General features: G+C 37.7%; 47 protein-coding genes (2 of these 47 cut by a window edge). 27 read left to right on the top strand and 20 right to left on the bottom strand.

All coding sequences use genetic code 11. From position 1 onward, the window contains the following. Positions 1 to 1,403, top strand: partial view of an LVIVD repeat-containing protein gene (locus L1967_RS06755; RefSeq protein ID WP_249600968.1) — the 3' portion only. The gene continues 262 nt to the left of window position 1, outside the view; only the last 1,403 of its 1,665 coding nucleotides appear in the window; its start codon lies beyond the left edge, outside the window; its stop codon occupies positions 1,401 to 1,403. Positions 1,404 to 1,459: 56 nt separating this feature from the next. Here the strand turns inward: L1967_RS06755 and L1967_RS06750 are convergent, their stop codons facing one another. From L1967_RS06750 to L1967_RS06730, 5 genes are all read right to left on the bottom strand, one after another. After that, complete coding sequence (locus tag L1967_RS06750) at positions 1,460 to 1,855, bottom strand: hypothetical protein (RefSeq protein WP_249600967.1); 396 nt, start codon at positions 1,853 to 1,855, stop codon at positions 1,460 to 1,462. Positions 1,856 to 1,867: 12 nt separating this feature from the next. After that, positions 1,868 to 2,050: a hypothetical protein gene (locus L1967_RS06745; RefSeq protein ID WP_249600966.1), complete on the bottom strand. Its 183-nt coding sequence runs from the start codon at positions 2,048 to 2,050 to the stop codon at positions 1,868 to 1,870. Positions 2,051 to 2,126: 76 nt separating this feature from the next. Then, entirely contained in the window at positions 2,127 to 3,146 is a 1,020-nt protein-coding gene (gene pheS / locus L1967_RS06740; protein WP_249600965.1) for a phenylalanine--tRNA ligase subunit alpha, read from the bottom strand. A gap of 94 nt (positions 3,147 to 3,240) precedes the next feature. Next, entirely contained in the window at positions 3,241 to 3,930 is a 690-nt protein-coding gene (locus L1967_RS06735; protein ID WP_249600964.1) for a hypothetical protein, read from the bottom strand. Further along, positions 3,931 to 4,287 carry a hypothetical protein gene (locus L1967_RS06730; RefSeq protein ID WP_249600963.1) on the bottom strand — a complete coding sequence of 119 codons (357 nt, stop codon included), beginning with the start codon at positions 4,285 to 4,287 and terminating at the stop codon, positions 3,931 to 3,933. It lies immediately after the preceding gene. Positions 4,288 to 4,343: 56 nt separating this feature from the next. Here L1967_RS06730 and L1967_RS06725 point away from each other — a divergent pair, with 56 nt between their 5' ends. After that, the gene (locus L1967_RS06725; RefSeq protein WP_249600962.1) at positions 4,344 to 4,643 is read left to right on the top strand and encodes an RDD family protein; all 300 of its coding nucleotides are present in this window, start codon (positions 4,344 to 4,346) and stop codon (positions 4,641 to 4,643) included. Between the two features lie 144 nt (positions 4,644 to 4,787). Further along, positions 4,788 to 5,333: a CvpA family protein gene (locus L1967_RS06720; RefSeq protein ID WP_249600961.1), complete on the top strand. Its 546-nt coding sequence runs from the start codon at positions 4,788 to 4,790 to the stop codon at positions 5,331 to 5,333. Between the two features lie 250 nt (positions 5,334 to 5,583). Here the strand turns inward: L1967_RS06720 and can are convergent, their stop codons facing one another. The 10 genes from can to L1967_RS06670 all read right to left on the bottom strand — a co-directional run bounded on the left by can (position 5,584) and on the right by L1967_RS06670 (position 16,987). After that, the gene (gene can / locus L1967_RS06715) at positions 5,584 to 6,216 is read right to left on the bottom strand and encodes a carbonate dehydratase (protein WP_249600960.1); all 633 of its coding nucleotides are present in this window, start codon (positions 6,214 to 6,216) and stop codon (positions 5,584 to 5,586) included. 351 nt (positions 6,217 to 6,567) lie between these two features. Then, positions 6,568 to 7,317: an SH3 domain-containing protein gene (locus L1967_RS06710; protein ID WP_249600959.1), complete on the bottom strand. Its 750-nt coding sequence runs from the start codon at positions 7,315 to 7,317 to the stop codon at positions 6,568 to 6,570. 2 nt (positions 7,318 to 7,319) lie between these two features. After that, positions 7,320 to 9,098 carry a BatD family protein gene (locus L1967_RS06705; RefSeq protein ID WP_249600958.1) on the bottom strand — a complete coding sequence of 593 codons (1,779 nt, stop codon included), beginning with the start codon at positions 9,096 to 9,098 and terminating at the stop codon, positions 7,320 to 7,322. A 48-nt stretch (positions 9,099 to 9,146) separates the two neighbouring features. Further along, complete coding sequence (locus L1967_RS06700; RefSeq protein WP_249600957.1) at positions 9,147 to 10,061, bottom strand: tetratricopeptide repeat protein; 915 nt, start codon at positions 10,059 to 10,061, stop codon at positions 9,147 to 9,149. A gap of 1 nt (position 10,062) precedes the next feature. Then, the gene (locus L1967_RS06695; RefSeq protein ID WP_249600956.1) at positions 10,063 to 11,106 is read right to left on the bottom strand and encodes a vWA domain-containing protein; all 1,044 of its coding nucleotides are present in this window, start codon (positions 11,104 to 11,106) and stop codon (positions 10,063 to 10,065) included. Positions 11,107 to 11,114: 8 nt separating this feature from the next. Continuing rightward, positions 11,115 to 12,119: a vWA domain-containing protein gene (locus L1967_RS06690; RefSeq protein WP_249600955.1), complete on the bottom strand. Its 1,005-nt coding sequence runs from the start codon at positions 12,117 to 12,119 to the stop codon at positions 11,115 to 11,117. Continuing rightward, positions 12,119 to 13,777 (bottom strand): DUF4381 family protein, encoded by a 1,659-nt coding sequence (locus L1967_RS06685; protein ID WP_249600954.1) that lies wholly within the window; start codon positions 13,775 to 13,777, stop codon positions 12,119 to 12,121. Before L1967_RS06685 ends, L1967_RS06690 begins: the two co-directional genes overlap by 1 nt. A gap of 10 nt (positions 13,778 to 13,787) precedes the next feature. Then, positions 13,788 to 14,654: a DUF58 domain-containing protein gene (locus tag L1967_RS06680; RefSeq protein ID WP_249600953.1), complete on the bottom strand. Its 867-nt coding sequence runs from the start codon at positions 14,652 to 14,654 to the stop codon at positions 13,788 to 13,790. A 75-nt stretch (positions 14,655 to 14,729) separates the two neighbouring features. Then, positions 14,730 to 15,734 (bottom strand): AAA family ATPase, encoded by a 1,005-nt coding sequence (locus L1967_RS06675; RefSeq protein WP_249600952.1) that lies wholly within the window; start codon positions 15,732 to 15,734, stop codon positions 14,730 to 14,732. 449 nt (positions 15,735 to 16,183) lie between these two features. After that, positions 16,184 to 16,987: a DUF4382 domain-containing protein gene (locus tag L1967_RS06670; protein ID WP_249600951.1), complete on the bottom strand. Its 804-nt coding sequence runs from the start codon at positions 16,985 to 16,987 to the stop codon at positions 16,184 to 16,186. 166 nt (positions 16,988 to 17,153) lie between these two features. Between L1967_RS06670 and L1967_RS06665 the strand changes: the two genes are divergently transcribed. From L1967_RS06665 to L1967_RS06650, 4 genes are all read left to right on the top strand, one after another. Beyond that, entirely contained in the window at positions 17,154 to 17,903 is a 750-nt protein-coding gene (locus tag L1967_RS06665) for an SDR family NAD(P)-dependent oxidoreductase (RefSeq protein WP_249600950.1), read from the top strand. Between the two features lies 1 nt (position 17,904). Then, on the top strand, positions 17,905 to 19,041 hold the full coding sequence (locus L1967_RS06660) for an ATP-binding protein (protein WP_249600949.1): 1,137 nt from the start codon (positions 17,905 to 17,907) through the stop codon (positions 19,039 to 19,041). Between the two features lies 1 nt (position 19,042). Next, entirely contained in the window at positions 19,043 to 19,774 is a 732-nt protein-coding gene (locus L1967_RS06655) for a metallophosphoesterase (protein ID WP_249600948.1), read from the top strand. Positions 19,775 to 19,939: 165 nt separating this feature from the next. Continuing rightward, positions 19,940 to 20,944: an acyl-ACP desaturase gene (locus tag L1967_RS06650; protein ID WP_249600947.1), complete on the top strand. Its 1,005-nt coding sequence runs from the start codon at positions 19,940 to 19,942 to the stop codon at positions 20,942 to 20,944. Between the two features lie 67 nt (positions 20,945 to 21,011). On the opposite strand, the gene L1967_RS06645 is transcribed toward L1967_RS06650, so the two are convergent. After that, positions 21,012 to 21,404, bottom strand: a complete 393-nt coding sequence (locus L1967_RS06645; RefSeq protein ID WP_249600946.1) for a YkvA family protein — start codon at positions 21,402 to 21,404, stop codon at positions 21,012 to 21,014. Positions 21,405 to 21,872: 468 nt separating this feature from the next. Between L1967_RS06645 and L1967_RS06640 the strand changes: the two genes are divergently transcribed. Further along, positions 21,873 to 22,457, top strand: a complete 585-nt coding sequence (locus L1967_RS06640; RefSeq protein WP_249600945.1) for a PhnA domain-containing protein — start codon at positions 21,873 to 21,875, stop codon at positions 22,455 to 22,457. Positions 22,458 to 22,550: 93 nt separating this feature from the next. Here L1967_RS06640 and L1967_RS06635 read toward each other — a convergent pair whose 3' ends face one another. Then, the gene (locus L1967_RS06635) at positions 22,551 to 24,941 is read right to left on the bottom strand and encodes a TonB-dependent receptor (protein WP_249600944.1); all 2,391 of its coding nucleotides are present in this window, start codon (positions 24,939 to 24,941) and stop codon (positions 22,551 to 22,553) included. A 273-nt stretch (positions 24,942 to 25,214) separates the two neighbouring features. On the opposite strand from L1967_RS06635, the gene L1967_RS06630 reads away from it, so the two are divergent. The 3 genes from L1967_RS06630 to L1967_RS22350 all read left to right on the top strand — a co-directional run bounded on the left by L1967_RS06630 (position 25,215) and on the right by L1967_RS22350 (position 28,958). Further along, complete coding sequence (locus L1967_RS06630) at positions 25,215 to 26,246, top strand: sensor histidine kinase (RefSeq protein ID WP_249600943.1); 1,032 nt, start codon at positions 25,215 to 25,217, stop codon at positions 26,244 to 26,246. Between the two features lie 11 nt (positions 26,247 to 26,257). Then, positions 26,258 to 26,980: a LytR/AlgR family response regulator transcription factor gene (locus L1967_RS06625; protein ID WP_249600942.1), complete on the top strand. Its 723-nt coding sequence runs from the start codon at positions 26,258 to 26,260 to the stop codon at positions 26,978 to 26,980. 289 nt (positions 26,981 to 27,269) lie between these two features. Further along, positions 27,270 to 28,958, top strand: coding sequence for a DUF1186 domain-containing protein (locus tag L1967_RS22350; protein ID WP_274704551.1), 1,689 nt, complete (start codon positions 27,270 to 27,272; stop codon positions 28,956 to 28,958). 128 nt (positions 28,959 to 29,086) lie between these two features. Here the strand turns inward: L1967_RS22350 and amaB are convergent, their stop codons facing one another. Both amaB and L1967_RS06605 read right to left on the bottom strand, forming a co-directional pair. Continuing rightward, positions 29,087 to 30,640, bottom strand: a complete 1,554-nt coding sequence (gene amaB, locus L1967_RS06610) for an L-piperidine-6-carboxylate dehydrogenase (RefSeq protein WP_249600941.1) — start codon at positions 30,638 to 30,640, stop codon at positions 29,087 to 29,089. Positions 30,641 to 30,672: 32 nt separating this feature from the next. Continuing rightward, positions 30,673 to 31,215 (bottom strand): 3-hydroxyanthranilate 3,4-dioxygenase, encoded by a 543-nt coding sequence (locus L1967_RS06605; protein WP_249600940.1) that lies wholly within the window; start codon positions 31,213 to 31,215, stop codon positions 30,673 to 30,675. A gap of 887 nt (positions 31,216 to 32,102) precedes the next feature. Here L1967_RS06605 and L1967_RS06600 point away from each other — a divergent pair. From L1967_RS06600 to L1967_RS06565, 8 genes are all read left to right on the top strand, one after another. Next, a complete protein-coding gene (locus L1967_RS06600) occupies positions 32,103 to 35,321 on the top strand; it encodes a SusC/RagA family TonB-linked outer membrane protein (RefSeq protein WP_249600939.1) in 3,219 nt (1,072 codons plus the stop codon). An 11-nt stretch (positions 35,322 to 35,332) separates the two neighbouring features. Continuing rightward, the gene (locus L1967_RS06595; RefSeq protein ID WP_249600938.1) at positions 35,333 to 36,775 is read left to right on the top strand and encodes a SusD/RagB family nutrient-binding outer membrane lipoprotein; all 1,443 of its coding nucleotides are present in this window, start codon (positions 35,333 to 35,335) and stop codon (positions 36,773 to 36,775) included. A gap of 59 nt (positions 36,776 to 36,834) precedes the next feature. Further along, complete coding sequence (locus L1967_RS06590; protein ID WP_249600937.1) at positions 36,835 to 38,505, top strand: alkaline phosphatase family protein; 1,671 nt, start codon at positions 36,835 to 36,837, stop codon at positions 38,503 to 38,505. Between the two features lie 12 nt (positions 38,506 to 38,517). Continuing rightward, positions 38,518 to 39,873: a (R)-1-hydroxy-2-aminoethylphosphonate ammonia-lyase gene (gene pbfA, locus L1967_RS06585; protein WP_249600936.1), complete on the top strand. Its 1,356-nt coding sequence runs from the start codon at positions 38,518 to 38,520 to the stop codon at positions 39,871 to 39,873. Positions 39,874 to 39,877: 4 nt separating this feature from the next. Beyond that, a complete protein-coding gene (locus L1967_RS06580; protein WP_249600935.1) occupies positions 39,878 to 41,461 on the top strand; it encodes a fibronectin type III domain-containing protein in 1,584 nt (527 codons plus the stop codon). A 273-nt stretch (positions 41,462 to 41,734) separates the two neighbouring features. Then, entirely contained in the window at positions 41,735 to 43,000 is a 1,266-nt protein-coding gene (locus L1967_RS06575) for a DUF5690 family protein (RefSeq protein WP_249600934.1), read from the top strand. Beyond that, positions 42,997 to 44,151 (top strand): TIGR03364 family FAD-dependent oxidoreductase, encoded by a 1,155-nt coding sequence (locus L1967_RS06570; protein WP_249600933.1) that lies wholly within the window; start codon positions 42,997 to 42,999, stop codon positions 44,149 to 44,151. Before L1967_RS06575 ends, L1967_RS06570 begins: the two co-directional genes overlap by 4 nt. Positions 44,152 to 44,157: 6 nt before the next feature. Continuing rightward, a complete protein-coding gene (locus L1967_RS06565; protein WP_249600932.1) occupies positions 44,158 to 44,841 on the top strand; it encodes a phosphonatase-like hydrolase in 684 nt (227 codons plus the stop codon). Positions 44,842 to 44,866: 25 nt separating this feature from the next. On the opposite strand, the gene L1967_RS06560 is transcribed toward L1967_RS06565, so the two are convergent. Then, positions 44,867 to 45,451, bottom strand: coding sequence for a helix-turn-helix domain-containing protein (locus L1967_RS06560; RefSeq protein ID WP_249600931.1), 585 nt, complete (start codon positions 45,449 to 45,451; stop codon positions 44,867 to 44,869). A gap of 352 nt (positions 45,452 to 45,803) precedes the next feature. Here L1967_RS06560 and L1967_RS06555 point away from each other — a divergent pair, with 352 nt between their 5' ends. From L1967_RS06555 to L1967_RS06520, 8 genes are all read left to right on the top strand, one after another. Then, positions 45,804 to 46,625: a phospholipase A gene (locus L1967_RS06555; RefSeq protein ID WP_249600930.1), complete on the top strand. Its 822-nt coding sequence runs from the start codon at positions 45,804 to 45,806 to the stop codon at positions 46,623 to 46,625. 408 nt (positions 46,626 to 47,033) lie between these two features. Beyond that, positions 47,034 to 52,619 carry an alpha-2-macroglobulin family protein gene (locus L1967_RS06550; protein ID WP_249600929.1) on the top strand — a complete coding sequence of 1,862 codons (5,586 nt, stop codon included), beginning with the start codon at positions 47,034 to 47,036 and terminating at the stop codon, positions 52,617 to 52,619. A 74-nt stretch (positions 52,620 to 52,693) separates the two neighbouring features. Then, positions 52,694 to 52,933, top strand: coding sequence for a hypothetical protein (locus tag L1967_RS06545; RefSeq protein WP_249600928.1), 240 nt, complete (start codon positions 52,694 to 52,696; stop codon positions 52,931 to 52,933). Between the two features lie 43 nt (positions 52,934 to 52,976). Next, on the top strand, positions 52,977 to 53,282 hold the full coding sequence (locus tag L1967_RS06540; RefSeq protein ID WP_249600927.1) for a GIY-YIG nuclease family protein: 306 nt from the start codon (positions 52,977 to 52,979) through the stop codon (positions 53,280 to 53,282). 87 nt (positions 53,283 to 53,369) lie between these two features. Continuing rightward, positions 53,370 to 55,718, top strand: coding sequence for a penicillin-binding protein 1C (pbpC, locus tag L1967_RS06535; RefSeq protein WP_249600926.1), 2,349 nt, complete (start codon positions 53,370 to 53,372; stop codon positions 55,716 to 55,718). A gap of 124 nt (positions 55,719 to 55,842) precedes the next feature. Then, positions 55,843 to 56,322, top strand: coding sequence for a GbsR/MarR family transcriptional regulator (locus L1967_RS06530; RefSeq protein WP_249600925.1), 480 nt, complete (start codon positions 55,843 to 55,845; stop codon positions 56,320 to 56,322). 27 nt (positions 56,323 to 56,349) lie between these two features. Further along, a complete protein-coding gene (locus L1967_RS06525) occupies positions 56,350 to 57,486 on the top strand; it encodes an efflux RND transporter periplasmic adaptor subunit (protein WP_249600924.1) in 1,137 nt (378 codons plus the stop codon). 22 nt (positions 57,487 to 57,508) lie between these two features. Continuing rightward, positions 57,509 to 57,671: the 5' end (the start) of an efflux RND transporter permease subunit gene (locus L1967_RS06520; RefSeq protein WP_249600923.1), read on the top strand. Its footprint extends 2,984 nt past the window's final position; 163 of the gene's 3,147 nt are visible here — the first part of the coding sequence; the start codon lies at positions 57,509 to 57,511; its stop codon lies off the right edge, out of view.

Genomic DNA, 57,671 nt, shown 5'->3' with positions numbered 1-57,671 from the left:
AAATTGCTACTGTAGACCCACCAGTTGTAGATGGAACACCACTTAGAGCGAGCCATGTAAAAATCAACGGAAATTATGCCTACGTCACTTATATGATGGAAGGCGAAGCTTATCTTGGCGGTATCGATATTATTAATATTGAAGACAAGACCAATCCTTTTGTGACCAGCCGTGTAACTTCAGATATTGTAGATTTTACCGCAGCATATTTCAGTAATGGCAGATTATACTTTGCTTCCGCAGTAAATACAGACGAACTTTTAAATCTGGAATATCGTGCGAACCTTGGGTATGTAAACGTTGCAGCCGGGAACTTTTTACAGAACTTTCAATTAAAACCTATTGAAGGGAATGTAGCGGTTGATATTACAGGTTTTGATGATAAAATTATTGGTGTTAGCGGTGCTACCGGTGTTTTAGGCGTTTATGATGCTGCAAGTTTAGAAACTATTGCAGAGCAGCCGGTACCCGATCTTAGATCGATCGCTTACGGAAATAACAAAATAGCGGTGTTAAGTGGTAGTGAAGGGCTTGCGATGTATAATCCTGGCGACCTTTCTGTTTTAAATAGAATTAACACCCCTAATCTGGCCAGTGAATCGAAACGGACCATTGCATTTAAAGATCAGGCTATTTTAGTTTCTGAAGGTCATAACGGTGTAGGAATATACGATAGTAACTCGGGAAATGCCTTGCAACAATTAGCGATACAGGTTCTTCCTGATGCCGAATATGATAATGAAGATGTGGTGACCAACGCCGTTTCTATTGCCGGAGATTTTATTTTAATGGCCAACGGCGGAGCCGGATTTGGAATTGCCAAACTTGATGAAAATAATACCCTTATAGAAGAAGGTATTGTAGATTTAGAAGGCTCTTCTAATTATATCCAATCTGATGGCGATTATATCTTTGTAGCCTCTGGAACCAGCGGATTAAAAATCATTAAAGTGAGTAAGCCAGAAGCAAGAGACAATTTTGCTGAATGTGAATCTTACAATTTTTACACCGGCCGTTCTAATTTAAATGTGAATAGCAACGATATTTTAGCTTATCGTGGTGCTGCAACGCTTAAAAATTTAAATGTTGGAGGAGAGTTGACCTTTTGTGGTTCTATAAATATCCAACATAGCGTAAACATTAACAGCGAGGGAACATTTAATATGCGTGGTGCCATGGCCGTAGGGATTTTTGGAAGAAATCATGATCTTAACATAAATAGTGGTTCTGTTTTAAGGATTGAAGGAACGCTTATCGTTTATGGCAATTTAAATCTAAATAGCGGATCTACTTTAGAATTTGTTGGAAACGGCTCCAGGATCCATGTTTTTGGACAGGTAAGACAAAATAGTGGTAGTACGGTAATTGGCAACTATATCGATACTTCTAACAAGCTTAGATAATCATCATTCCCCAAATTATACAAAAAAGCCTCTGGAAAGAGGCTTTTTTGTATAATTTATTCTGCTAAAATGCCCATTTTGGGTATTATCGGCAGCTCTTTTTGTTTCTCCTGTTTAACGGTGTTTTTCTTAAAAACAAAGGTCTTTTCAAACATCTTGTTTTCAGCAAAAAAAGTTACCTGATATTCGTTATTAAGCCCTAAAACTTCGTCCTGAATAAATTCTATTTTTGCGAAAGAGTGCGGTGGTAATTTTTCCAGTTTATGGCGCATTACCGATGTTTCTTTGGCACCATCGTAACCTTTGGCCACGATCAGGATCATTTCAATAGAAACATTCTTATTATTAATGATATATGCATTCCATTCCTCTGCCTGAAATTCTTTATTAAATTCCCTAACCGCGGCAACATGAACTTTTTCGACTTTAGGAATTTCTATATCCTTTTTCAAAATTCGATCTTTTTAAGATTCGTTTTCAAATTTTTTCTCCCATTTATGTTTAATCATATGCCAAAGCACAAACAAAACTACTGCCGCAATCGCCAATACGATTAAACCAATGGTGATTTTTAAAACAGCTATAGCTAAATAGGCCGCAATGCCTAAAACGATTACCGCAAGAATAATAAAACCAGACTTTTTCATAAGGGCTATTTTTGCGTTAAGTTCGTATTTTAAAAGCTGCTGTTATCTCAACAAACTCATAAAATCCTTTGCAGAATTATATTGAAGATTTAAACTGCTCCAGGAATCGCACATCGTTCTCATAGAACATACGAATATCCCCAATTTGATACAGTAACATCGCAATACGCTCTATTCCCATACCAAATGCGAAACCAGAATATTCTTTAGGGTCGATATTACAATTTTTAAGTACGTTGGGATCTACCATTCCGCAACCTAAAATCTCCAGCCAACCGGTTCCCTTGGTTATTCTGTAATCAGTTTCTGTTTCCAGCCCCCAATAAATATCCAGCTCGGCGCTAGGTTCGGTAAATGGGAAATAAGAAGGTCTTAATCTAATTTTGGACTTTCCAAAAAGCTGTTTGGTAAAATATAAAAGCGTTTGTTTTAAATCGGCAAACGAGACATTCTTATCAATATACAGACCTTCTACCTGGTGGAAAATACAGTGAGAACGGGCAGAAATAGCTTCGTTCCTAAAAACCCGACCGGGAGAAATTGTCCTGATTGGGGGTGTATTATTCTCCATATATCTAACCTGTACCGAAGAGGTATGCGTTCTTAGCAAAATATCAGGATCAGTTTGGATAAAAAACGTATCCTGCATATCTCTTGCCGGGTGATACTCTGGTAAGTTTAATGCGGTAAAATTATGCCAGTCGTCTTCGATCTCTGATCCTTCAGATACATTGAAGCCGATATTGGAAAAAATCTCTATGATTTGATTTTTAACTATTGAAATAGGATGACGGGAACCAATTTCTAAAGGTTCTGATGGTCTGGAAAGATCACCGTAAACCCCTTTTTCTTCTTCAAGGCTCTCTAAACGATCTTTTAAAGTGTCTACTTTTTCCTGAGCAGAAGTTTTAAGTTCATTAATCGTTTGTCCAAAATCTTTCTTCTGTTCGTTAGGAACGTTCTTAAATTCAGCAAAAAAGCTATTAAGAATACCTTTTTTACCAAGATATTTTATTCTGAAATTTTCTATTTCCTCTTTTGTTGCAGCATTAAAGGCTTTAACATCAGCAATATGTTCCTTAATCTTATCAATCATAGATACCATTCTTATAAGATGGCAAATTTATAAAAATTTACGCCTATAGCCCGTATTAAAAACACAGAAAACCTGAAGTATTAAAAGAGAAAAATTAATCTAAGCGATTTTTAAGGTTTGATGTTTTTGCATCATGAAAAATATACTTCATTAAAAAGAAGACCGAAAAAGCACCAAAGCTATGCCATAGCCAATGCGTTCCCATAGAAAAATAAATATAACGATCTAATGCCCTAAAACTTATAGCTACTATAAAACTAATGATCGCAAAAGCCATAAACTTAGCATGTTTAAGCCGTGTTTGATAAATATGAATCCCAATAGGCAATAACAATCCAATAGCTGTAGCAATATAAGAATAGGTTTGACCATGCGACCTAAACGGAATAAAACGAACCCCTAAAACCAACAAAAGCACCAACAACATTAAGCCTAGCACCTGCCTTTTTTTAGCACTGGCTTTAGAAGCAAAATAAAGTGACGCTCCCAAACATAAAATATCGATAGGTACCCAATCCATTAAAAGCCAGATTTCATGGCTTCTCGTTGCATGATATATGGTACCGCCAATCCATCCTATAAATAAAACAGGTAAAGCAAAACTTAGAAATAACTGATCTTTATAATTTTTGTAAACGCGGCATGAAAAATAAATTACAATCGCTAAAAAGAAAAGATTACTAAAAGTATTAAATGGCTCTACCGGAAATCTTCCCTGTACAGTTTCAGTATAAACAGGCCCAGAATCGTTGGGAAAGTTGGCTAAAAAAAACAAGATGTTCATTTAAGAAATATATTCTTTTTCAAGAAAATATTGCACAATGGCTTCTTTCATCAAAACACTTTGCTCACCTGCTTTTAAATTGGGAAGCTGCTCTAAAACCTTATAATGCGGCCAGCCGTCATCGTCAAAATAATCAAACTCATAATATCCGTAAGGCTCCAATAACCTGCAAATGGCGATATGCATTAAATCGACTTTTTGATCCTTTTTAAAACGACGGTGTAATTGTCCCAATTCCTGCACCCCTATAATATAGATCACGGCGTCTAATTCCATTACTTCTCCATCAGCAAATTGATTTGCTAATTTTTGCTGAAGATCTTCCCATCGTTCTTTTAATTTCTCATCTCTTGCCATGCTGCAAATATAGGTTTTGCGAGCAAATTATTTATATTTGATTAGATATCATTAACATGCAAGATTTTGAATTTCTCGAAGAACCTAAACCTAAATATATTGGTAGAAGATATTTAGCCGGGTTTATCGATTATGCCATTGTAAACACAATTGCTTTTATGCTCATTTTTATAATGGGTACGCCAGATGGTGAGGGAAATTATCATTTAAATGGCCTCCCGGCACTTCTTCCTGTTTTATTCTGGTTTCTATTTACTGTTTGCCTGGAGACCTGGTTTGGTGCAACAGTAGGCAATTCAATTGTTCACTTAAAACCCATCACACTTTCTGGGTATGCTTCAAAAGACATCTTTTAGATCCTATTGATATGTGTTTCTTCGGAATTGTGGGCATCCTGGTTATTCAAAGTTCAGATAAAAATCAAAGATTAGGAGATATTTGGGCAAAAACCATTGTAACAAAATATTGAATAAATTTACCAATAGCGTAAAGAAAATCACATGAACACCATAGATATCATCCTGGGGATTATTTTGTTATACGGACTTATTCGTGGTTTCTTTCGCGGCCTTTTTGCTGAAGTTGCTGCACTTGTGGGTTTAATCGCCGGAATTTACGGGGCAATCTATTTTAGCTATATTTTAAGTGATTTTTTAGCCAAACATGTAGATTGGGACGAGGGAGTGATTAACCTGTTCGCTTTTGCCATCACTTTTATTCTTATCCTGTTCTTGGTAACCCTGGCAGGAAAATTTTTAACAAAAGTGGCCAATCTTGCTGCATTAGGAATGGTAAATAAAATATTGGGAGCCGCTTTTGGCCTTTTAAAGCTTGCTTTTTTAGCCAGCGTAGTGATTATGTTTTTTAAAGCTACTGAAGAGGAAATTGATCTGGTTGAAGACAAAACCATTGAAGAATCGGTACTTTACCGACCTGTTGCCATCATTGCCCCTACCCTCTTACCCACAATTTTAAGAGAAGCCAGGGAACGTGACATCTGGAACCCGGAAGATAAGACTGATGAAGATCAAGAGGACGAAATCTAAAACAAAAAAGAAGCTGAGGGAATATCTTGTCTTTCGGTATACATTCAGCAAAAAATAAAACTAGAATTGATCATCTGTAATATGTAATAATTCGTTTTTTTCGTCATTCCAGACCGGCGAGGCAGGCTTGATCCTCAATCTCATACTGTGTAGAAAAATAAACTATTGTCATGAGACCCTGTCCCGATAGCTATCGAGGACAAGTTCAGGGTGACCATACCTTATTATGATCTATTGCGGACGTTCAAAACTAGAATTTTAATCTATAAATTTCGTCTAGATTTTCATTTCCGGTAAGGTGAACATTAAGATCTTTTACGATCCCGGTGCCTACACCATAAACCCAACCATGTATCACCACTTTTTGCTTATTTTTCCACGCGTTTTGAAGAATTGATGTTTCAGCAAGATCGTAAACCTGCTCGATCACGTTTAATTCTACAAAACGATCCCAACGTGCTTTTTCGTCCTTTATCGTTTCCAGCTCGTGGACATGCATTCTATAAATATCCTTTATGTGACGAATCCAGTTATCGATTAAACCTATAGACTGGTTATCCATGGCAGCCTTTACCCCACCACAACCATAATGGCCACAAACGATAATATGCTGTACTTTTAAGGCATTTACTGAATAGTCTAAAACGCTTAGCATATTCATATCGGTATGGATTACCATATTGGCAATATTACGATGCACAAAGACCTCACCTGGCTGCGTACCAATAATTTCATTTGCCGGAACACGGCTATCTGCACAGCCTATCCATAGTAAAGGAGGTTGCTGGCCATTCTCTAAACGCTTAAAAAATTCGGGATCTGAATCGAGCTTGCTGCTAACCCAGTGCTTGTTGTTTTCTAAAATCTGCTTATAAAAATCCATCCTATTTTTGTCTAAAAGTAAGCCTTGAGATTGACTGCAAAAATACCGAATATCTTTCGGGGTTTACTACTTTTCCTACTTTAGTTATCAGGAGAACCTTAATTTTTTTAGGTTCTAAGAATAGAAAACACAATTACAATTTCGGGAATATCATTTGTTGAATGATTTCCATTTTGAAAGCTCTGGGAATTATCTCATTTTTTATGAAGATTGAAATTCTTCCAGCTATTCAACACCACTTAATCACTTGAACTTGATTTAAATGTTAGTATAGGGGAAAATGATGAATATGATCCTCTTTTCAAAAAAGAAGCCTGCCCCAATACAACCAGAAGTCACACTGAAGTAATCTTATAATTCTTTTAGATTTTCTTTTAGCATCCAACCTTGTTTACCGTCGGCAATTTCAATTTTATACCATTCCTGATAGTTTTCCAGTAACTTCGCTTTGGTTCCTTCGTGTAGTAAAAATGCAGGTTCTCCTCTTAGATTTGGCTCACTTCTTACTCCGGCTTCTTCAGCAAATACAATAGCATAATTATTATTTAGCTGAATATTTTGCTGACTAAAAGCAAATACGACTGAAGCGATACAAAGAAGTATCGAAATCATTGAGGTGATAAAAAAAATACGTTTTGAGAGCGTACTTCTTCCGTAGTAATAAAACAAGAATAAAATAACAAAAAGCACCATAAAGGCAATGGCAAGCATTCCCCATGTATTAAAACTGAATGTTGCGATTAAACTATCTATAGTTTTAGAAATCCCTGTACGTTCTACATTCTCGATATCGTCCATTGCCATATTTCTGGCAAACTGAATATTATTTTTTACATCGGCATCATTAGGTGCCAGCTGAAGGGCTTTTTCGTAATAATAAATACTGGGCGCAATATGGTTTAATTTGTAATGGGCATTGGCAAGATTGTAATATAAAGACACCGAAGCTTCACCTTTACCCAAAATGCTTTTATACTCTTTAACAGCCTCCTCATAATTACCATCGGCATAGGCCTTATTTGCCTTCTCAAAAAGCGCCTCATTTTGGCTAAAACCAATTGTAGTGCAAAAAACCAATAGGATAAAAAAGATCTTTTTCATAATTACAATTGTTTATCTAAAGTTGATATGACATTGGCAGCTTTATCATAATCCTGCTTCATGGTATCCATAGATGCCGGTGTATATCTTGCAAATTCACAACTCTTTAAAATTTCGATAAATTGAGTAGTCGTCGCCTGATCTACGCCTTTTTCTGTAAGAGTTTCACTTATTCGCTCTTTACTCATTTCACCGGTTTGGATATGCAATTTTGCTTTTAGATAATTATGCATCGCCCTTTCTAAAGCGATATAGAATTCCTGTTGTTGTCCAAGATTTTTTCTGGCTTCAGAAAGATATTTTCTCGCCAGTTTATCTGCTTTTCTAATTCGGTTTCCGGTAATATCATTTGCTCTGGCTTCACGTTTTTTACCAAACATAATAACCAGCGGAATAATCAGCAACGGTGCGATTAAAAGCAGCCAAAATAACCAGGATCTAAAAAATTCCGGTGCATTTAAAGGCTTTAGATTGGCATTCAGTTTTATATATCTAAACTGGTCGCCACTAAGGCTTACCGGTTGTTTATTTGAGGCTACAGTATTATTATCCTTAGCGGTAGTTGAATTTGTTAGTGCTCCAACAGGGCCATTTTCAACATCAATTACAATATCATTTGTACTTATGGTTTTATAAGTTTCAGACCTCGGATCGAAATAAGAAAAGTTTAATCCCGGAATTGGATATTTTCCTTTACGTGTGGGTACAATGGTGTAATCTTCAGCAATACTGCCCTGAGTACCATTTAAAGTAGAGCTAAAATTCTCTTTACGCTCTGGCTCATATATTTCTAACGAACTAGGCACTGTAAGGTCTGGTAAATCGAAAAGCATTAGGTTGCCACGGCCTCTAACTTTTACTGAAGCCGTAAGCGATTCGCCCGCATCTAAGGTGGTTTTACTTGGATCTACGCTAAATTCGAAACTCCCTACTGCCCCAGTGAAATTTGCAGGTCTTCCCTGTGTTGGCAATGGCTTCACATCGATTTCACGACTGGCCGAAGTCACTCTTTTCTCCACTGTTTGATAAATAATACCTCCAAAAATACTTCTACGCTGACTAGGAACATCTACCGAAACGGAAATGGCTACAGGATCGATTTCTAACTTTCCGGTTTTTTGGGGATATAAAAGGGTTTTATATACTACGGCGTATCGATAAGGTTCTCCTCTAAAGGTACCCTGTTCAAACCTGTACCCATTCATATTTAAGGTCTGGCTCCAAAAATCGGGGAATGTAGGATTATCGAGCATTCTAAAATTACTTATCCCAATTCTTTCACTCACATAAAGCTTATAGGTTACCGTAACCGCCTCATTAAGATATGGGTTTGGTTTAGATACTTCGGCAACAAAATGCAGGTTATCTTCTGGAACAATTGCTGCGTCGTTACCATCCTGAGGCCGCTCTACAGCGTCACCCACCTCAACATTTACCGGTGAAGTTTTATAAACTGTTCCCGCGATGGTCACCTGGGCCTGCCCAATTGTTTTGGTTCCTTTCGAGTTGGGTTCCAGATAATAACTATAGGTTTTAGAAAAGGTACTCTTCCCATTCACCCAACTGTTACTTACCTGCTGGTTTGGCCCACCTACGACTTTAAAACCGGTAAAAGAAGGCGGAGTAAAGTTATCCCCGTCTTTATTCATATTGAAATCAACACGCAAACGCTCATTGACACCAATCTGTTCCCGGCTAACTTCTGCTGTAAACTTTACCTGTGCAGAAAGAAGCGAGGTCGTAAATAAAAACAGACTTAATATTACTAACTTTAATTTCATTTGTAAACCTTAATTCTAATCTAGATCTGGTTAATAAAATTCAGGATACTACCAGTCCTTATCTGACCGTGTTTTCACAGCTTTAGCCTTTTCGGCATTCATTTTATCCTGAGTTTTCTCTTCCTGGTTATTCATAGCTTCAAGCAGATTTTTAATCTGTTGTGGCGAAAGCTGTCCTTGTGCAGGTTGAGGTTGCTGCTGTTTTTGTTGATCGGGTTTTCCCTTTTGATCTTTTTGATCCTGATCTCCTTTATTTTGCTCGTTAGGATCCTTATCCTGGGGCTTTTCATTGTCCTGATCGCCTTCTCCATCTTTTGGATCCTGTTTTTCGTTATCCCCTTCATCTTTAGGTTTCCCGTCCTGATCCTTATCTTCTCCTTTATCTCCCTGATTATCCTGATCCTGATCTTTTTGATCCTGGTTTTGATCTTTGTTATCCTTATTGTCCTGATTATCGTTCTTATCCTGATTTTGCTGCTGCTCTTCTTCCAGTTTCTTTTTCGCCAAAGCCAGGTTATAACGGGTTTCATCATCTGTAGGATCATTTCTCAGCGCATTTTTATAGGCTTCAACAGCTTCCTTATATTTTTTCTGCTTCATAAACGAATTACCAAGGTTGTGATTTATCCTATGGCGATCTTCTTTACTTTCAGAAACTTTATTGGCTTCTACAAACCTCGATTGCGATTCTCCAGATTTTTCACGGTTATAATAAAGATTCCCCATATTATATTTTGCTGTGGTATTTGAGGGATCCTTGGCTATGGCCTTTCGGTAAGCGGCCTCTGCACTCGCAAAATCGTTTTCACTTAAAGCTTCCTCTGCCTGGTTCATATAGGCATTTGCTTCTTTTCTTTGCTTTTCCATGTCGTCATTTTGCTGTGCAAAGCCGACAGAAGAAAAAAGCAATACTACAATCAGGAAAAACGAGTTTTGCCCAAATGTCATTTTAGCAGGTCTCATATTAATCCTTTTTTGTTTCATTAAACAAATTAAGCTTTTTAATCCACGCTGTACTTCTCTCCAAAAGAAATACGTCTAAAAACAAGAATATAAAGCAAAGCGCTAAAAACCACTGAAAATGTGATTGATAATCGGCAAATTGTTTCGCTTCAAATTCTGTTTTCTCTATGTTCTTTAACAAATCCTGTACCGTTTCTGTAACGTTGGCAGTTACATTTCCTTCAATATATTCTCCATTAGCTTCAGATGCTATTTCCTTAAGGGTCTTAGAATCTAATTTTGTAATGACGGTCTCCCCGTTTTGATCTTTTTTATAATTCTGAACCACCCCATTTCTTTTAATAGGAATTGGACCTCCTTTTTCGGTTCCTACACCAATGGTATAAATTCTAATCCCTTTCTTGGCAGCTTCATCTGCAATAGATTCTACATTCCCTTCATGATCTTCACCATCACTAATAATAAACAACACCCGGTTGGTCTGGTTATCATCATCGTAGTAGGTTGTAGCCAGATCGATTGCATCACTAATGGCCGTTCCCTGCGAGCTTATCATATCGGTATTTAAAGCCTGAAGGAACATTTTTGCTGCGGCATAATCTGTAGTAATGGGTAACTGAGGAAAGGCACTTCCTGCATAGGCTATTATCCCTACACGATCACTTCCTAAACCTCCTAAGATTTGTCTTACCAGTTGCTTCGATTTTTCCAAACGACTGGGAGCGATATCTTCAGCATCCATACTTTTAGAAACGTCGATCGCAAAAACAATATCTACTCCTTCTCGTTTAACCGTCTCCATAGTGGTTCCCATTTTAGGGTTTACCAAAGCAACGACCAAACAGGCCAGCGCCAGGCAAATTAAAATCAATTTAAGTATCGGCTTAAAATTAGATTTATTGGGCGCCAGTTTTTGCAAAAGCTCATCACTGGCAAAGCTTTTACGTGCTTTTCTTTTCCAGAATAAAAGGAAAATAAAAAGTAGCAATACTACTGGGATGACCAGAAACAGCCAAAAATATATTTCTTCTTCAAATACTAACATCGCTAGCTTTATATAAAACTTCTAAATATGGTATACCTTAACAACAGCTCGAATAGTAACAATGCGCCGGCAAGTAATGCAAAGGGGCGAAATTTCTCGTCGTAATTGGTATATTTAAATTCTTCGATTTCTGTTTTTTCTAATTGATCGATTTCATCATAGATATCCTGTAACTTTTCGTTATTGGTAGCCCTAAAGTACTTGCCTCCGGTCTCATCGGCAATTTGCTTTAATAGATCTTCATCGATCTCTACCTGGCGATTACCAAATTGAAAACGTCCATTACCGGCAATACCTACTGGAGTTAACGCCATACCATTTGTACCCACTCCAATAGTGTACACTTTAATACCAAACTCTTTAGCCAATTCACTAGCTACTTTTGGATCGATAAAACCTGAATTATTTACCCCATCGGTAAGTAAAATAATCACTTTACTTTCGGCTTTACTATCTTTTAGTCGATTCACCGAAGTAGCCAAACCTGAACCTATTGCCGTACCACTTTCTAAGATATTATTAAACTCAACATCTTCCAATGCGCGTAAAACAACCGATTTATCACTGGTAATTGGTGTTTTGGTAAAACTTTCTCCTGAATAAAGCACTAATCCTATACGATCTGAAGGCCGGCCTTTTATAAATTCTTCACCTACCGCTTTTGTAGCTTCTAAACGATTTGGCTGTAGGTCTCTTGCTAGCATACTGGCCGAAACATCTATTGCCATAACAATATCGATTCCCTGGGTACTGTTGGTTCGGGTAGAAACATCTACTGTTCTTGGCCTTGCCAAAGCAACGATTAATAAAGCCAGCGCCAATATCCTTAAAACGAAAAGAATGGGTCTTAATTTTGCCAAAATACTGGATTTAGCTTTAAATCCCTGAATACTCGACATCCTTAGTGCCGGTGTTTGCAGATTTCTTTTCCAGAAATACCATGCGATCGCCACCGGAAGTAAAATAAACAACCAGAAAAATTCAGGATTTTCGAAAGTGAAATTCGCAAACATTAATTATTCGATTTTATAAGTTCTACTGAATTAATGATCCTTCCTGAAATTTCTTCAGCATAGCTATCGTCTTCATCATAAATTACAGTGATTTGCTGGAAACCACCATTTTCAGCAAAATTAAGAATAGTATATTTTTTAGGCTGAATTTCATCGTTTACAGGATTCTTTATTTCCAGGGTACCAAATACTTTTACACCTTTCGCTCCATTTACCGTGGTAAATTCTTCCTGTTTCATCACAATATTCTGGGCTCCCTGATTCTCTAATTCCTTATAAACACCATCTACCCCTGTTTTAAGATCAAACTGGTCTTTTTTGGTAAAGATCCGGGTACTTAAGCTGGTATAAAAATTACTCACCAAACTACCAAAAGCAAACATTTGTGCATCTGCATAAGTTTGGGTGGCATCCTTGCTTAATTCCATATCTTTTCTCACCAAAACTTCAGGAGTGGTAATGGCTACGGCTGGTGTACCGTATTCACTTCTAATCCAGTCGCCTTCCAGTAATTCTTTGGTAGGATGCCCCCAGTAGGTATCGATTACATAATCTAATCCTTTAGAGCTGATTAAGACCGCTAAAGCAATAAAAATCACTAAAGCACCGCCCGAAATACCCAAAATCAATCGTTTCTTGCGCTTTTTAGAAAGTTTATTCTGGCGATATTCTTCGTCTTGCATAAGCTCTTCTTCGGTAGGCTCTGGCATCGACGATTTCACATCGTTAATGATCATTCGGGTTTTATTTCGATCTTCTTTTGCCGTAATCACATCTGGGCGGGATCCTGCAAATTTTGCCAAATCGGCCCTTTGTAAGATCTGTTTTAAATTCAGTAGTGTTTTGCCGTGTAAATGAAGCACTCCTGATTTTTGTTGCGCTTCAAGGAAACTAATCAACTCGGTCGTCGTACTCTCCATAGCACGATCATAAACCTTTTCATCTAAATAACGCCTAACCGCATAGGTTAATCTTGAATAATACTCCTTAACCTCTCGGTTCTCTATTAGCGTACTTTTATCCAGATCGTCCAGGTCTTTCATCGCCTGCTCGTATGGCGGTAGTTTATTTTCCAGCGCTTTTTCTTTTCTTCGCTTGATAAAAAAGAATGCTAAAATGCCCAATATCACCAAAATCCCGAGTAACCACCAAACCCAAACCGGAATACTAAAACTTTTTGGTACTTCTACCGATGGTTTTATGGGATACATTTCCTGCTGCGTCGTATCTACAGCAACATCGGCCACTTCAACTCGCATAGAATCGGTTAGAAAAGGCTTGTCGTTTATGATAATTCGTTGCTGCGGAATAGTATAAGAACCCGAATCAAACTGGGTAAGGCTGTATTCTTTAAGCAGCTGAAATTTATTTTTTACTCTGGTTGTATCGGCTCCTAAAGATTCTACTACTTCTAATGGTGAGAAGGTATTGCCTTCAGGAAAAACCACCAGATTTGTAGAATCGGTTTCCACATTGATTTTGTATAAAATCTGCTCTCCAATTTTAATCTGGGCAGTATCGATACTTGCTGCAACCTGAGCTTCCTGCGCCATTGCAGGGAACGCCAAAAAAGCGACGGCAATAATCAATATGGCCTGTAACTGCTTTTTTAAAGAATGTTTTTTATAAATAAAATCTAACAATTTATTTCTTTTCATCTTTATACGCTTAGCCTCTCCTTTTAAAATACCCTAAAAGTTTTTTCACGTAACTTTCGTCTACTCGGGTATTAATTACTCCTGCTCCACTAAGGGCAAAGCTTTCTTCAAAATATCGAACACGCCCCAGATAATACTCCGTATAACTGCGTCTTACCGCCTTACTACCTGTATTTACAGTGATATATTCATTGGTTTCTTCATCCAACATCTGTACCAAACCAATATTAGGAATTTCCTTTTCACGTTGGTCATACACCCTTATTCCTGTAACATCGTGACGATTTCCGGTAATTTTAAGCGTTTGCTGGTAATCGTCACCCATAAAATCGGATAGCACAAAAACAATGGCTTTCTTTTTCATCACATTCGATAGATATTTCAAGCCTAAACCAATATCAGTTTTTTTACTTTTTGGCTGAAATTCTAGTAATTCCCTTATAATTCTTAGAACGTGAGATTTTCCTTTTTTAGGCGGAATATAATTTTCTACCTGATCTGAAAACATCAACAAACCAATCTTGTCATTATTTTGGGTTGCCGAAAATGCTAAAGTTGCCGCAATTTCGGTAATCACTTCTTTTTTAAACTGACTTTGCGTCCCAAAAAATTCAGATCCTGAAACATCGACAACAAGCATCATGGTAAGCTCTCGCTCTTCTTCAAAAACTTTAACAAAAGGCTCGTTATAACGTGCGGTAACATTCCAATCGATATTACGAACATCGTCACCAAATTGATATTGCCGCACTTCGCTAAAGGTCATCCCCCTTCCTTTAAAGGTAGAATGATACTCACCGCCAAAGATATGATCACTAAGGCGACGGGTTTTTATTTCGATCTTACGAACTTTCTTAAGTAACTCTTTGGTATCCATATTTTTCAATAAACAAATAACAATAATCAATCACCAAAATGTCTTTGATAATTGCCAATTGATAATTGTGTATACCTACGGTACTTCGATCTCGTTTACAATCTTCCCAATAATATCTTCAGAAGTTATATTTTCGGCTTCGGCTTCGTAGGTAATTCCTATTCTGTGGCGTAAAACATCGTAAACAACTGCCCTAACATCCTCAGGAATCACATATCCCCTACGTTTTATAAAGGCGTAACATTTTGCTGCAGTTGCCAGGTTAATACTACCACGGGGAGAAGCACCAAAGCTAATTAATGGTTTTAAATCTTCTAAACGGTATTTCTCTGGCGTACGGGTAGCGAAAATGATATCAAGAATATATTTCTCGATCTTCTCGTCCATATATACTTCGCGCACCGCTTGCTGTGCTCTTAATATCTGTTCGATACTCACCACCTGGTTTACCTTCTCGAAACTTCCTTTAAGGTTAGCACGAATAATTAATTGCTCTTCTTCTAATTGTGGATATTTGATGACGGTTTTTAGCATAAAACGGTCTACCTGCGCTTCAGGTAAAGGATAAGTTCCTTCCTGTTCTACCGGGTTTTGCGTTGCCATTACTAAAAACGGCTTATCTAATTTAAAAGTTTCGTCACCAATAGTCACCTGCTTTTCCTGCATCGCTTCCAGTAAAGCCGATTGTACTTTGGCCGGTGCACGGTTAATCTCATCTGCCAGCACAAAATTGGCAAAAATTGGCCCCTTTTTTATACTGAAGTCGTTAATCTTCATATTATAAATAAGCGTCCCTATAACATCTGCAGGAAGCAAATCTGGTGTAAACTGAACACGACTAAAAGACCCATGAACAGCCTGAGATAATGTGTTAATCGCTAAGGTTTTTGCAAGCCCGGGAACACCTTCTAAAAGGATATGTCCCTGCCCTAATAAACCTATAAGTAAACGCTCTACCATGTGCTTTTGCCCCACGATCACTTTGTTCATCTCGGCGGTTAGCACATCTACAAAAGCACTTTCTCTTTCAATTTTTTCATTTAGACTGGCGATGTCTAAAGAAGATTGATTATCTGTCATTATTCTAATTAGATTTTAAAACGTGAATATACAACCATACTGCGGTCGTAGCAAATTCAATATTATTAAACTTTCGGGTATTCAATAATCTATATTATTTGTTTTAAGCATAAATTTAACGGATTGCACCAAATTCTATTGTGTATCAGTGATTAATATTTTTTTAAAATTAAAAAATCTCCCGTCATTTTTTATTCCCTGACAAAACTTCTTCTTAAAACGGCATAAAATCGACTCAATTTTATCAAAATAATGCGCTAATACTACTTCTTATAGACATTCGATCAAGCAACTCAAGAAGCAGGAGCGACATGGTACGAATCATAAAAACATGCTTATAGCATATAACACTCAATAAAAATCAAAAACTTGATGAAAAATTAAAACAAAAAAAGACTGCCCTTTTAGACAGCCTTTTCTAATAACCATTATTACCTAAGTTTGTTTCATTATTCCAGAAACAACGTCTCTACATCTGTGGTTTCATCTTCGTCTACCACAATATTGTCGAAAGTTTTAGCCTCTAAGCCAGCGATTATGTCTGCTTCTACCGTAATCTGGTAAGTGCCTTCTGGAACACCGTATAATGCAAATTCACCATTAGCATTGGTATAAGCAGAAATACTGTGCGAAGCATTTGTGGCTGTCACTAAACTTCTAAATTCTGAAGGGTGAACTTTCCCAACGATCTTTCCGGCATCGTCTTCTACAGATAAACGAATTACAGGTTTTAATGTGTAACCACCATTACCCTGAGTAACAATAGACTTATCTACATCAAAATCTAAAATATACAGATACTCTTCGCCAGGTTCAAGCTCCTGGTTAACATTTAACTTTAAACCCGATTGCTGTGCACTTGGTGTTGCCAGTGGAAATTCTTCACCATCTACTACTATGGTGTTATCGTTTCCTAGCACCAAACGAATCTGCCCGGCATATCCTGGAGTAATTTCTTCATCGGCTAATAATTGGGAAACTCCACCGGTAAGCTCAAGTAGATCATAAATTCCGGCTTCAGTATCTAAAGCCACCCAGCCTTCATTTTCATCATCTTCAGCGCCGGTTTGCACTCTAACTTCTTGAACATCGATGTTTACAGCGTCATAATCTCCCGGTGCATCTACCATTCTCACAGAAATTCGAGCGTCCCCTTCAGTAGCAGAATCGTCATCATCACTACAAGAGGTTAGGGCCAACCCCGTAAATACGACTAGAAATAAAGTTTTAAAATTTAAAAATTGCTTTCTCATAAAAATAGATTTGGTTTATTCAGGCTAAATAACGGTGCGATTTTAAAATCATTTCCAACTTTAATATAGATTAACGATTTTTAACAAGATTTAAACGCTTATTAATTCATCTAAGCCCTTTACTTGCAAATACTTTAGTACATTAGGCTTTAAAAAAAATTTAACAATGAAAACTGCACTAATCACCGGCGCAACAAGTGGAATAGGAAAAGAAACCGCCAAAATTTTTGCGGAAGAAGGATTTAATTTAATCATCTGCGGAAGAAGAGAAGGACGATTAAATGAACTTAAGGAAGAATTACATAAAAGGACTGAAGTTTTAAGCTTAAGTTTTGATGTTCGCGACAAGGAGGAAGTCTTTAAAAAAATTGAAAATTTACCGCCAGATTTCTCCAATATCGATATTCTGATTAATAATGCCGGGAATGCCCATGGCCTGGATCCTATACAAGACGGATCTTTAGAAGATTGGGATGCGATGATGGATATTAATGTAAAGGGACTACTCTATGTAAGCAAAGCAGTAATCCCTGGGATGATCAAAAGAAAATCAGGTCATATTATCAACATAGGTTCTACTGCCGGTAAAGAGGTTTACCCTAATGGCAATGTGTATTGCGCCAGCAAACATGCCGTAGATGCGATTAACAAAGGAATGCGAATCGACCTTAACGGAAAAGGGATTAGGGTAGGTGCTATTCACCCCGGGCTTGTGGAAACCGAATTCAGTGAAGTTCGTTTTAAAGGAGATACTGAAAAAGCCAAAAAAGTTTATCAGGGTTTTGAAGTTTTACGACCTGAAGATATTGCCGATATTATTCGGTTTGTGGTGACAAGACCATACCATGTAAATATTGCCGATTTAATTGTAATGTGCACTGCACAGGCTACCAGCACTATTGTAGACAAGCAATAATATGATTAACAAACGGCTTCTTATTAAAAACCTTTTAGCGCACAACGACGAGAATAGCTTTTATGATAAAAAGTTACAGCTGAATATAAGTGAAAAAGAAGGGAAAGCTAAATTTTTAAAACATATATGCGCACTGGCAAATTCTAATCCTAAAAACAACTCCTATATTGTTATTGGGGTTAGGGATGAGGATAATGAAATTATTGGTATCGATTTCTTTGACGATAGCAAGATCCAAAATCTTATTAATGCGTATTTAAGCAATCCGCCAAAAGTGATGTACGAGAATATCCCGTTTCCTCATCTCCCCGATAATCTGGTTATTGGCTTAGTAACCATTCGACCGAATAACGGGAAAATATGTTCGCTTAGAAAAAATATCTGGAAGTATTATGGTGGTTCCATCTTTCTAAGAGATGGTAGCATAAGCATGCCCAAAGATTTTGATATTAAAATTGAAGACGAAAATTCTGAAGTTGTTGCCGCTATCGAAAAGCATGCGCAGAACAATATTGAATTAACCTTAAACGGGGTTTTTGATTTTATAAATCGTCACAAGAAACTAAATCCTACGTATCAGGTTTTTAAAGAATACTTTGTGGTTTGCTGGGCGGGAAAAAAGAAATATGCAAAGGGGGAAGTTTATTTTAGCCGTGTAGACATTGCACTTATTAACGAACAGGTAAAATTATTTTATTCAGATTTAGATGAAGTGAGTATTTCTTCAGATGCTGATAGTTTTAAAATTCTGGAATATGTACATCTTGGGCTGCCCAACAGCTATAAATATTATCCTTTAGAAGAGGTTACCATTCATTTTAAGGATAATGCCACTTACGAGATCCAGAGTGAGCTGGTTTTTCAGCCTCCAAAATTCGATAAAAACACCCTTTATCATATTTACAACAGCAATAACATGCTGGTAGAACGATTAAAAAAATTACTCCCACTTACTAAAAATCAGCGAAAGGATGTTAAAAACCTACCATCTACTTATTTGCTTTGTTACCTTAACGGCTTTGGAGAGGCGATGGAAAAATTGGAAGAAGCTAAACCCTTCCTAAAAAAATACAGTAGTGAAGCCTACCATTATTATAAAGAAAGTACACGAATTTTAAGAAAAGTAAAATACAGTTAGGATGGGTAGAACGCTAGCCATTGGCGATATACACGGAGGATTAAAAGCATTAAAACAATTATTACACGATAAGGTTAAAATTACCTTAGAAGACACGATCATTTTCCTGGGTGATTATGTAGATGGCTGGAGTGATTCTGCCAATGTGGTTTCTTATCTTATCGAATTGGCGCAAGATTTTGATTGCATTTTTATAAGAGGAAACCACGATGACCTTACCCATCAATATTTAAAAACTGGTGCCATGACCGATCGTTGGGTGATCCATGGCGGTCAAAGCAGTATCGATGGCTACGCCAGATTATCTTCCGAAGAAATAGAACAACATCTGCGTTTCTTTTCAGAAATGCAAAACTATTATATAGACGACCAAAATCGATTATTTGTACATGCGGGATTTACCAATCTACATGGTCCGGAAAACGAATATTACGACACTGGATTTTACTGGGATCGTACCTTATGGGAAATGGCAATTTCTTTAGATCCTGAAATTGAAAAAAACAGTGATTTTTATCCAAAGCGACTACAAATTTTTAATGAAATCTATATTGGTCACACCCCGGTAACAAGAATCGGTGAATCTTTACCCGTAAACAAAGCAAGTATCTGGAATGTAGATACCGGTGCTGCTTTTAAAGGAAGTATTTCTGCAATAGAGATAGACACAAAACAAGTTTGGCAAAGTGATCCAGTGCATACCTTATACCCTAATGAGGACGGAAGAAATTAAACTATTAGCCTAAAAGATTTAGAACTTTGTAATTCAATGTATTTCCCTTTAATTTGCAAACCCTGCATTTGTAATTAAATTACTTGCATGGTTATTGCACTTTATATTGCTAACAATTCTGTAAAAAGGATTAAATTTCTTATTTTACAGTAACATACAAAAATAATGGCCCTAAAAAATATAAGACTTGAAGTGATGAAAACTATCGAAAGTAAAGTAGATGGTTTTATAGACGAATATCTAATCCCAGTTGACAATATTTGGCAACCTACAGATCTTTTGCCTAATCTTCAGGGAGAAGAAGGATTAGAGCACGTGAAACAAATTCGTGAAGAAGCGAAAGAATTAGGTTATGATTTCTGGGTGGTGTTAGTTGGAGATATGGTGACTGAGGAGGCACTACCAACTTACGAAAGCTGGCTTATGGATGTAGAAGGTGTAGACCAGCAACGCCGTGCTGATGGTGAACAAAACCCGTGGTCTAAATGGGTACGACACTGGACGGGCGAAGAAAACCGTCACGGTGACGCGCTAAACAAATACCTTTATCTGTCTGGTCGTGTAAATATGCGCGAAATCGAAAAAACCACGCAGCACTTAATTAACGATGGGTTTGATATTGGTACCGGTAGAGATCCTTATAAAAACTTTGTTTATACCAGCTTCCAGGAATTAGCAACTAATATTTCTCACAAACGAGTGGGGCAATTAGCTAAGAAAAAAGGAAATAAAATGCTGGGTAAAATGTGTAATATCATCGCAGGAGACGAGATGCGCCACTATATGGCTTATCGCGAATTCGTGAAAACAATTTTTGAGCACGATCCCAGCGAAATGATGTTGGCCTTTCATGATATGATGAAAAAGAAGATCGTTATGCCGGCACAGTTTTTAAGAGAAAGTGGCGAAGGTATTGCCCAGGCTTTTGAAAATTTCTCGAATGCTGCGCAGCGCCTTGGGGTGTACACCACTTACGATTACATCGAAATTCTTAAGAAATTAAACCAATACTGGGAGATCGATAAGATGAGAGCCCTTACCGATGAAGCTGAAAAAGCCCGTGATTATCTTATGAAATTACCAGATAGGATGACAAGAATTGCAGATCGTATCGCCATCCCGAAGGATGAATATGAATTTAAATGGGTAGAACCCAACGGAATTCTTTAATTCTGATTAGAAAAATAAAAGTCCGCTTTGCAGCGGACTTTCTTATTTTTTGAACACTTATTATTCTCTAGGATCTCGAATCTTTCCAAACTTTATACGCAGCAAGATCTCTTTCAATCAAACTTAAACAAAAAGCGATGACCGCGGCATCGTCCAGATATCCAATCACCGGAATAAAATCTGGGATTAAATCGATTGGCGACAGCACATACAATAAAGCAGCTCCTACCGCCGCAACGATATTAAACGGAATTTCACGATACTCACCACTCGCATAATCCCTTACCAGATTAAACAACAGCTGGGCATCATCAAAATATCGCCTTAAAGCATTTTTACTCTCAAATTTCGACTTTATTTTTTCCTCTTCTTCAAGAACCGTTTCTACATCTTCTTCCTGAAAATCTTCCTGTTTCTTTTTATGTTCTTCCTCGATGGTATCTTTACTGAAAATGCTCATTATTGATTTTTTAATTGAAGCTCCAAATTAAAAAAATTATGGCAGATCTTTACTGAAGTTATCATTGTTTTAAGACTAAATGTAATTTGAAATCACCTCTATTTAGCAGCCAATTTTAAGAATTCGCTATAAAAAAGACCAATTTCTTCCTGAAAACCAAGGCATGCATTCATTTAAAACAAATAGAAGTTAAGATTGGTAATTTTTAGCTGCCCTTTTTTACCAGACTAATCATGATGATTTCCACAAAACGAGCATTTATAAAAAAGACGCCAAAAATCAATAATTTTGATACTCAACTTCTTCGGAATTTATTCCGTTTTCACGGAATCCCCTCCTGCAACTGCACTTCAGGCTTAGATGAATCTTCTGCTTTAATTTAGCGATAATAAAGCTCTAATTTTAACAAAATGTAATATTCCGACGTCTAAAATAGAATAAAATGTATTTTTGCAAAAATTTTATACAATGAGCGTACTTGAAAAACGATTAAAAGACCGTAGTGGTAATAAATGTGAATTATGTGGTTACGAACACGAATTACAAATTTATCAAGTACCGCCCACTTCTGAAGGGACAGAAGAAGATTCTATTTTAGCTTGTAAAACCTGTGTAGAGCAAATTGAAGATCCTGAAAAAGTAGAGCCCAACCATTGGCGTTGTTTAAACGAAAGCATGTGGAGCGAGCATCTACCGGTTCAAATTGTCGCTTGGCGAATGCTGAATAGATTACGCTCTGAAGGATGGCCACAGGATTTACTGGATATGATGTACCTGGATGAGGAAGCGTTAGCCTGGGCAAAATCTACTGAAGAAACCGAAGATGAAGGCGAAAAAATCATTCACAAAGACAGCAATGGCAATATTTTAGCCGATGGAGACTCCGTGGTGCTTATTAAAGACTTAGATGTAAAAGGAGCTAATTTTACCGCCAAGAGAGGGACTCCCGTACATCGAATTTCTTTGGTTTGGGATAACGCCGAACAAATTGAAGGGCGTGTTGAAGGACAACAGATCGTAATCCTTACCCAATACGTAAAGAAAACAAAGTAGCCGAAAGCGGCTACTTTGTTTTTTGCCATAGCTTTAGCAATTACGTTACTATCGCATCGAAAAACTAATTGATATATTAATTGTAAAAAAGATTTACATCCTGCTGCTTTCTTCCTGGAGTGAGGTAGATTTTACTTTTTTAGATTTACCTTTTCCAAAATTGTAGGTTACACCAAATGTAAACTTACGGGTTTCCCAGCGGTTTATCCAATGGGTCGTTACGTTTTCCTGTTGGACTACTGAATTCCACATCGATTTTTTCAGGATATTCTGGCAGCTTAGTTCTAATTTCAACATATCATCCAATAACATTTTTTTTATGTTCAAACTAAAATCATAAAGTGGTTTCATGATACTGTTACCGCTTTGTGACCTTCCGCTATAAAAAGCAGATGCATTAAGCGTCCAATTATCTTTTAAAGTAACATTATGGTACATTTCCATACTGTATCCAAAACCAGAACGATCATAGCTAAAATCTGTAATTTGGGATTGTTCTCGTGTATGGTAGCCATCAAAACTAAACTGAAAATTCCACCAGTCAGTCGGTTCATAAGGTAGATTTAAAGAAATTCCCAGGCGGTTACCTGTTGCGCCATTGGCCGTAAATAAAAGATTGTAATTTTCGTTTTCCCGATAATCGATTACCGAGGTAAGTTGATCATTGTAGAAATTACCATATACGCTGGCACTCATTGCATTTTTGTAAATATAATTGACTTCAAAACTATGGTAAAATTGAGGTTGCAGGGCAGGGTTTCCTTTTTGTAAGGTATAAGGATCCAGGTATTGATAATAAGGGTTTAAATCTAAATAGTTTGGTCTTCCTATACGCCGGCTATAGCTTAACCTGTATTGATGATTTTCCTTTTCATAATTAATGGACATCGAAGGAAACCATGCGATATAGTGATTGCTATTGGTTTGGGTTAATTGTTCAGAAAAACCGGAATAGTCTATGTATTCAGCCCGGATTCCTGCCAATATATTCCATTTTTGCCATTGATAGCTACCCTGTGCATAAGCAGAGATCTGATGTTCGTTATAGATAAAGTGATTAGTAAGCAAATCCTCTGGTATAAATAATTGCGAACTATCGTTCGCGGCATAATCACTGTTATAATTCATTCTGATTTTAGAGAATTTCGCACCACTTTCCAGTTTCAATTGTTTCGAAAAGCGATGCTGGACATCTGCCTGGACTGTAAATAATTTATAATGAACCCCTTCAAAAATATCCAATAAAAACTCTTCTTGAGGTGTTGGGTTTACAGGATACTTATTTTGTAAAAATCCGCTTTGGTTTTGTTGATAATCGGCATAATTTAACTGAATATCCAACTGCGTATCCAGACTATCAGAGGTGTAATTGTAAAATAAATTCCCACTGGTATTGGTAATGGGTTCTTCGATTTCTTTTCGAAGCTTTACCTGTCGGTATAAATTATCATTCCCATACTCATTGGTCGTTCCAAGAGTAAGTTCACTGGAATTCGAATTAGAATAATTAAAAGCGGTGCTTATTTTATGGTTTTTCGCAAAAGTACGCTCTATCCCGGCTGTAATATTTTTTGAAATAGTTTTGGGCAACCATTCATTTTGTTGATCCAGTACTTTTACAGAATCTTCCAACTGAATCGTCTGTACAATATTGCGATGGTTAACACTATTATATTTATTATAGCTGGCGCCCAGGTTGATATTCCATTTAGCATCATTATAATAAAGATTCAATCCGTTTCTATTTTTAAAATATTCAGCATAACCTATAGCGGAATATACATTCCCACTAAAAGAAGCTGCTTTAGGTTTTTTCAGGTTAATATTGATGATCCCTGCTGTTCCTGATGCATCATACCGGGCAGAAGGCTGAGCGATAATCTCAACATTATCAATATTTTGCGCGCTTAAAGACCTAATATATTCCCTTAACGCATCACCTTTTAATAAAGTGGGCTTACCGTTAATCATTAGTTGCACATCTACATTGCCACGAAACTGCACATTTTCATCTTTATCCAAAGTTACTCCCGGAAGCTGCCTTAAGGCTTCCAGGCCATTGCTATTGGTAATAACTCCTAATTTTTCCAAATTGAAAATCATTTTATCACCACTCATTCGTACCGCCTTCTTTTTGGCAATTAAATTTACCTCTTCCAGTTGGCTAGTGCTTTCAGATAATTTAATCTCGACTTCGCTATTCAAAGTATCTCCCTTTAAAATTTTATGATAAGGCTTATAGCCCATCATATCAACTTCTAACAATAGCTCTTCTAATTGGATATCTTCCAGTTTAAAACTTCCATCTTCATTAGAATAAGTGTAAGTTATAATGCCCTTACTATCCGGATGTTTTATTAAAACACTTGCATAGGCTATGGCTTCGCCAGTTTTATTATCTGTAATTTTTCCGTTTAGTCGATGTTGCGCGTGTAGTTGAATACAAGTGAAACAAATACATACTACGTATAGAATAATTCTCATATTTTTCGGTTTTTGATGAGTACAAGATTAGCAGAACCTCAGCAGGAAATATTCAGAAACTGACGAAATGCTAGGATTACAACACCATCCAGGTAAAATCTTTGAGAAAATATTTTGTTGTGTGAAATCACAGGTTCATCTTACATTTTAAAGGAATACACTTATAGGGTCTTTAATCGGGAAGCTATATTATCTTTATGTTCGTAAACGACCTCTAGGCAAGCCCAGGAGCATTTAATCTCGATCGTCGAGTAAAGAAATACCTTCATATTTATGAACGAAAAACAGGAAATACGTTATCATCTTCTCTTTTGGGGATTTTTTGTGGGAATGGATTTGTATTTTGAATTTCTCTTGGGAAAATATGAGACCTTCAGCCTGTGGTTACTACTTCACAAAATAGGCTTCTTTTTTTTACAGGCGCTCATTTTTTATTGGGTGTATTTAGGAGTTGCCCCCTATACCATCCCACAAAAACGATGGTTAAGATTAATTGGATGGATAGTTATTTCTATTTTTTTGTTTGCGGGAATTCGATATGTTACAGAAGAAGTCATTATTTACCAGATCACCGGTGCTCACAATTATAGTGATTACTCACGCCGATGGTTGTTCTACATTTACGATAATTCTTATTATGCCTTTAGGATTATCCTGCTTAGTTTAGTTTTTTATGGCGTAAAATATTTACTTAATGTCAATCAGGAACTACATCAGCTTCAATTAGATAAAAAGCAAGCTGAACTTAGAGTCCTGAAATCACAGTTAAGTCCACATTTTTTATTCAACACCCTTAATAGCTTTTATGCCGATGCTTTAGAAGTAGATTTAAATTTAAGCAACGATATTCTAAAGCTTTCAGAAATGCTACGCTATATCACCTACGAAAATGAAGCTGAAATGGTCCGGCTAAAAGACGAGCTTACATTTTTACAGCATTATATCGCTCTTTTTAAGCGTCGTTTTGATAATAAACTATATATAGAGACCCATTTTCCTGAAAATCCAGACGAATATCAAATTCCATCCTTACTGCTCATTCATTTTATAGAAAACGCTTTCAAACACGGTATTTTGGATGATCCACTAAAGCCGGTATATGTAGCCGTAAGTATAGATCATATCCATTTAAAAATGGAAGTAAAAAATGCGGTTAGGACAGGTGAAAATTATGACGAAAAAGGGATTGGATATAAAAATATACGACAACGATTGGATCTGATTTTTGGAAAAGCCTATACGCTAACCATCGAAGAAGAGAAAAATTATTTCAAGGTATTTCTTCAATTTCCGTTAAATCACTGAGAAGTTTAATTATGACAACTAAAAACTTTACCTGCTATATTATTGATGACGAACCGCCAGCAATAAGAATACTGGAAAAATTTATTAAACAGCTGGAGGTGCTTAGTCTTATTGGAACCAGCAATAAATCCCTGGAAGCGTTAAGCGAAATTCAGGAAAAAAAGCCGGATATTCTTTTTTTGGACATCCAAATGCCCGATTTAACAGGAATACAGCTTTCTAAGCTTATTAACTATTCACCTTATATAATTTTCACCACCGCTTATGCTCAATTTGCCGTAGAAGGCTTTCAGGTTAACGCTGTCGATTATTTGCTAAAGCCTATAGCTTTCCCAAGGTTTATTGAAGCCATAGAAAAGGTAAAAGAACGCCAACAAAACAATCCTTCGACAACGATAAGAACAATTTCGCAAGATTATTTTTTTGTAAAAACCGATGGTAAAAACCGCTTTCAGAAAGTAGCGTTACCCGATATTCTTTATTTAGAGAGTATAAAAAACTATGTCGTAATCCATACTAAAAATGAGCAAATCGTTACCTATAGTACGTTAAAAAGTATTCAGGAAAACCTTCCCGAAAACAACTTTATTAAAGTCCATAAATCCTATATCGTGGCTCTAGATAAAGTTGAAAAAACAGATAACTATGAGGTGTGGGTTAACGGCAAAGATCTTCCGCTTGGCGATACTTATAAAAACGAATTTTTTGAAGCTATCCACAAACGAAAACTATAGAAACCGGCATTTTTTAGTAATAAGTAACAATCTTCTGGGCAAGCCCGCGAAGCATTTAATTGGAACAAGAAATTTTTAAAACGAGATCTCCCAACCCAAGAGCTATCAGGATGAGAGCATTTAATATCGATGAGCGGGCAAAAACTACTATATCCATGATTTCCAAGTACAGCTAAATTAAAAACCTCACAGGTCTAAGAAATCTTTGAGATTGCATCACTTTTACTTCAATTTATCTTCTATTCTATCTATAGTAGTTTTATATTTGGAATAAACCAAAATGTAAAAAATGCTTCAATACCAGCTTCAAACTTATACTATAAGTTCAGATCACGAATTATTGGATAATGAAAACCATATTAATTCAGAAATACGTGAAATTCTTGAAAGCATCCACCCAGATGTTCTTAAAGGCAAAGGATACCTACTAAAAAAATTGCCCCGACTTATTAAGCAATATCCACGGGTGCCGGCTTTAAAAAACTTTTTGGCCACGCTACATAAAGAACGAGGAGAAATGGAACAGGCGTTTAAAGCCAACCGCTGGTTAGTAAAAGAGCATCCCTATTATTTATTTGGGCGTCTTAATTTGGCTGCGGAATATTTAGAAAACGATCAATTAGAGAAAATCCCGGAGGTTTTGGGCGAAATGATGGAACTAAAATCACTTTATCCCAATCGTGAAGAGTTTCATATTGAAGAGTTTATAGCTTTTAATCAAATCTCGGTTTTATATTTTTTGGCACAAGACGATATCGAACAAGCTGAAATGAGGGTAGATATGATGGTAAAAGTTGCCCCCGATCATCCTAAAACAAAATATGTACGGGAACGTATAGAACATTATATACTTATAAAAGCGGCAGAAAGAAAACAACGAGAAAACGAAGAATACCACTCCCCAGAAGTAACCGATAGACGTTCGCACCTGCAAACCGATAAGGCTCCTGTTTTTAATTTTCCTATACAAATGCAGTGGCTATATGAGGAAGATTACGATTTTCCTAAAAACAAATTAGAAACCATCCTTAAACTGGAGCGCCAACCCCTTATAGAAGATTTAAAAAAATTACTAAACGATAGCATTGCACGTTATGACTACTTTATGGAAGATGATGAAATGGACTTTCTCCTCTTTCCCATACATACTTTATTTATACTGGAAGAATTAAATGCTGAACAGGCATTACCAGAAATTTTTGATATCCTAAAACAGGATGAAGATTTTTATGAAATTTACTTTGGTGATTTTGCAAACAATGTTGTTGCTTCGATCATTTTTACATTTGGGGAAAATAATTTGCAACAATTTTTCGACTTTCTAAAAACTCCTAATCTTTATGGGCTTTCCAAATCATACGTCTCTGAAGGAATTGCATTTTTAGCAAACGAAAAATCAGCATTAAGGGAAAGTATCCAATCCCATTATAAAGACCTGCTGCTCTATTTTATTGCAGAAAAGCAGAATGAGAACTTAATAGATCACGAAGCCTACGGACTTATCATTGCTGATATCATAGATTTGCGGATGGAGGAATTACTCCCACAGATCAAGGAACTTTACCAGTTAAATTTAGTCGCCAAAAGCATAAATGGTGAATTTGACAATATTGAAGAAACTTTTAAAAAACCCGAATTTATCCGTGAACAGGCAAAACTCCCAAAAGCTGATCTGTTTAAAAAATATAAAATCTGGAAAGCAGACTACGAAGCTTATTTAGAAAAAGAGTTTAAAGACTTTGATGAAGAACTAGAGGATGACGACTTTAGCCTGTATGATCGTTTTTTTGAGGATGAAGAACTGGAAGATGACTTTGATATGGACGATGTCCCTTTTGATGAAGAAGCCTTTCAGCGTCTAATAATGAATAACGAAGATCAACAACCGATTATAAAACAAAAAGAACCGGGAAGAAATGATCCTTGTCCCTGTGGAAGTGGAAAGAAATACAAAAAGTGCTGCTTGAATAAAAAATAGCATTTTCTTCTATATTAACTTAAACCTCACAGGTTTTGAAAACCTGTGAGGTTTAGATTAATTCCTGCAAGGTCTTAGAGTCCTTGTAGGTATTTTATATGAAAATCTTTACTCTATTGAGTGAGAATTTACAAATCAAACTTAATTCCTTGTGCTAATGGCAATTCAGTGGTGTAATTAATCGTGTTGGTTTGTCTACGCATATATACTTTCCAAGCATCAGAACCACTTTCACGACCGCCGCCGGTTTCTTTTTCACCTCCAAAAGCGCCTCCAATTTCAGCACCAGAAGTTCCGATATTTACATTTGCAATTCCACAATCTGAGCCTTCCACTGATAGGAAACGTTCGGCTTCCCTTAAGTTATTGGTCATAATTGCTGAAGAAAGTCCCTGGCGAACACCGTTCTGTAACTCCAATGCATTGCCAACATCGCCTTTATACTTCATAATGTACAATACCGGTGCGAAAGTTTCGTGTTGTACGATTTCAAAATGGTTTTCAGCTTCAGCAATCGCTGGTTTTACATAGCAACCGCTTTCGTAACCTTCACCTTCTAAAACGCCACCTTCAACTAAAACTTTTCCACCTTCTTCCACTACTTTCTCTAAAGCTGCCTGATAATTTTTCACCGCATCTTTATCGATAAGCGGGCCAACGTGATTGTTTTCATCTAACGGATTTCCAATCTTAATTTGCTTATAGGCATCGACAATCGCGTTTTTTACCTTATCATACACCTCTTCGTGCACAATTAATCGACGGGTAGAAGTACAACGCTGTCCACAAGTTCCTACCGCTCCAAAAACCGCTCCGATAACTGTGTTTTTGATGTTCGCGTCTGGAGTTACGATAATGGCATTATTTCCGCCTAATTCTAACAATGATTTTCCTAAACGTCCGGCTACTTCTTTCGCTACGGTTTTTCCCATTCGGGTGGAACCTGTTGCTGAAATCAACGGAATTCGCTCATCTTTGGTCATTAACTCACCCACTTTATAATCACCGGTAATTAAACAAGAGATTCCTTCGGGAACTCCGTTTTCAGAAAAAACACGGGCTGCAATATTCTGGCAGGCTACTGAAGTAAGCGGAGTTTTCTCTGATCCTTTCCAGATACAGGCATCACCACAAACCCAGGCTAAAGCGGTATTCCACGACCAAACGGCCACCGGAAAGTTAAATGCTGAAATTATCCCAACAACTCCTAACGGGTGGTATTGCTCATACATACGGTGTCCGGGACGTTCCGAATGCATGGTTAAACCGTGCAATTGTCGTGACAATCCTACTGCAAAATCACAGATATCGATCATCTCCTGAACTTCGCCTAAACCTTCCTGGTAAGATTTTCCCATTTCGTAGGAAACCAGTTTTCCAAGTGGTTCTTTTAAACGACGTAATTCATCATTAAATTTTCTTACAATTTCGCCTCGTTGTGGTGCCGGCATTGTTCGCCATTCCTTAAACGCTTTTTCTGCCGTGGTTACTACTTTTTCGTAATCTTCAGGCGTAGTAGCTTTTACTTTTCCTATCACCGCACCATCTACGGGAGAATACGACTCGATAATTTCTCCATTAGAGAAAAAATCTTTTCCGGTAGAGGTTCCGTTATTTATTTCTTGTAGCCCTAATTCTTCTAAGGCCTTATCAATTCCAAAATCTTTTGCAATTTGACTCATTTTTGTTTTTGTGTGGTTTGTTATTTTTTTGCTTAAGCTTCATCTGCCACAAAACGCGGATCTACAGGCATCACCTCTCCACAATTGTCACAAGTGCGTAAGTCCTCACTTTCGTAGAAATGCTTAAAGTGCTTTAAAAAGTCGGTTTCAATATCATGTAACGGAAAATAAACCTCATACAATTTATGGTTACAATGATCACAAAACCATAGCAAGCCATCTTCTCCTTCTAAATGAGCCCGTTTTCGCTCGACCACCAAACCTAAAGAGTTTTCTCCCCGCTCTGGTGAATGTGGCATTTTACCAGGATTTAAATACATATCACCAGGACCTAAATTCATGGTTTTTTTCTCTCCATCTTCCTGAATATGCACCTTAATATTCCCTTCTAGCTGATAAAATAATTCTTCGGTTTCATTATAATGAAAATCTTTACGCGCATTTGGGCCTGCCACAATCATCACAATATAATCTCCAGATTCCTTATACAAATTTCGGTTTCCTACCGGTGGTTTTAATGTATCCCGGTTTTCTTCGATCCATTTATTTAAATTGAAAGGTTTCGCTACAGCCATATTATAAATTTTGATTCTAAAATTAAGTAATATGAACAAAAGAATACCAAGATTCGATAAATATCTGTTCATTTATACATCCTAGTACACGCTGAATTTCAAGGTATTTTAAAACTATTGCCTTTTTTATATGTTTTAGGGCGTTTGTCCAAAATCACTACGCTTTTTTGGCCACCGTGCTATCCGTTACAAGTCCGCAGCACCAAAAAAGGTGCTTTACGGGCTTTTCACTGCTATCACTAACGCGATTTACCAGCAATTTCAACTAATTTATATCATTTCAGATCGTGTAAATTTCGTATCTGATAAAACTACTTCTCCTTTTTAGCATTTTCAGCTTTATCGCTTGCAGCAACACTTCGAAAAAAGAAACCACTCCTTCTATTACTTCCTAAGAAAAACCGCAGGGTAATCTTCCCGATTTCGGCATTGTGATTCATGATGTCGCGGGGACGATATTGAAAGAAAATATAAGCAATTATTTAGAAAGAACTTCAATCAACAGCAAAGGCATCTCATTTTAGGTCACCTTATCAATAAAAGACTATAATTTTCATAAGAGTCAATTAAATCACGGGAGCACTTCTACCATAAAAAATAAGGAAAATATTGCCTATATCCAGCCAAAAGCTAATAATATCCTAGAATGATTCCCAAAATTGGAAAATCTACCAACTACCTCTTCTCAGTGATCAATAAATTAATCATTACATAACATACCACCAGATCTTCCGCAGAAAAAGACCTGTCAATACTGGATTTTTAAAGAATACGTACTATTTAAAATTTAATATCTGTTAAAGATTTCATAAAGCCAAAAAGTTTACTAATAGTAAAAATATAGTCAAATTTGCACTATGTAGTTTACTAATATTAACAAAAGCTAAATGAAAAAACTAATTTATCTAACACAAATTACGCTGCTTCTTTTAACTTCTATCCTGTTCGCTCAGGACAGGGTACTAAAGGGTACCGTAACAGACACCAAGGGTGTCCCCCTTCCTGGAGCCAGCATTAGGGTTAAAAATACTACTATCGGAGCAATAACAGATTTTGATGGAAATTTCACAATTACCATTCCTGAAAATGAGCAAAATACAATTGAAATTACATTTATAGGTTTTAAATCTCAGGAAATTGATGTGACTGGTAAATCGAATGTGAAGATCACGCTTCAGGAAAATGCGCAGGGTCTTGATGAAGTAGTAGTTACGGCCCTGGGGATTAAAAGGGAAACCAAAAAACTGGCTTATGCAGTACAAGAAGTTTCGGGCGATGATCTCTCAGAGGCAAAAGAGACTAACGTGGTAAACTCACTTTCCGGTAAAATGGCTGGGGTACAGGTTACCGGGGGTAATAGTGGAGTAGGATCTAGCTCTCAGATCATCATTAGAGGGGAGAACTCTCTTAACCCCAGTCCTAATGCAAATTCTCCGCTCTTTGTTGTAGATGGAATAATCATTAACAACAATATTAATAGTGTGGGTAGCGAAGGGAATATGGAAGTAGATTTTGGTAACGGAGCTATGGACATCAATCCTGACGATGTAGAAACCATGACGGTTCTTAAAGGACCTAACGCAACAGCACTCTACGGCTCAAGAGGTGCTAATGGTGTTGTTTTGATTACTACTAAATCAGGAAAAGGAACTAAAGGTATTGGAGTTTCTATAACTCACAACAGCACTTTTGAAACCTTGCTTACCCTTCCTAAATATCAAAACCAATACGGGCAAGGCTCTAACGGACAATTTGCATTTAACGATGGAGGTCAAAACCGATCTGTGACTGGTGGGATAAACGATCATGTAGATGAAAGCTGGGGTCCTGCACTTAACGGACAGTTAATCCCACAGCACGACAGCCCCACTACAAGTGGGTTTAGAGCTGGGGATGTAGACTTACGTCCACGTAATACAGACGGTAGTTTTGCAGATGAAATCATAGCAACCCCATTTATAGCTCATCCCGATAACATAAGAGACTTTTTTGAAACGGGGTATACCATGAGCAATAATGTGGCTTTTACCGGCGCTAACAAAGAGGGAAACTTTAGAGTTTCATTTACAGATCTTAACAGCCAGAGTATTGTACCCAACTCCAATTTTAAGCGAAGAACCTATGCTATTAACGGTGCTTATAACCTTACAGACTGGCTTAAGGCTAGTGCTTCTATGAATTACATCAACTCAAATTCAGATAACCGTCCCGTCAACTCCTACGGGACAGAGAATATCATGTATCTCTGGGTATGGTTTGGGCGGCATATTGATATGAATTCGCTTAGAAACTACTGGCAGCCGGGTTTAGAAAATGTACAACAGTTCAATTATAACTACAACTATCACGACAACCCTTATTTTAATGTATATGAAAATACAAACGCATTTAACCGCGATCGGATAATTACTAATATGCGTTTAGATATGAATCTGGCAAAAGGGCTGGATCTTATGATTCGCACCGTTTTAGATTATTCAAACGAACTGGATAAAAGAAAACGAGCCTATTCTACACAACGTTTCCCAACTGGACAGTATCGCGAAGACTACATCTTTGCTCAAGAGCAAAACACAGATTTTCTTCTGGCCTACACTAAAAAACTTAACGCGGATCTCGATTTTGGTATTTCGGTAGGAGCTAACAACAGAGTTTCTAAAAACCGTTACCAGCGCATCAGTGCAAACTCGCTCTCGATCCCTGCGATCTATAACTTTGGTAACGCTGCACAACCACTTACTACGAGCGACTACGACAGCGAATTTAGAGTAAACAGTGCTTATGCTTTTGGAAATATCGCTTACAAGAACTTTCTGTTTCTCGATCTTACTGCCAGAAACGACTGGTCTTCTACACTACCTGAAAACAACAATAGCTACTTCTACCCTTCTGTAGGTTTGAGTGCCATCTTATCTGATATGTTTGAAATGCCTCAAGCCATCAGCTTTGCTAAATTTAGAGCTGGATACGCAGTTGTAGGAAACGACACAAACCCATATAATCTGGCAGCAACTTATGGTTTTGGAGACACATTTAATGGGTTTTCAAGAGTATATTCGCCTTCAGAATTGAAAAATTCAAATCTGAAACCCGAAAAAACCAACTCTATAGAATTGGGTGCAGATGTGCGCTTCTTCGGAAACCGTCTGGGGATAGACCTTGCAGTTTATAAGTCGGTAACCAAAAACCAGATTATCGCCCTTCCGGTATCTAATACTTCCGGCTATAGCTCAAGGGTTATTAATGCCGGGGAGATTCAAAACAAAGGTTTAGAAATCACACTTAATGCCACCCCAGTACACACCGAAAATTTTCGTTGGAATTCTACCGTTAACTTTACCACCTCACGTGGAACCGTAAAAGAACTTACAGACGGACTTGATTTTTACACCATTAAAAGCAATTATCTCACCGTTGGCGCTAAGGTAAGCGGACGCATAGGGGACTTATACGGTACCGGTTTTAAAAGGGTGGAAGATGCCAACAGCCCGTATTATGGGGAGTGGATCATCGACCCAGATTCTGGTCTTCCTATCGTAGACAACACGCTTAAAAAATTAGGTAACTACAACCCTGATTTTATGGTAGGCTTTCAGAATAGTTTTCAATATAAAAATTTTCACTTCAGTTTCTTATTTGATTGGAGGCAGGGCGGTGAATTTCATTCACGTACCGTTGCCATTGGTGGCACAACCGGAATGCTGGATTTTACCGTACCAGGTCGTGAAACTGGTATTGTTGCTGAAGGAGTTATAGCAAATGCCGACGGCTCATATACAGAAAATTCAAAAAGCGTTGCGGCTTCTAATTACTACTCCCATGTGTACAAACGCAGTAATGAAGAGAGCTCTATGTTTGACGCTACTTATGTAAAACTACGGGAGGTAAAACTTGGTTACAACTTACCTAAGAAATGGTTTAAAAAGGTTCCTTTTAATACTGCAACACTTTCTATTGTAGGAAGAAATTTGGCATTATGGACTGAAAACGACCACGTTGATCCTGAAACTATCTCTTTCTCTGGCGGGACTGTTGTTCCCGGTGTAGAAGATATGGCGCTACCCAGTACACGTAGTTTTGGTGTTAATCTTAATCTAGAATTCTAAGAATAAAAGCGATGAAAAAAATTAATATAATTCAGAGTCTTGTAATTATAGGGCTGCTTATTACAGGTTGCACAGATAATTTTGAAGAGATTAATACAAACCCCAATGCCCCAGAAGCCGTTAGTGCAAATCTACTGACCTCTACCGTAACTTCAGAAATTACACGTAAACTTACCCAGGAGGGGTACAGTGATGGAAACACAATCACCCAGCTTATGGCAAAAAATAACTTTTCGGGTTTCGGCCAGTTTGACTGGGGCGATCAGGGAATGTGGAATTTCTTCTACGGAATTCTTCCCGAAATAAGCGATATTCTTGAAATTTCCCGTGCTGAAGAAACCAAAAACAGCACATACGAAGGAATAGCCCTTACAATGCGGGCGCTGTGTTTTGCAAATCTCACAGATTTATACGGAAACGTTCCATATTCGGAAGCATTAGCAGGAAAAACCGAAGGTATATTCACCCCGGTTTATGATGATCAGGAATCGATTTACAACGGCGTGCTTCAGGACTTGTCTGATGCAGATGTAGCTTTAGCAAAAGGTATGAAAATAACGGGCGTTACCGGAGATGTAATCTATGACGGAAATCCCGAGCAATGGAGAAAACTCGCAAATTCCTTACGCCTGCGTTACCTGTTACGCATTTCCAAACAACGCGATGTTTCTACAGAAATGCAAGCAATATTAAGTGCCGGTAACTTTATAAAAACAAATGCAGATAATGCGGTACTCATCTACAGCGGAACATCTAATACAGATTCCTGGCCAGAAAGCACCGGACGTATAGGAGGTTTTGACGAAAAAAGCTTATGTACCACAGCTTTAGAATATTTCAACACCTTTAACGATCCGCGGCTTGACATTTGGTTTGATCGCAACAGTGATGGCAAATGGGTAGGAATCCCTATCGGTTTAAATCAGGACAACGCGCGTGCCTATGATGATGAATACAGTCCCAGCCGTCTGGATGTAAACCTGTTTTACTATTCAGCTACTGATGCACAAGCTTACATTATAAAAAATTCTGAAGTGCAGTTTATTCTTGCTGAAGCTGCAGAACGCGAAATAATTGCTGGAGATGCAGCAACCTACTACAACGCAGGGGTACGTGCAAGCTTATCTTATTGGGGAGTTTCAGAGACCGACATAAACAACTATCTAATCCAGCCCACCGTAGCCTATAACGGCTCTCTGGAGTTATTGTTAACTCAAAAGACCATCGCCCTCTGGAATGTAGATTATCAGGGATGGTTCAATTACAGAAGAACAGGTCTACCGGCTTTAAAACCCGGTCCAAATACGCTTAACGGCTCATTATATCCTGTACGCTTTTTATATCCATCTTCAGAACAAACACTAAATACGGCCAATTATAAAGCCGCAGTTGAAGCAATGGGAGAAGACAACATAAATGTAAAAGGATGGTGGGAAACCGGCACCCGTTACTAATACTAAACCAGCTGAGCTTGTTCACTATTGAGGAACCTCAGCTGGTTATACTTTTTACTATGAAAAATCAATTCAACGCTTTTTTAAAGAATCTATTCAGTCTTATAACAGCGGCAGTATTTTTCTGCTCGTGCTCGAAGGATGAACAACCAAACCCCGCCAAGCACATTATCGTAATAGGTATTGACGGGATGAGCCCCGACGGGATTAAACACGCAAAGACTCCGGTGATGGACAGTCTGGTGAAAAACGGTGCCGCCACATTTGAAGCGCGCTCAGTACTTCCGTCAAGTTCAAGCCCAAATTGGGCCAGTATGATTATGGGGGCAGGACCTGAGCAACATGGCATAACCTCAAATTCATGGGAAGCAAACGATTATACACTTCCGGCAGTAATTGCCGGAAATGATGGACGATTCCCCAGCATTTTCACCTTATATCACGATCAAAAACCCGAAGCTCACATAGGAAGTATTTATGACTGGGATGGCTTTGGCCGCCTCTTTAATCCAGAGGATGTTGATTTTAATATCGACGGCGACCACGAAGACGGCACGACCAGCACTGCAATCGCGTATATCAAACAGCACAAACCAGACTTTATCTTTATTCACCTGGATCACGTAGACCATGCCGGGCATAGTGAAGGCCATGGTACAACAGCCTATTATCAAGCCGTGGCAAAGGCAGATAGTTTAATTGGGGTGATTATACAATCTGCTAAAGATGCCGGGATTTTTAAGGAAAGTCTCTTTATCATCGCTTCAGACCATGGAGGTCTGGGCAAAGGTCACGGAGGCGAATCTCTAGCCGAGGTACAAATCCCTTTTATCCTCTATGGTGCCGGTGTAAAAAAGGGATATACTATTAAAGAAACAGTCTATCAGTACGACAATGCAGCGACGGTCGCTTTTGCGGCTAACCTCAAGACACCTCAGGCTTGGATAGGGAGACCTGTAAAAAGCGCTTTTATTGGCTATGAAAAACCTGTTTTAAAATATAAAAAACCGCAGCAAATGATAGCTCCGGTTTTACTACCGGAAAATGAAGGCATATATGCCCCATCGGGTAAATTGTTTATTGGTAATGATGCTGAAGTTATTTTAAAAAACCCCAATAAAACCGGAGTAATTTACTATACTTTAGATGGTACGGATCCATCTATTGAAAATGGAATAAGGTACAAAGCCCCGTTTTCAATTGATAGCACAACTCTTATAAAAGCTATTGTTGCTGAAAAAGGAAAACTACAAAGTAAAATTTCATCAGGTAGTTACCGCAAAATTTCAGCTCATAAAAAACCCGGTGTTTCCTATCAAATTTACAAGTTAGAAAGCTCAGCAAATTTACCCGATTTCAATAATTTGAAATTTTTTAAAACCGGAAAGGCTATGGAAGTGAACAGTAGCATTTTTGATAGTCTTACAGAAGTTAACAGTACCGCGGTAGTTTATAATTCCTATTTAAGGATTGACACCCCGGGAACTTATACATTCTACACCAACAGTGACGATGGAAGTAAATTATTTGTAGACGAAAAATTAGTTGTTGATAACGACAAAAATCATGGTGTACAGGAACACAGCGGAAACATTGAGCTCGAAAAAGGAAAACATAAGCTTAGAATCGAGTATTTTAATGGTAGCGGAGATTACTATCTGGATACCAGATACAAAGGCCCGGGTATAGGCAAACAAATTATTCCGGCGGATAAATTGAGTAAGGATTAAAAGAAGGTAGGTATGGCAAATAAGGTCTTTAAAAATGAACTGATTATAGAAGGGGATATCAACCAAAGTACAGCCCGGCAATATTGGCTAAAAAATGAAGTCTCGATAGAAGCTAAAAACCTGTTGGAGAAAGACGCCCAATATTTTATGCATCAGGCCTTATCTACGCCTTGCCTTGATGTTTTGGCTAATGCACGCGGAACAATAATGACCAATGTTTCAGGAAAAAAGTATTTTGATTTCCACGGAAATAACGTACATCAATTGGGGTTTTCACATCCTAAACTTATTGAAGCACTAAAAAATCAATTAGATGGTCTCACATTTTCCACAAGGCGATATACCAATGAAACCGCTATAAACTTTGCTGAAAAACTCATCAGCCTTACCCCTGGTTTAGATAAAATACTAATGACCCCAAACGGAAGTTCTGCAGTGGGGATCGCACTTAAACTCGCCCGTGCCGTAACGGGAAAATACAAAGTACTTTCCTTTTGGGATTCGTTTCACGGGGCTTCTTTAGATGTCGTAAGCGTAAGCGGGGAATCTGTTTTCAGGGAAAACATGGGGCCTATGATGCCGGGTGTGGAGCGCATCCCTCCACCCATCACCTACCGCGGTATCTATGAGGGTAACGAAGACAAAGCGCTTGAGTACCTGGAATATGTGCTTTCCAAAGATAACCAGATAGGCGCTTTTTTAGCCGAAACAGTTCGCAATACCGATGCCCAGATTCCGTCTAAAAAGTTCTGGCAGGCAGCCAGGAAACTCTGTGACCGGTATGGCGTTTTGCTCATTCTGGACGAAATCCCCATCGCCCTGGGACGTACCGGGAAACTTTTTGCCTATGAGCATTATGATATCATCCCTGATATTTTGTGCCTGGGCAAGGGCCTGGGTGGCGGCATAATCCCGCAGGCCGCCATTGTGACCAAAAGACAATACGACCGATTTAATCACATTTCGTTAGGGCATTATACTTTCGAAAAAAGCCCAATGGGCGCTGCTGCAGGTCTAGCTACCCTACAAATACTAGAAGATGAAAACATCCTGCAGCACGTTGCCCAGATGGAAAAAAAGATGTTGAACAACTTAAAAAATCTTCAAAACGAGTTTCCCATCATCGGCGATGTGCGCGGTATAGGCCTCTTATGGGGGGTGGAGTTGGTTAATGATCCGGTTTTTAAAGAAGAGGCAGTACAGGAAGCAGAAGCGATTATGTATGAATGCCTTAAAAACGGCCTAAGCTTTAAAGTCTCAAAGGGCAATGTGTTACAGCTCTGCCCTGCCCTTACCATAGATACTAAACAGCTCGAAGAAGCTTTGACCATTCTTAAAAACGCCTTTCAAAAAGTCACAAAATCCTAATATCATGAAATTAAATCTCGGCTTTGTCATTCTATTTTTTAACTTTTGCAACCTTCTAAATGCACAAGAAAATCGATTTATTGTAAAACCCTATTTACAGGATGCGGAACCTACTTCTATTATCATCAAGTGGGAAACGGCTGGCGATGGTGAAAGCATCGTAGAATGGGGAACCACGCCTAAACTCGGTAAGAAAACCGTCGGAGATGCCTATCCCGTTAACTTTGGAGAATCACGCCTACACGAGGTAAAGCTTACCGGGCTGGAGCGTTTTGCCACCTATTATTACCGGGTGAAAACAGGTGCTTTGAAATCGGATATATTTCAGTTTAAAACCCCGCCTATTTCTGGCGAAGAAGAACCATTTAACCTCATCGCGATGAGCGATATGCAAATAGACCGCAACGAGCCTGATAAATTTAACGAGGTGGTCAATGAGGGAATTTTGGCCTATCTGGATCAGGAATTTGATGGCAAGTTACCTGATAACCTTGCACTGGTGATGATACCCGGCGATCTGGTGTCTGACGGCAGTGTTTATGAGCAGTGGAACGATCATTTTTTTAAACCCGTAGCAAAATTGTTTGCAGAAGTACCGGTGTACCCCGTTCCCGGCAATCACGAGAAAAACACACAGTTTTTCTTTACCTATTTCAGCCTCCCAAAAAATGGCGATGCCGCCTATGCGGAGCACTGGTGGTATAAAGATTATGGCAATGTGAGGATTATAGGTTTAGATTCTAACCAAGGCTATAGAGACCTTAACCAGCAATATGAGTGGCTGGAGCAAGTCTTAAAGGACACTGAAAGCAACGAACACATAGATTTTGTATTTGCCCAGTTGCACCATCCCTACAAGTCTGAATTGTGGATTCCGGGAGAAGAAGAGTCCACAGGGAAAGTGGTCAAAATGCTCGAAGCTTTTTCTGACAAAACCGGCAAACCCAGCATTCATTTTTTTGGTCATACCCACGGCTACTCCCGCGGCCAGTCCCGCGATCACAACCATCTGTGGGTCAATGTGGCTTCAGCCGGGGGCCCGATTGATAACTGGGGCGAATTTGAAGGCCGCGATTACGATGAGTTTACGGTAACACAAGACGAATATGGTTTTGTGATGGTTGAGGTTGATCCCCATCCTGCAGATCCTCAGATTACTTTAAAGCGCATTAGTCGGGGCAATACTGAAAAAAGCCGAAATAATGAGCTTCGGGACAGTATAACCGTATTCAAATTGAATCAAACACCGAATACCCCCGAGGTTATTTCCCCTAAAAATGAAAGTATGCCAATCACTGGTGTTACCTTAAAAGCAAGTGCGTTTACAGGCGGAAGGCCTTCCAGTACCCATGCGGCTTCACACTGGCAGGTGGCCACTTCCCCCGATTTTGAAAAACCTGTGGTGGATAGCTGGAAACAATCTGAAAACTGGTATTACGAAGAAAACCGTCAACAAAAAGACGACCTTACAGACGAGAGCCTCAGTCGTCTGACTCCAAATACCACGTATTATTGGCGGGTGCGCTATCGGGATCAGTACCTGAGCTGGAGCGACTGGTCTAACCCCGCAAGCTTTATAACAAAGTAATCTGGATTATACTACTGAAAAGAATAAGTTTTACCGTATGCCCTACAGGCAAAGCCAAAAAGAGAAGTAAAAAACAAGAACAGTTATCCTCTAAACAGATGGTCACTGAAATTAAAATAACAACACAATAATTGACTAATATTAAATTTAAAAATATAAAACAGACTTATATTTTACTAAAAGTAAACTTTTATTAATTTTGAGACGATTTTGTAGGTTTTAAAACTCTGGTCTTAAAGCACGCGCTCTTTTACCGAATAATTAGGGCTCTTTATGGATATCAAGAAAAAAGATTTTTTATTTATTAGCAAGGCCTCTTTGGCCGCTTTTGGGGCATATTTTTGCATGTACGCTTTTAGGAAACCTTTTTCGGTGGCTACCTTTGAAGGCATTCAGGCTTTTGGGATCGATTATAAAATACTACTTATCATTGCTCAGGTTTTGGGCTATATGATTTCAAAATTTATAGGCATAAAGGTCATCTCAGAATTACAACAAGAACAGCGGCTCTTCTACCTTTTAGGATTAATAGGCATCTCAGAAATAGCTTTATTACTTTTTGGTTTAGTTCCAGAACCTTATCACATATTGTGTATGTTCTTTAACGGCCTTCCATTAGGAATGATCTGGGGTATCGTTTTTTCATATCTGGAAGGACGAAAATACACTGAGATCCTGGGCGTTGTCCTTTGTACAAGTTTTATTATTTCAAGTGGAGTGGTAAAGTCTGTTGGATTATGGGTAATGATTTCATGGGATGTCTCTCAATTTTGGATGCCCGCTGTTACGGGAGCTTTATTTATACCTCCTCTAATTTTCTTTGCTAAGCTTCTGGAAACCATTCCACCTCCAGATAAAGAAGACAGGGAATTACGCATAGAGCGGGTGCCAATGAAAAAAAACGAGCGTAAAAAAGTATTGAGGCAATTTGCTTTTCCACTTTTTATACTCGTTTCTTTTTATATTATTTTAACTTCATTTAGAGATCTGCGTGATAATTACGCAAGAGAGCTTTGGGATGGCTTGGGATATTCGGGTGATATTTCTGTGTACAGCACTTCTGAAATTGTGGTAGCTTTCCTTGTTTTGTTAATCCTGGCTTTGGTGTATAAAATTAAAGATAACCTAAAAGCCCTGCTTACCTATCACGGCATCTTACTTATAGGTACATTCTCCATAGGTATTGTCACTTATTTGCTACAGGTCAATATTATTGATCCCTTTTACTGGATGGTAATTTCTGGGTTTGGGTTATATATATGCTATGTGCCCTTTAACGCGTTATTTTTTGACCGCTTTATCGCTGCATTTCGTATTAAAGGCAATGCTGGTTTTCTTATTTATCTGGCAGATGCGTTTGGATATTTGGGAAGTATGGGAGTCTTGCTTTACAAAAACTTTGGAATGGACAAAATATCCTGGTTGCAGTTTTTTATTAACGGTGCTTATCTGCTTTCGGTATTAGGGACAATTAGTGTTATCATTTCATTTTTCAATCTTAAAAACAAGCACCATCGTACTAAAATTAATACTTTATGATAACTAAATTTGATCTCATTATTGTAGGAGGTGGTGTTTTAGGAACATTTCACGCTTATCACGCACTTAAACGTGGTCTAAAAGTCGCCATTTTTGAACAAAATAAAATGCCCCAAGGTGCTACTACCCGTAATTTTGGACAAGTAGTCCCTTCGGGTATGAATACAAAATGGCAAAATTACGGTAGACAAAGCCTGGAAATTTATAAGCAAATCCAAAAAACTTTTGATATTACAATTCGGCAGAACGGATCGGTATATCTGGCTTCGAATGAAGAGGAAATACAGCTTATTGAAGAACTCCATACAATCAATAAGAACAATGATTATACCTCATCATTACTTACAAAGGCAGAATGCCTTGCCAAATATCCCGGTTTAAGGGCAGATTACGTAAAAGTCGGCCTGTTTTTTCCAGAAGAAGTGACGGTAGAACCACGTACCATGATCCATAGGTTACAACAATACCTCATAGGACAAAAAAACCTTCAGTTATTTACCAATACCAAAGTGATCCAGATTTACGAAAACAGTTTAGAAGTAAGCGTTGTCACCGCTACTGGAGAAACCTGGAAAGCCAATAAAGTTTTAATATGCAACGGGAGTGATTTTAAGACCTTATATCCAAGCCTGTTTGCAAAGAGCGACTTGCAACTCTCTAAATTACAGATGATTCGAACAAAATCACAACAAAACTATAAGCTTCCAGGCTCTATTTTAACAGGATGGACCATTAGGCGTTATGAAGCGTTTTACGAATGCCCTTCTTTCGAAAAAATTAAAGCAAAAGAAAAACAGGACAGCTTAGAAAAAAAATGGGGCGTGCATATTTTATTTAAACAAGCCGCTGATGGTTCTGTTATTCTGGGTGATTCTCATGAATATGCTGAAGCTTCAGCCATTGAAGATCTAGGTTATGGCCTTAATATGGATATTGACAATTTCATGATTGCTGAAGCCAGAAAAATTTTCGACCTCCCTACTTACGAAATTCAGGAGCGATGGTTTGGTATTTATTCACAATGCAAAACACGGGATATCTTTTTAGAAAAAATTGGGGAACACATTCATATTGCCACAGGCATTGGGGGAAAAGGAATGACAGGCAGCGCGGGGTTTTCCAAAGAAAATATAAATTCAATATTTAATTAATACTTTATGAGTAACATAAAACTTGCCATTTTTGATATGGCAGGCACTACCGTTAATGAAAATAATATCGTTTATAAAACTGTACAAAAGGTAATTAACGATTTAGGCTATCATGTAAGTCTACAAGAAGTACTAAAATTTGGTGCCGGTAAGGAAAAGCACCAGGCAATTAAAGATGTTTTAACCAATTGTACCAACTCTGCTCAAATTCAGGAGGAAGCGGCAACTGCCTTCGCAGCCTTTAAACCTGCATTAAAGGCTGCTTATAACAAATTAGAAATAGCTACATTCGATGGAATGCCGCGTTTCTTTAAAAAACTTAGAGAACATGAAATTCATGTTGTTTTAAATACCGGATATAATACTGAAACAGCTAATAAATTATTAGCAAAATTAGATTGGAAAATTGGTAAAGAAATAGATTTGCTTATAACCGCAGATGATGTTACCAAAGGAAGACCGGCCCCCAATATGATCCATAAAGCCATGCAGCACTTTAAAGTTACCGATGCGGCACAGGTCTTAAAAGCCGGTGATTCTGAAATTGATATTATTGAAGGAAAAAATGCAAATTGCGGCATAACGGTTGGAGTGCTTACCGGTGCCCAAACCCGAGACCAGCTTGAAGCAGCCAAACCAGATTACATTTTAAATACTTTAACCGAACTGGAAAATATTTTGTTTGATTGATTTTTATTAAGATGCTGACTGCTTTTTAAAGGTTGTCGGCATCTTTTAAGAAAAAATAGAGCACCAGCATAGAAGTAGGTACATCTCCCCGGTTAATAGGTACGTGGGGAATCCTTCCGTCAAAAAATATGGAGTCTCCCGGGTATAAAGTTACTTCCTCATCTCCAATATTATAAACACAGCTTCCACTTAGCATATATCTAAATTCGTAAGCATCTGTTTCCACTTTTCCACGGTCAGATCCAGGCTGAATTTCAAGCAAAACGGCTTCAAACGCAATAGAAGATAAAGATCTACCAAAAATAGATTTATACTCAAATCCTTTTGCATCATCTTCTTTCTCTATGATAGAATTTTCAGCTTTGCGGGAAATTATAAACGTTTTTTTTCCTTCTTCCGGAAGACTGCTAAAAAAAGTGGACACTTCGGTCTCTATGGCACTAATAATATTTAACAGAACGGGTAACGAAGGTATGGTTCTTCCATTTTCTATCTTAGAAATTAACCCATTACTTACCTCTGCATTATTGGCTATAGTACTTATCGTAAGCCCTTTCTCTTTCCTAATTTCGCGAATACGTTTACCTATACCTATTATATAATCTTCCAATGCTTCCCAATTAATAAACTACAAATATCTTACTTTTTACCCGCTTTACACAGCAAAAGAAAATTTATTCATTTTTAATAATTTCTTAAAACTAGTATTACCTGTAACAAGAACTGAATCTCAAAAATCTCTCGGCAAATCCAAAAAATACAAACCATGAAAAAATTATAATCTTTAGGTCTATCCATGTCTCGCGGGGATAAAATATCTCTTTTATAAAACGGTTGATCTTTTTAGACAAAACCGTATAAATTTAAACTATTAAAAAATCTATCAATTGATTTTAAATTTCTGTCTATTTAATTTTTATACTGAAAATTGTAGATATTTGTAGCAATTCTTAACTATCCCCATGAAATTTCTATATCCTATTCTATTTTTCTGTTTTTTAAACAATGCCTACGCACAACACCTTTCTAAAGAAGCCCTGACAGATAGCGTTAAAAAGATCCCCTCTTTTACAATCCACAAAGACAATTATTTTATTACAGGGGTACCAACGCATACCGGAATTAGCAAACAAACAGCCGATGCCAAATACCAGGTAAGTTTTAAGCAATTGCTTTTAAGAAAAAAAGTGCCTAACGATGCTTATGTATATTTAAAATATACCCAAAAAGCCTTTTGGAATATTTATGAATTCTCTAGCCCTTTTGAAGAAATTAATTTTAATCCAGGGATTGCCTATTCCCAATACCTCTATGATAAAAACAATAATGTGAACGCTTTGGCTACATTATCTTTAGAGCACGAATCTAATGGGCGAGACAGTATTTTTTCCCGTAGCTGGAATTTTGTGGCTTTAGAATATAACCGAACGATTTCAAAAAAACTTGTTGCAGGAGTGAAAGCCTGGCTGCCGTTTTACTACAAAGAAAACAATCCAGATTTAATGGATTATTCGGGATACGGTCAGTTAAATTTTGATTACGAATTTATTCCTAATAAGCTATATGCCCAGTTAATGCTGCAAAAAGGCTTAGCCTGGAATTGGAAGGGAGCTGCAAGACCCCGAATTTTATATAATCCGTTTAATAGCGTAAACCAGTTTATAATGATCGAATGGTTTACGGGTTACGATGAAAACCTAATTGATTATGACCAATATCGTAGTATGATACGAATTGGTTTCTTATTGAAAAGTAATGAGCTTGATTTTTTACGCGCCAAATAATTAACTTTTTTTAAGTTTATTTAGTTCGGGATATTCCGAACCAATCATATCTTTGCGCTTTTTAAATTGAGAATCTATGGATTGCTGTTCAGAAGAAAAAAGGAAAACTATTAATCAAAAGTCGATTTAAGAAAACTCCGGAGAGCGAGTGAAATCTTTATAAAAGATTTTGTTTCGAAGTTTCAATTTTAGTAGCATTTTTATACAATTTCCCTTGGAAAATTCATTCAATGATCTAAAGTATCCTAAAATTACTTTTATATCTAAGTCAGGGAAATATTTTTTTAGAATTCATTTTTCGATTATCGAGCAAAGAAATTTTAAAAATAAAAGCTGAAAATTCCAATGAACCGCGAGAATTTTCGTTAGTATTTCTTTAACTTTAAAAATCAACAAACCTGTTGCTTCATGAAAAAAATATATTGCGCATTTGCCTTGCTATGCTTATGCCTAATTACTGCTTGTAAAGACAAAGATGCTACTACAGAAAAAACCGATAACTTGTTTAAGTTTCGGGAATATATTTCTTTTCATACCCAAGGTAGAACTTCTATTGCCAAGCCTATTCGAATTGACTTGGCGCAACCTTTGGAGCAGTTTGAAATAACGCAGGAAATCCCTTCAGAATACATAAAAGTAACGCCACCCACTAAAGGAAAGTTACTTATAGAAAACAGCACTACCCTATTATTTAAACCAGAAAATTATTTAGCACCCGACACTGAATATACCGTTAAGCTGGCTTTAGACGAATTATATGATGATGTAAAAGACGGATTTGAAACCTTTGCTTTTAGTTTTAAAACCATTCAGCCTAACTTCAAAATCAACCTCGGTAATTTACAGTCATACTCCAAAGAATGGCAATATGTCACCGGAACTTTAGAAGCTTCAGATCTAATTCAATTAAAAAACGCGAAAAAAATTCTCGAAGCCCAACAAGACGGTAAGAATTTAAAAATCTCTTGGCCGGAAGAAGCGGCCGATGCCAATTACTTCACTTTTACTATCGATAGCATTCAACGTCATATTGACGATTCTCAAGTAGAAATTTCTTGGGATGGAAAACCAATTAAAGCGGATAACACAGGAAAAAACACCTTCCCCATTCCCGGACAAAATAACTTTACGGTGATTGATTTACGATCATCACTTGGAGAGCAAAGTTCAATATCCATAAATTTTTCAGACCCGCTAAAAGAAGATCAAAACTTTAAAGGTTTAGTCAATATTGAAAACCAAAACCAACTTCGTTTTGAGGTAGATGGAAATGTCTTGCACGTCTATCCTTCTAACCGAATTACCGGCACGTTAAAAGTTGATATTTTTAAGGGAATTAAAAATAACTACGGATTTAATCTAAAAAAAGATTTCTCAGAAACGGTTTCCTTTCAGCAAATCAAACCCGCAGTTCGCCTACTTTCTAAAGGTGTTATCTTACCAAATTCTGAACAAACACCTATTTATTTTGAAAGCGTCAACCTCTCTGCCGTCGATGTTCGTGTGATTAAAATCTATGAAGACAATATGCTTCAGTTTTTACAAAATGCTAACTTACACGAAGAAAACTCCTATGATATTCGTCGCGTAGGAAGACGCGTTGCCAAAAAGACTATTCCCATAAAAACCAATAGTGATTTTGAGCTGAACTCCTGGAAGGCGCACGCACTCAATATTTCAGAATTCATAAAAGCCGATCCCGGAGCGATGTATCAGGTAGAGATTAGCTTTAAAAAAGCATATAGCACATTTGACTGCGGAAATGAAGCTGAATCAAATGAAATCGTTCAAGATCAAGAAGAGGATTATTATGAGGAAGAATATGATAATGCTTCCTACATTACCGATGAAGAAGAACGCGAAGAAAAGTATTGGGATAACGAAATTTATAATTGGCGCGAATCCTCTTATAATTGGGAAGAACGAGACAATCCTTGTAGCAATTCCTATTATCGGGAACATCGTTTTGCCGTTACCAATGTGTTAGGGTCTGACCTTGGTTTTATCGTAAAAGAAAGCAACAACCGCTCCTACCACTTTGCCACCACCAACCTTTTAAGTGCGACGGCAGAACCCGGGGTAACTGTGGAAATATATAATTATCAGCAGCAACTCATCGCTTCGATTACCACCGATAAAGATGGCTTCGCGATTATCGATAGTGATAAAAAAGCCGCTTTTGCCATTGCCCATAAAGGAAAAAATTATGCCTACGCCAAACTAGACGACGGGAATGCGCTTTCGTTAAGCAAATTTGATGTTTCCGGGAAAATTCTTGAAAAAGGTTTAAAAGGCTTTTTATATACTGAACGCGGCGTTCATCGCCCAGGAGATACAATTCATTTAACCTTTGCTTTAAACGATCAAGCCAATCCGCTGCCTAAAAATCACCCCATAAAATTAGAAGTGACCGATGCACGTGGTAAACTGGTGAAACAACAGATTTTAGTAGAAGGCGAATTCTCCCCCTCGGGGGGAGCTAGAGGGGGATTCTACTATTTCCCTATTACTACGCAAGACAACGATCCTACCGGAAACTGGAACGCTACTGTTTACGTGGGGGGAGCCAGTTTTTCTAAAAACTTAAAAGTCGCTACCGTAAAACCCAACCGATTAAAAATTAAACTTGATTTTGATGATAAAATTCTCGATGCCAGCAAACCCATTGCCGGAAATTTAAGTGCTACTTGGCTACACGGCGCGCCGGCAAGAAATTTAAAAGCTGAAATGGAAGTGACGCTAACCTCTACCTCCAGTGCTTTCGATAAATTTTCACAGTACGATTTTATCGATCCTGTACGTAGTTTTGATAAAATTGAAATGCCCCTTTTAGAAACGCAACTTTCTTCAACAGGAGAAGCTTCATTCAGCAAAAAAATCGATTTGAACAAAAAAGCACCCGGAATGCTAAAAGCAACCTTCTTGACCAAAGTTTTTGAAGGGGGCGGCGATTTTTCGATCGATGTGTTTTCTAAAAACTTAGCCCCTTACGATTATTTCGTTGGTTTGCTCGCGCCAGAACCTCATCGCTACGGTTCTTATTATACTGACGAAAATACTGTTTTCGATGTGGTAAGCGTAGATGCACAAGGTGAAGTTTCAGGCAATCGTGAACTAGAAGTAAAAGTATTTGAGATTGAATGGCGCTGGTGGTGGAGCCGCGGTCGTGATAATCTTTCTCGTTACGAAAACACCAATACTTACCGACCCGTTAAAGATTTTACGGTTTCTACAGGCACTAACGGTAGAGGTCAATTCACGTTAAATATCCCCGAGAGAAATGGCGGTCGTTATTTAATTCGAGTGATCGATAAAGCTTCAGGTCACGCTACCGGTAAAACCGTTTATTTCTATAGAAATTGGTGGAAGCGACCTTCAGACGCAGATGCAGAAAGTGCAAAGATGTTAGTATTCTCTGCCGATAAAGAGAAGTATAAAGTAGGCGAAGATGCTGTAATCACATTCCCTTCCGGCAGTAAAGGAAGAGCCCTTATTAGTATTGAAAATGGTACTGAAGTACTTTCTAAACAATGGGTAGAGACACAAAAAGGAGAAACCCAGGTTTCGATTCCGCTTACCCAGGAAATGGCGCCGAATGTTTATGTAAATATTTCTTTACTGCAACCACAAGCCCAAACTAAAAATGATTTACCCATCCGGTTATACGGGGTAATTCCGCTTATGGTTGAAAATCCAAAAACGAAGCTTCAACCCAACATTGAAATACCCGAAGTTTTAAAACCAGAAGAGCACTATACCGTAAAAGTGATGGAAGCGCAAAACCGGGAAATGACCTACACCCTTGCCGTGGTCGATGAAGGTTTACTCGATTTAACGCGCTATACTACCCCTGATATTCACGCTGCTTTTTACGCTCGGGAAGCTTTAGGGGTAAAAACCTTCGATATTTTTGATGATGTAATTGGCGCGTATTCAGGAAGTGTCGATAATATTTATGAAATTGGAGGTGGCGATGCCGCGGCCGGTGCCAAAAACCGAAAAGCCGATCGTTTTAAGCCCGTGGTCACGTATTTAGGTCCGTTTCATTTAAAAGCCGGCGAGTCGAAAACACACCGTTTATTTATGCCGAATTATGTGGGTTCTGTAAAAACGATGGTTGTTGCCGGAAATCATTCTACTTCTGCCTACGGAAGTGCCGAAAAAGTAACTCCGGTAAGAAAACCATTAATGGTCTTGGCTTCGTTACCCAGAAAACTTTCTCCGGGAGAAAAAGTGACTTTACCCGTGACGGTTTTCGCAATGGAAAAACAAGTAAAAAATGTAAAAGTTGAAGTAAAAGCTGACGAAGCTTTTACAGCTATTGGAGAAACTTCTAAAAATATATCCTTTAATGAAGTAGGCGAACAAATCGTGAATTTTGAATTTGAAGTCAACGCGACCAATCAACCACAAACCTTTCAAATCTACGCTTCCGGAAATGGAGAAAAAGCAAAAACATTCGTAGAGATTGATGTTGAAAATCCTAATCCGATTACGCAAAAATCGACGACTTATACCTTAGAAAATGAGCAAAATCAGACAATTGACCTGAGTACTTTTGGGGTTGAAGGAAGTAATGCAGCTTCGGTAGAGTTTTCTACACTTCCGCCGATGGATTTCAGCAAACGGATGGAATATTTAATTCATTATCCCCACGGCTGTATTGAGCAAACCACTTCCGGAGCATTTCCGCAGTTATTTATGGGAGACATTTTTGATCTTTCTTTCAGCAAAAAACAAGAAATTGAAGAAAATGTGAAACACGCTATTAACCGATTAAATAATTTTCAAACCACTAGCGGAGGTTTAAGTTATTGGCCAGGAAATAGCGAAGCTGATGAATGGGGAACCAATTATGCAGGACATTTTATGCTGGAGGCCAAGAAAAAAGGCTATGCCTTACCCATTACCTTCTTAAGCAACTGGATACGTTACCAGCAGAATGAAGCCCGACAATGGCGAAATTCTAGAACTCATTACAATTCAAGTCTTACTCAAGCCTACCGACTTTACACCCTGGCTTTAGCAGGACAACCGGAATTGGCCGCGATGAACCGCCTGCGGGAATCGGGAGAAATGAGTAACGATGCAAAATGGCGATTAGCCGCGGCGTATGCTTTGGTAGGAAAAGAAAATGTAGCCAAAGACATCGTTTCTACCGCCAATATTAATTTTAAAACTAAAGATTATAATTACTACACCTATGGATCACCTTTTAGAAATAAAGCAATGGCTTTAGAAACAATGGTGCTTTTGGGAGATCAACAACAACGGGAATTAGCCATTTCTTTAGCGAAAAACCTTTCCTCTTCCAGCTGGTATAGCACGCAAGAAACATCTTATGCGTTGTTAGCTTTAGCCAAAATGGCCAATAAAAATGGCGGAAAAGCGGTAGAAGTTAAGTATAGTTTAAATGGAAATAGCGAAAGCATCAAAACAACGAAAGCCTTGGCAGAACGTAATTTGGCAATCAAAATGGGAACTAACCAACTCACATTAGAAAACCAGAAAAACAATATTCTATACGTGACAGTTTCGCAAAGCGGAAAACTTCCGTTAGGCGAAGAGTTAACCGAACAAAGTAAACTTTCGGTAAAAACACAATTTGTAGACGGCGGAGGAAATGCTTTAGATATTTCCGAATTACGACAAGGAACAGAAGTGATTGCCAAAGTAAGCGTAACCAATACTTCGATGGATCGTGTAGATAACATTGCGCTATCTCAAATTTTTCCAAGTGGTTGGGAAGTGGTAAACACCAGTTTTACAGATTTAGCCGGAGGTGCCGATGGTGAAGCCGATTACAAAGATATTCGGGACGATCGTGTTAATTTTTATTTTGAATTGGATAGCAAAAAAACCAAAGTCTTTTCGGTAAAACTAAATGCTTCTTATTTAGGAACTTATTATTTACCCGGCACACAAGCCGAAGCGATGTACGACAATACATATTTTGCCAGAACACAAGGAAAATGGGTTAAGATTGTGAAGTGAGTTTAAGTTTTATTAAGAAGTTAGTATGTCTTGCTGAGGAAGTTAGTTTGTCTTGCTGAGCTTGTCGAAGCAATATGGAACAATTAAACAATCTCGATTTTAATGGTGTCGAATTCGACAGGTTTAAAAAAGAAGCTGGACTTAATTCATTTAATTTAACACCAAAGAAATGGGATGTTAAAAGAGTCTTGAGTAAAGTAAATTATCAAATACAAACTGATGCAGTCAAAAATCATATAATTCCAAAATCAAAGAAGTCTTTAGATAAACAATGGATTGAATATGCAGAAGAAGCCGATTTATTAAAAAGTTAGTTTGTCTTGCTGAGCCTGTCGAAGCAATTTTATTAGGAAAGAAATGAAGTTTTATTATACCTATATTTTGTTATGCGCAGATAATTCTTACTATATCGGGATGACGAATAACTTACAAAAAAGAGTAACTCAACATAATGAAGGTGTAAATAAATCAAGTTACACTTTTAAAAGAAGGCCTGTAAGTTTAAAATGGTATATTCAATGTACTAATCCAGCGGAAGCTATTAAGCTTGAAAAACAACTTAAAGGCTGGTCCAGAAAAAAGAAAGAAGCTCTAATTAAAGAAAACTGGCAAGACCTTATTCGATTTTCTAAAAATTACACGCAATTTGGAAAGCCTGAGTAATCATTCAATTCACAAACACTTCGACAAGCTCAGTGTGACAAAATTCTAATACACCTCATAAAAATTAAATTCAGAACAAAAACAAAAATGCTTCACTTTCTTAAAAAACACCCTATCAAAATAGGTTTGCTATTTATTGTAGGAATGATGTGGCTTTTTTGTTTACCCAAACAGCTTTTTAACGAACCCACTTCTACCGTGTTAAAAAGTCGGGAAGGTTTAATGTTAGGCGCTCGTATTGCCGACGATGGTCAGTGGCGATTCCCACAGCAAGACAGCGTACCGCATCGATTTGAGCAATGTATCTTGAATTTTGAAGATGAATATTTTTACTGGCATCCGGGTTTTAATCCAGTGGCAATCACCAAAGCACTATGGCAAAACCTCACTACAGAAAATCGTAGAGGTGGAAGTACGCTTACCCAGCAAGTCATTCGGTTATCCCGTAAAAATCAAGAGCGTACCTATTGGGAGAAAGTTATCGAAATTTTTCAAGCTACCCGATTAGAATTGCGTGCCAGCAAAGAACAAATTCTCAATCTTTATGCAACTTATGCTCCTTTCGGCGGAAATGTAGTTGGTTTAGAAACTGCGTCTTGGCGCTATTTTGGCCTCTCTTCACAAGATTTAAGTTGGGGGCAGGCAGCAGCATTGGCCGTTTTGCCCAACGCACCGGCATTAATCTTTCCGGGGAAAAATGAGAAAATATTTAAGCAAAAACGCGACCGATTGCTGCTAAAGCTTTTTGAAAATGAAGTCATCGACCAAACCACGTATGAATTAGCTTTAGCTGAGAAACTTCCGGGAAAACCTTTTCCGCTACCGGAAATAACTCCGCACCTCACAGAAAAATTAAGAAATGACCATAAAGGAACGCAGTTAACCTCAACGATCAACTATTCGCTTCAGCAGCAAAATAATGAGATCGCTCGTAAAAATTACGAAGCTTTACGACAAAATGAAATTCATAACCTTGCAATTTTAATTCTTGATGTGAATACGCGAGAAGTATTAGCCTATGTGGGAAATTCGCCAACTACAGCGGAACACGATCATTTTGTCGATATTATTCAGCGGCCACGAAGTACCGGAAGTATTTTAAAACCCTTTTTGTATGCCGCGATGCTAGATGAAGGAAGCCTACTTCCAAATACGCTCGTTGCTGATGTTCCTACTTCAGTAAATGGTTATAGTCCGCAAAATTTTGATAAAGAATTTAACGGAGCGGTTCCTGCAAGTGTGGCCTTGGCAAAATCGTTAAATGTGCCGGCGGTTCGGATGCTTCAGGATTATGGCCTGCAGAAATTTTATCATCAGCTAGAAAAACTTCAGCTAAAAAACATCAATAAATCAGCCGATTATTATGGGCTTTCCTTAATTCTGGGTGGCGCCGAAAGTTCACTTTGGGACATTACCAATGCTTATGCCGGGATGGCTTCAACTTTACATCATTTCAATTCTTCTTCTAGCGAATATAAACCCAATGAATTTTTAGAACCCATTTATCAACTAGGCGAAAAAGCAGCTTTTGGGAAGAATCAATTTCAGCCTGAACTATTTAATGCCGGTGCTATTTATCACACCTTAAAAACCTTAGAAGAAGTAAACCGCCCCACCGGCGAAGAAAACTGGAATTTTTTCTCGCATTCGCAAGCTATTTCCTGGAAAACCGGGACGAGCTACGGCTTTAAAGACGCTTGGGCAGTAGGTGTAAATGCTCGTTTTGCCGTTGGCGTTTGGGTAGGAAATGCCGATGGCGAAGGCCGACCGGGATTGACGGGTTTACAAGCTGCCGCTCCTATTTTATTTGAAAGTTTTGACAAGTTACCAAAGACGGAAAAGTTTAAAATCCCTTATGATGAATTGGTTGAAGCTGAAGTTTGCACAAAAAGTGGTCACCTAGCCGGAATTTATTGTGATGAATCTGAAAAAGAATGGATCCCGAAAAATGGAATACGAACAACTTCTTGCCCCTATCATCAACAGGTATTTTTAGATAAATCGGAACAATTTCAAGTGAATTCTTCTTGTTATGAATTAGCGGAAATGACAACGAAAAACTGGTTTTCACTTGCGCCGGTAATGGAATATTACTATGCGCCCAAACATCCCGAATACCAAAGTCTCCCACGATTTAAGTCGGGTTGCCTAAAAGAAGGGGAACAATTGATGCAGTTTATCTACCCAAAGAAAAGTGAAACCGTTTTACTTCCGAAGAATTTTGAGGAACAAACAAATCCGGTGGTTTTTAAATTAGCACATCGTAACCCTGAAACAACGGTTTACTGGTATATCGACCAAAAGTTTATTGAAGCTACACAGACTTTCCACGAAATAACCTATGATCCTGAGCCCGGCGAACACCTGTTGACGGTAACCGACCAACAAGGGAATAGTTTATCGATAAAAATTGAAATAGAAAAAGATTTAAATTAATCCATATTAGCCAGTTTCCAAAACAGACAAATCCGTTAATATTTTATTTAACATTAATTTAAGTTTATTTAGTTCGGTGTATTCCGAACCAATCATACCTTTGCACTTTTTAAATTGAGAATTTATGGATTGCTGTTCAGAAGAAAAAAGGAAATTGATTGAGGAAATAGGAGTACGTTTTGAACAAGTTCACCAATTGGCTCCCCTGGCGGCCAGAATCTATGGTATAATGATTCTATCCCCAAAGGACGGACACACGTTCGATGAAATTTTGAGTATTACCTGTGCCAGTAAAAGTTCTGTTTCCACTCATCTTAATCATCTTTTACAACTTAAGAAAGTAGAATATTTCACAAAACCCGGTGATCGTAAAAGATATTTTAGAGCCAGTAGTTACTATTTAAAAAACACGCTAGAAGAATATTACGAAAATATTAATGAGGAATTAAAATTAATCGATAAGATCATCAATTTTAATAAAGATAACAATACTCAAAAATTCCAAAGTACGGGACAAATTGCCCTACTCTTTAGAGAGTATTTAGAATCTCAAAAAATGAATATTGAGAACGTAATTAATAAAATGTCTAAAATAGAAATCTAATAATCTTTACCCCTAATTATTTTAATAATGAGAAAAATTAAAACTTATATTGGTCTTGCCGCAGGAATACTTATGCTCATTTCTTGTGGTAACGAAGGTGAAAAATCACAACAAGCAGCTAGTGCCCAAGCTCAACAAGCTCAACCTTATCCTGTAATAGAAATAACCACTAAAACTGTAGAAGGAAGCACTTCTTATCCTGCAAATATAGAAGGTATTGTAAATAGTGAAATACGCGCAAAAGTATCAGGCTATATCAATAAAGTGATGGTTGATGAAGGCGAAAAAGTAAAAAAAGGACAAATCCTTTTTAAACTGGAAACCCAATCGTTAAACCAAGATGCTCAAGCTGCTAAAGCGAACGTAAATGCCGCTCAGGTTGAAGTAAATAAACTTAAACCTCTAGTAGAAAAAGATATTATTAGTGAGGTACAGTTAGAAACTGCAAAAGCAAAATTAGAACAAGCAAAAAGCAGTTATAACAGTATCGCTGCTAATATAGGTTATGCAAATATTAAAAGTCCGGTAGATGGTTATGTAGGGGCTATTAATTTAAGAGAAGGAGCTTTAGTAAGTCCTACCAGTCAGGAACCCTTAACAACAGTAAGTAATATTAGTAAAGTATATGCTTACTTTTCTATGAACGAAACCGACTATCTTAATTTTATCCAGAATAAGGAAGGGGAATCTTTTGAAGAAATAATCAAAAACATTCCCAACGTAAAATTAAGATTAGCTAATGGTGCTATGTATAAGCAGGAGGGAAAAATAGAAACCATTAATTCTCAGGTAAACAATAATACCGGTACTGTTTCTTTTAGAGCGGTATTTGATAATCCTTCAAGAATTTTAACTAACGGAAATAGTGGAAGCGTTCTTATTCCTGAAGTTTATAAAGATGCTGTGGTAGTTCCCCAATCTGCTACTTTTGAGCAACAAGGAAGTATTATGGTGATGAAAGTACAAGAAGGCAATAAGGTGACTTCTGCTGCCATTAAAATCAAAGATGAAATTGGCAACTTGTACATCGTGGAAAGCGGAATAAAAAAAGGAGAGAAGATTGTTGCGAAAGGTATAACTAAAATTCGACCAGGTACTGAAATTAAACCTCAACCGATACCTTTTGACAGTATTGCTGAACCTATTGAAAAAGTATTTAAATAAAATTGCTGAAGAAATATAAATCATGCTAAAAACATTTATAGAGAGACCCGTATTATCCACGGTAGTTTCTATCCTTCTAGTTATACTTGGTGTATTGGGCTTAACAGCTTTACCAATTACCCAGTATCCCGATATTGCGCCCCCAACCATTACGGTTACCACAAGTTATCCCGGGGCCAACGCAG

The sequence above is a fragment of the Zunongwangia pacifica genome, from assembly GCF_023499215.1.
GTDB classification, from domain to species: Bacteria; Bacteroidota; Bacteroidia; order Flavobacteriales; family Flavobacteriaceae; genus Zunongwangia; species Zunongwangia pacifica.
The sequence above is the reverse complement of the archived record's forward strand: the minus strand, read 5'-3'. Positions and strand labels throughout refer to the sequence as shown.

Coding starts and splice junctions, on each gene's coding strand:
- L1967_RS06580 (WP_249600935.1), top strand. CDS start 39,878: ATGAAATTAAATCTCGGCTTTGTCATTCTATTTTTTAACTTTTGCAAC.
- L1967_RS06570 (WP_249600933.1), top strand. CDS start 42,997: ATGATAACTAAATTTGATCTCATTATTGTAGGAGGTGGTGTTTTAGGA.
- L1967_RS06695 (WP_249600956.1), bottom strand. CDS start 11,106: ATGTTAGTATTTGAAGAAGAAATATATTTTTGGCTGTTTCTGGTCATC.
- L1967_RS06745 (WP_249600966.1), bottom strand. CDS start 2,050: ATGAAAAAGTCTGGTTTTATTATTCTTGCGGTAATCGTTTTAGGCATT.
- L1967_RS06730 (WP_249600963.1), bottom strand. CDS start 4,287: ATGGCAAGAGATGAGAAATTAAAAGAACGATGGGAAGATCTTCAGCAA.
- L1967_RS06595 (WP_249600938.1), top strand. CDS start 35,333: ATGAAAAAAATTAATATAATTCAGAGTCTTGTAATTATAGGGCTGCTT.
- can (WP_249600960.1), bottom strand. CDS start 6,216: ATGGATTTTTATAAGCAGATTTTAGAAAACAACAAGCACTGGGTTAGC.
- L1967_RS06550 (WP_249600929.1), top strand. CDS start 47,034: ATGAAAAAAATATATTGCGCATTTGCCTTGCTATGCTTATGCCTAATT.
- L1967_RS06650 (WP_249600947.1), top strand. CDS start 19,940: ATGGCCCTAAAAAATATAAGACTTGAAGTGATGAAAACTATCGAAAGT.
- L1967_RS06690 (WP_249600955.1), bottom strand. CDS start 12,119: ATGTTTGCGAATTTCACTTTCGAAAATCCTGAATTTTTCTGGTTGTTT.
- L1967_RS06735 (WP_249600964.1), bottom strand. CDS start 3,930: ATGAACATCTTGTTTTTTTTAGCCAACTTTCCCAACGATTCTGGGCCT.
- L1967_RS06640 (WP_249600945.1), top strand. CDS start 21,873: ATGAGCGTACTTGAAAAACGATTAAAAGACCGTAGTGGTAATAAATGT.
- L1967_RS06700 (WP_249600957.1), bottom strand. CDS start 10,061: ATGAGACCTGCTAAAATGACATTTGGGCAAAACTCGTTTTTCCTGATT.
- L1967_RS06725 (WP_249600962.1), top strand. CDS start 4,344: ATGCAAGATTTTGAATTTCTCGAAGAACCTAAACCTAAATATATTGGT.
- L1967_RS06645 (WP_249600946.1), bottom strand. CDS start 21,404: ATGAGCATTTTCAGTAAAGATACCATCGAGGAAGAACATAAAAAGAAA.
- L1967_RS06575 (WP_249600934.1), top strand. CDS start 41,735: ATGGATATCAAGAAAAAAGATTTTTTATTTATTAGCAAGGCCTCTTTG.
- L1967_RS06660 (WP_249600949.1), top strand. CDS start 17,905: ATGATTAACAAACGGCTTCTTATTAAAAACCTTTTAGCGCACAACGAC.
- L1967_RS06665 (WP_249600950.1), top strand. CDS start 17,154: ATGAAAACTGCACTAATCACCGGCGCAACAAGTGGAATAGGAAAAGAA.
- L1967_RS06685 (WP_249600954.1), bottom strand. CDS start 13,777: ATGAAAAGAAATAAATTGTTAGATTTTATTTATAAAAAACATTCTTTA.
- L1967_RS06605 (WP_249600940.1), bottom strand. CDS start 31,215: ATGGCTGTAGCGAAACCTTTCAATTTAAATAAATGGATCGAAGAAAAC.
- L1967_RS06545 (WP_249600928.1), top strand. CDS start 52,694: ATGGAACAATTAAACAATCTCGATTTTAATGGTGTCGAATTCGACAGG.
- L1967_RS06565 (WP_249600932.1), top strand. CDS start 44,158: ATGAGTAACATAAAACTTGCCATTTTTGATATGGCAGGCACTACCGTT.
- L1967_RS06625 (WP_249600942.1), top strand. CDS start 26,258: ATGACAACTAAAAACTTTACCTGCTATATTATTGATGACGAACCGCCA.
- L1967_RS06630 (WP_249600943.1), top strand. CDS start 25,215: ATGAACGAAAAACAGGAAATACGTTATCATCTTCTCTTTTGGGGATTT.
- pbfA (WP_249600936.1), top strand. CDS start 38,518: ATGGCAAATAAGGTCTTTAAAAATGAACTGATTATAGAAGGGGATATC.
- pheS (WP_249600965.1), bottom strand. CDS start 3,146: ATGATTGATAAGATTAAGGAACATATTGCTGATGTTAAAGCCTTTAAT.
- L1967_RS06590 (WP_249600937.1), top strand. CDS start 36,835: ATGAAAAATCAATTCAACGCTTTTTTAAAGAATCTATTCAGTCTTATA.
- pbpC (WP_249600926.1), top strand. CDS start 53,370: ATGCTTCACTTTCTTAAAAAACACCCTATCAAAATAGGTTTGCTATTT.
- L1967_RS06675 (WP_249600952.1), bottom strand. CDS start 15,734: ATGACAGATAATCAATCTTCTTTAGACATCGCCAGTCTAAATGAAAAA.
- L1967_RS22350 (WP_274704551.1), top strand. CDS start 27,270: ATGCTTCAATACCAGCTTCAAACTTATACTATAAGTTCAGATCACGAA.
- L1967_RS06530 (WP_249600925.1), top strand. CDS start 55,843: ATGGATTGCTGTTCAGAAGAAAAAAGGAAATTGATTGAGGAAATAGGA.
- L1967_RS06525 (WP_249600924.1), top strand. CDS start 56,350: ATGAGAAAAATTAAAACTTATATTGGTCTTGCCGCAGGAATACTTATG.
- amaB (WP_249600941.1), bottom strand. CDS start 30,640: ATGAGTCAAATTGCAAAAGATTTTGGAATTGATAAGGCCTTAGAAGAA.
- L1967_RS06720 (WP_249600961.1), top strand. CDS start 4,788: ATGAACACCATAGATATCATCCTGGGGATTATTTTGTTATACGGACTT.
- L1967_RS06655 (WP_249600948.1), top strand. CDS start 19,043: ATGGGTAGAACGCTAGCCATTGGCGATATACACGGAGGATTAAAAGCA.
- L1967_RS06540 (WP_249600927.1), top strand. CDS start 52,977: ATGAAGTTTTATTATACCTATATTTTGTTATGCGCAGATAATTCTTAC.
- L1967_RS06710 (WP_249600959.1), bottom strand. CDS start 7,317: ATGAAAAAGATCTTTTTTATCCTATTGGTTTTTTGCACTACAATTGGT.
- L1967_RS06555 (WP_249600930.1), top strand. CDS start 45,804: ATGAAATTTCTATATCCTATTCTATTTTTCTGTTTTTTAAACAATGCC.
- L1967_RS06600 (WP_249600939.1), top strand. CDS start 32,103: ATGAAAAAACTAATTTATCTAACACAAATTACGCTGCTTCTTTTAACT.
- L1967_RS06705 (WP_249600958.1), bottom strand. CDS start 9,098: ATGAAATTAAAGTTAGTAATATTAAGTCTGTTTTTATTTACGACCTCG.
- L1967_RS06670 (WP_249600951.1), bottom strand. CDS start 16,987: ATGAGAAAGCAATTTTTAAATTTTAAAACTTTATTTCTAGTCGTATTT.
- L1967_RS06635 (WP_249600944.1), bottom strand. CDS start 24,941: ATGAGAATTATTCTATACGTAGTATGTATTTGTTTCACTTGTATTCAA.
- L1967_RS06680 (WP_249600953.1), bottom strand. CDS start 14,654: ATGGATACCAAAGAGTTACTTAAGAAAGTTCGTAAGATCGAAATAAAA.